Origin of the sequence: Peribacillus sp. FSL E2-0159 (assembly GCF_038643155.1) — a bacterium.
GTDB lineage: Bacteria > Bacillota > Bacilli > Bacillales > DSM-1321 > Peribacillus > Peribacillus simplex.
The window spans coordinates 3,550,459-3,608,129 of sequence record NZ_CP152053.1; the positions used below are offsets into that span (position 1 = coordinate 3,550,459).

General features: G+C 38.4%; 56 protein-coding genes and 1 pseudogene (2 of these 57 only partly in view). 16 read left to right on the top strand and 41 right to left on the bottom strand.

The genetic code is table 11. The features are described 5' to 3' along the window. The 6 genes and pseudogenes from NYE63_RS17275 to NYE63_RS17300 form a co-directional block, all read right to left on the bottom strand. Positions 1-511, bottom strand: partial view of a class I SAM-dependent methyltransferase gene (locus NYE63_RS17275; protein ID WP_342602045.1) — the 5' portion only. 185 nt of this gene lie to the left of the window's left edge; only the first 511 of its 696 coding nucleotides appear in the window; it begins with the start codon at positions 509-511; its stop codon lies off the left edge, out of view. A 221-nt stretch (positions 512-732) separates the two neighbouring features. Continuing rightward, positions 733-1,161, bottom strand: a complete 429-nt coding sequence (gene mntR, locus NYE63_RS17280; RefSeq protein ID WP_342602046.1) for a transcriptional regulator MntR — start codon at positions 1,159-1,161, stop codon at positions 733-735. A 102-nt stretch (positions 1,162-1,263) separates the two neighbouring features. Continuing rightward, positions 1,264-3,438 (bottom strand): DNA topoisomerase III, encoded by a 2,175-nt coding sequence (locus tag NYE63_RS17285; RefSeq protein WP_342602047.1) that lies wholly within the window; start codon positions 3,436-3,438, stop codon positions 1,264-1,266. 306 nt (positions 3,439-3,744) lie between these two features. Then, positions 3,745-4,689 (bottom strand): sporulation protein, encoded by a 945-nt coding sequence (locus NYE63_RS17290; protein WP_342602048.1) that lies wholly within the window; start codon positions 4,687-4,689, stop codon positions 3,745-3,747. A gap of 265 nt (positions 4,690-4,954) precedes the next feature. Next, positions 4,955-5,089, bottom strand: coding sequence for a DUF3737 family protein (locus tag NYE63_RS17295; RefSeq protein ID WP_342605805.1), 135 nt, complete (start codon positions 5,087-5,089; stop codon positions 4,955-4,957). After that, positions 5,056-5,142, bottom strand: a pseudogene (locus NYE63_RS17300) (MerR family DNA-binding transcriptional regulator); the annotation flags it as partial. The pseudogene NYE63_RS17300 and the gene NYE63_RS17295, both read right to left, overlap by 34 nt. Positions 5,143-5,322: 180 nt before the next feature. On the opposite strand from NYE63_RS17300, the gene NYE63_RS17305 reads away from it, so the two are divergent. Then, positions 5,323-5,643 (top strand): carboxymuconolactone decarboxylase family protein, encoded by a 321-nt coding sequence (locus NYE63_RS17305; RefSeq protein WP_342602049.1) that lies wholly within the window; start codon positions 5,323-5,325, stop codon positions 5,641-5,643. Between the two features lie 19 nt (positions 5,644-5,662). Continuing rightward, on the top strand, positions 5,663-6,064 hold the full coding sequence (locus NYE63_RS17310; RefSeq protein WP_342602050.1) for a cupin domain-containing protein: 402 nt from the start codon (positions 5,663-5,665) through the stop codon (positions 6,062-6,064). 148 nt (positions 6,065-6,212) lie between these two features. Here the strand turns inward: NYE63_RS17310 and NYE63_RS17315 are convergent, their stop codons facing one another. Next, positions 6,213-6,497 (bottom strand): hypothetical protein, encoded by a 285-nt coding sequence (locus NYE63_RS17315; RefSeq protein ID WP_342602051.1) that lies wholly within the window; start codon positions 6,495-6,497, stop codon positions 6,213-6,215. Positions 6,498-6,874: 377 nt separating this feature from the next. Between NYE63_RS17315 and NYE63_RS17320 the strand changes: the two genes are divergently transcribed. After that, complete coding sequence (locus tag NYE63_RS17320) at positions 6,875-7,936, top strand: NAD(P)-dependent alcohol dehydrogenase (RefSeq protein ID WP_342605806.1); 1,062 nt, start codon at positions 6,875-6,877, stop codon at positions 7,934-7,936. A gap of 658 nt (positions 7,937-8,594) precedes the next feature. On the opposite strand, the gene NYE63_RS17325 is transcribed toward NYE63_RS17320, so the two are convergent. The 4 genes from NYE63_RS17325 to NYE63_RS17340 all read right to left on the bottom strand — a co-directional run bounded on the left by NYE63_RS17325 (position 8,595) and on the right by NYE63_RS17340 (position 12,219). After that, positions 8,595-8,993, bottom strand: a complete 399-nt coding sequence (locus NYE63_RS17325; RefSeq protein WP_342602052.1) for a MerR family transcriptional regulator — start codon at positions 8,991-8,993, stop codon at positions 8,595-8,597. A 946-nt stretch (positions 8,994-9,939) separates the two neighbouring features. Continuing rightward, positions 9,940-10,368, bottom strand: coding sequence for a MarR family transcriptional regulator (locus NYE63_RS17330; RefSeq protein ID WP_342602053.1), 429 nt, complete (start codon positions 10,366-10,368; stop codon positions 9,940-9,942). Between the two features lie 258 nt (positions 10,369-10,626). Continuing rightward, complete coding sequence (locus tag NYE63_RS17335; protein WP_342605807.1) at positions 10,627-11,265, bottom strand: fumarylacetoacetate hydrolase family protein; 639 nt, start codon at positions 11,263-11,265, stop codon at positions 10,627-10,629. Positions 11,266-11,583: 318 nt separating this feature from the next. Beyond that, positions 11,584-12,219 (bottom strand): FMN-dependent NADH-azoreductase, encoded by a 636-nt coding sequence (locus NYE63_RS17340; protein WP_342602054.1) that lies wholly within the window; start codon positions 12,217-12,219, stop codon positions 11,584-11,586. Between the two features lie 268 nt (positions 12,220-12,487). Between NYE63_RS17340 and NYE63_RS17345 the strand changes: the two genes are divergently transcribed. The 4 genes from NYE63_RS17345 to NYE63_RS17360 all read left to right on the top strand — a co-directional run bounded on the left by NYE63_RS17345 (position 12,488) and on the right by NYE63_RS17360 (position 15,650). Further along, on the top strand, positions 12,488-13,306 hold the full coding sequence (locus tag NYE63_RS17345; RefSeq protein ID WP_342602055.1) for a histidinol-phosphatase: 819 nt from the start codon (positions 12,488-12,490) through the stop codon (positions 13,304-13,306). A 390-nt stretch (positions 13,307-13,696) separates the two neighbouring features. Further along, positions 13,697-13,867: a hypothetical protein gene (locus NYE63_RS17350; RefSeq protein ID WP_342602056.1), complete on the top strand. Its 171-nt coding sequence runs from the start codon at positions 13,697-13,699 to the stop codon at positions 13,865-13,867. Between the two features lie 551 nt (positions 13,868-14,418). Next, positions 14,419-15,366 (top strand): IS110 family transposase, encoded by a 948-nt coding sequence (locus tag NYE63_RS17355; RefSeq protein WP_342602057.1) that lies wholly within the window; start codon positions 14,419-14,421, stop codon positions 15,364-15,366. A 5-nt stretch (positions 15,367-15,371) separates the two neighbouring features. After that, positions 15,372-15,650, top strand: a complete 279-nt coding sequence (locus NYE63_RS17360) for a hypothetical protein (protein ID WP_255264142.1) — start codon at positions 15,372-15,374, stop codon at positions 15,648-15,650. A gap of 168 nt (positions 15,651-15,818) precedes the next feature. Here the strand turns inward: NYE63_RS17360 and NYE63_RS17365 are convergent, their stop codons facing one another. Beyond that, entirely contained in the window at positions 15,819-16,811 is a 993-nt protein-coding gene (locus tag NYE63_RS17365; RefSeq protein WP_342602058.1) for an MBL fold metallo-hydrolase, read from the bottom strand. Positions 16,812-17,090: 279 nt separating this feature from the next. Here NYE63_RS17365 and NYE63_RS17370 point away from each other — a divergent pair, with 279 nt between their 5' ends. Continuing rightward, positions 17,091-17,267 (top strand): hypothetical protein, encoded by a 177-nt coding sequence (locus NYE63_RS17370; RefSeq protein ID WP_342602059.1) that lies wholly within the window; start codon positions 17,091-17,093, stop codon positions 17,265-17,267. 241 nt (positions 17,268-17,508) lie between these two features. Then, positions 17,509-18,129: an SDR family oxidoreductase gene (locus tag NYE63_RS17375; RefSeq protein ID WP_342602060.1), complete on the top strand. Its 621-nt coding sequence runs from the start codon at positions 17,509-17,511 to the stop codon at positions 18,127-18,129. Between the two features lie 207 nt (positions 18,130-18,336). On the opposite strand, the gene NYE63_RS17380 is transcribed toward NYE63_RS17375, so the two are convergent. Continuing rightward, a complete protein-coding gene (locus NYE63_RS17380; protein WP_342605808.1) occupies positions 18,337-19,077 on the bottom strand; it encodes a VCBS repeat-containing protein in 741 nt (246 codons plus the stop codon). Between the two features lie 377 nt (positions 19,078-19,454). On the opposite strand from NYE63_RS17380, the gene NYE63_RS17385 reads away from it, so the two are divergent. Both NYE63_RS17385 and NYE63_RS17390 read left to right on the top strand, forming a co-directional pair. Further along, on the top strand, positions 19,455-20,036 hold the full coding sequence (locus NYE63_RS17385; RefSeq protein ID WP_063233337.1) for a TetR/AcrR family transcriptional regulator: 582 nt from the start codon (positions 19,455-19,457) through the stop codon (positions 20,034-20,036). A 25-nt stretch (positions 20,037-20,061) separates the two neighbouring features. Beyond that, positions 20,062-21,264, top strand: a complete 1,203-nt coding sequence (locus NYE63_RS17390) for an MFS transporter (RefSeq protein ID WP_342602061.1) — start codon at positions 20,062-20,064, stop codon at positions 21,262-21,264. Positions 21,265-21,426: 162 nt separating this feature from the next. On the opposite strand, the gene NYE63_RS17395 is transcribed toward NYE63_RS17390, so the two are convergent. The 10 genes from NYE63_RS17395 to murQ all read right to left on the bottom strand — a co-directional run bounded on the left by NYE63_RS17395 (position 21,427) and on the right by murQ (position 29,918). Continuing rightward, entirely contained in the window at positions 21,427-22,149 is a 723-nt protein-coding gene (locus tag NYE63_RS17395; protein ID WP_342602062.1) for a GntR family transcriptional regulator, read from the bottom strand. A 129-nt stretch (positions 22,150-22,278) separates the two neighbouring features. Next, positions 22,279-23,145, bottom strand: coding sequence for a MurR/RpiR family transcriptional regulator (locus tag NYE63_RS17400; protein ID WP_342602063.1), 867 nt, complete (start codon positions 23,143-23,145; stop codon positions 22,279-22,281). Between the two features lie 25 nt (positions 23,146-23,170). Beyond that, positions 23,171-24,067 carry a BadF/BadG/BcrA/BcrD ATPase family protein gene (locus NYE63_RS17405; protein WP_342602064.1) on the bottom strand — a complete coding sequence of 299 codons (897 nt, stop codon included), beginning with the start codon at positions 24,065-24,067 and terminating at the stop codon, positions 23,171-23,173. 51 nt (positions 24,068-24,118) lie between these two features. Further along, entirely contained in the window at positions 24,119-25,204 is a 1,086-nt protein-coding gene (locus NYE63_RS17410; RefSeq protein WP_342602065.1) for a DUF871 domain-containing protein, read from the bottom strand. Positions 25,205-25,219: 15 nt separating this feature from the next. Continuing rightward, positions 25,220-25,549 carry a PTS lactose/cellobiose transporter subunit IIA gene (locus NYE63_RS17415; protein WP_063233331.1) on the bottom strand — a complete coding sequence of 110 codons (330 nt, stop codon included), beginning with the start codon at positions 25,547-25,549 and terminating at the stop codon, positions 25,220-25,222. Positions 25,550-25,605: 56 nt separating this feature from the next. Then, positions 25,606-26,949, bottom strand: a complete 1,344-nt coding sequence (locus NYE63_RS17420; protein WP_342602066.1) for a 6-phospho-beta-glucosidase — start codon at positions 26,947-26,949, stop codon at positions 25,606-25,608. A 40-nt stretch (positions 26,950-26,989) separates the two neighbouring features. Next, the gene (locus tag NYE63_RS17425; protein ID WP_342602067.1) at positions 26,990-27,274 is read right to left on the bottom strand and encodes a hypothetical protein; all 285 of its coding nucleotides are present in this window, start codon (positions 27,272-27,274) and stop codon (positions 26,990-26,992) included. 71 nt (positions 27,275-27,345) lie between these two features. Beyond that, a complete protein-coding gene (locus tag NYE63_RS17430) occupies positions 27,346-28,638 on the bottom strand; it encodes a PTS sugar transporter subunit IIC (protein ID WP_342602068.1) in 1,293 nt (430 codons plus the stop codon). 49 nt (positions 28,639-28,687) lie between these two features. Next, entirely contained in the window at positions 28,688-28,993 is a 306-nt protein-coding gene (locus tag NYE63_RS17435) for a PTS sugar transporter subunit IIB (RefSeq protein WP_063233328.1), read from the bottom strand. A gap of 40 nt (positions 28,994-29,033) precedes the next feature. Further along, on the bottom strand, positions 29,034-29,918 hold the full coding sequence (gene murQ / locus NYE63_RS17440) for an N-acetylmuramic acid 6-phosphate etherase (protein WP_342602069.1): 885 nt from the start codon (positions 29,916-29,918) through the stop codon (positions 29,034-29,036). A 332-nt stretch (positions 29,919-30,250) separates the two neighbouring features. Between murQ and NYE63_RS17445 the strand changes: the two genes are divergently transcribed. After that, positions 30,251-31,861: a family 10 glycosylhydrolase gene (locus tag NYE63_RS17445; protein ID WP_342605809.1), complete on the top strand. Its 1,611-nt coding sequence runs from the start codon at positions 30,251-30,253 to the stop codon at positions 31,859-31,861. A gap of 164 nt (positions 31,862-32,025) precedes the next feature. After that, positions 32,026-33,198, top strand: coding sequence for an anhydro-N-acetylmuramic acid kinase AnmK (anmK, locus tag NYE63_RS17450; RefSeq protein WP_342602070.1), 1,173 nt, complete (start codon positions 32,026-32,028; stop codon positions 33,196-33,198). 91 nt (positions 33,199-33,289) lie between these two features. On the opposite strand, the gene NYE63_RS17455 is transcribed toward anmK, so the two are convergent. From NYE63_RS17455 to NYE63_RS17470, 4 genes are all read right to left on the bottom strand, one after another. Further along, positions 33,290-34,729, bottom strand: a complete 1,440-nt coding sequence (locus tag NYE63_RS17455; protein WP_342602071.1) for an NAD-dependent succinate-semialdehyde dehydrogenase — start codon at positions 34,727-34,729, stop codon at positions 33,290-33,292. Further along, positions 34,726-36,117, bottom strand: coding sequence for a hypothetical protein (locus tag NYE63_RS17460; RefSeq protein WP_342602072.1), 1,392 nt, complete (start codon positions 36,115-36,117; stop codon positions 34,726-34,728). Before NYE63_RS17460 ends, NYE63_RS17455 begins: the two co-directional genes overlap by 4 nt. Before the next feature lie 14 nt (positions 36,118-36,131). Next, positions 36,132-37,283, bottom strand: a complete 1,152-nt coding sequence (locus NYE63_RS17465; protein WP_342602073.1) for an iron-containing alcohol dehydrogenase — start codon at positions 37,281-37,283, stop codon at positions 36,132-36,134. A gap of 131 nt (positions 37,284-37,414) precedes the next feature. After that, on the bottom strand, positions 37,415-39,019 hold the full coding sequence (locus tag NYE63_RS17470) for a sigma 54-interacting transcriptional regulator (RefSeq protein ID WP_342602074.1): 1,605 nt from the start codon (positions 39,017-39,019) through the stop codon (positions 37,415-37,417). Positions 39,020-39,723: 704 nt separating this feature from the next. Here NYE63_RS17470 and NYE63_RS17475 point away from each other — a divergent pair. After that, a complete protein-coding gene (locus NYE63_RS17475; RefSeq protein ID WP_342602075.1) occupies positions 39,724-40,224 on the top strand; it encodes a hypothetical protein in 501 nt (166 codons plus the stop codon). Positions 40,225-40,554: 330 nt separating this feature from the next. On the opposite strand, the gene NYE63_RS17480 is transcribed toward NYE63_RS17475, so the two are convergent. The 10 genes from NYE63_RS17480 to NYE63_RS17525 all read right to left on the bottom strand — a co-directional run bounded on the left by NYE63_RS17480 (position 40,555) and on the right by NYE63_RS17525 (position 51,397). After that, positions 40,555-41,331 (bottom strand): YibE/F family protein, encoded by a 777-nt coding sequence (locus NYE63_RS17480; protein ID WP_342602076.1) that lies wholly within the window; start codon positions 41,329-41,331, stop codon positions 40,555-40,557. Continuing rightward, a complete protein-coding gene (locus tag NYE63_RS17485; protein ID WP_342605810.1) occupies positions 41,331-42,437 on the bottom strand; it encodes a YibE/F family protein in 1,107 nt (368 codons plus the stop codon). The genes NYE63_RS17480 and NYE63_RS17485 overlap by 1 nt, the downstream gene beginning before the upstream one ends. A gap of 345 nt (positions 42,438-42,782) precedes the next feature. Next, positions 42,783-42,971, bottom strand: a complete 189-nt coding sequence (locus NYE63_RS17490) for a hypothetical protein (protein ID WP_342605811.1) — start codon at positions 42,969-42,971, stop codon at positions 42,783-42,785. Between the two features lie 122 nt (positions 42,972-43,093). Next, positions 43,094-43,432 carry a VOC family protein gene (locus tag NYE63_RS17495; RefSeq protein ID WP_063233316.1) on the bottom strand — a complete coding sequence of 113 codons (339 nt, stop codon included), beginning with the start codon at positions 43,430-43,432 and terminating at the stop codon, positions 43,094-43,096. 266 nt (positions 43,433-43,698) lie between these two features. Continuing rightward, a complete protein-coding gene (locus tag NYE63_RS17500) occupies positions 43,699-45,114 on the bottom strand; it encodes an amino acid permease (protein ID WP_342602077.1) in 1,416 nt (471 codons plus the stop codon). Positions 45,115-45,170: 56 nt separating this feature from the next. Then, positions 45,171-45,932, bottom strand: a complete 762-nt coding sequence (locus NYE63_RS17505; protein WP_342602078.1) for an arginine deiminase-related protein — start codon at positions 45,930-45,932, stop codon at positions 45,171-45,173. A 209-nt stretch (positions 45,933-46,141) separates the two neighbouring features. Further along, positions 46,142-47,332, bottom strand: coding sequence for an amidohydrolase (locus NYE63_RS17510; protein ID WP_342602079.1), 1,191 nt, complete (start codon positions 47,330-47,332; stop codon positions 46,142-46,144). A gap of 48 nt (positions 47,333-47,380) precedes the next feature. Further along, positions 47,381-48,724 (bottom strand): C4-dicarboxylate ABC transporter permease, encoded by a 1,344-nt coding sequence (locus NYE63_RS17515; RefSeq protein ID WP_342605812.1) that lies wholly within the window; start codon positions 48,722-48,724, stop codon positions 47,381-47,383. Positions 48,725-48,905: 181 nt separating this feature from the next. After that, entirely contained in the window at positions 48,906-50,522 is a 1,617-nt protein-coding gene (locus NYE63_RS17520) for a M20/M25/M40 family metallo-hydrolase (protein ID WP_342602080.1), read from the bottom strand. Next, entirely contained in the window at positions 50,519-51,397 is an 879-nt protein-coding gene (locus tag NYE63_RS17525) for an arginine deiminase family protein (protein ID WP_342605813.1), read from the bottom strand. Before NYE63_RS17525 ends, NYE63_RS17520 begins: the two co-directional genes overlap by 4 nt. A gap of 175 nt (positions 51,398-51,572) precedes the next feature. Here NYE63_RS17525 and NYE63_RS17530 point away from each other — a divergent pair, with 175 nt between their 5' ends. After that, the gene (locus tag NYE63_RS17530; RefSeq protein ID WP_342602081.1) at positions 51,573-52,313 is read left to right on the top strand and encodes an IclR family transcriptional regulator; all 741 of its coding nucleotides are present in this window, start codon (positions 51,573-51,575) and stop codon (positions 52,311-52,313) included. 76 nt (positions 52,314-52,389) lie between these two features. On the opposite strand, the gene NYE63_RS17535 is transcribed toward NYE63_RS17530, so the two are convergent. The 4 genes from NYE63_RS17535 to NYE63_RS17550 all read right to left on the bottom strand — a co-directional run bounded on the left by NYE63_RS17535 (position 52,390) and on the right by NYE63_RS17550 (position 56,508). Further along, positions 52,390-52,638, bottom strand: a complete 249-nt coding sequence (locus NYE63_RS17535) for a hypothetical protein (protein ID WP_283896957.1) — start codon at positions 52,636-52,638, stop codon at positions 52,390-52,392. A 17-nt stretch (positions 52,639-52,655) separates the two neighbouring features. Beyond that, the gene (locus tag NYE63_RS17540) at positions 52,656-52,946 is read right to left on the bottom strand and encodes an SAV0927 family protein (protein ID WP_076365856.1); all 291 of its coding nucleotides are present in this window, start codon (positions 52,944-52,946) and stop codon (positions 52,656-52,658) included. A gap of 34 nt (positions 52,947-52,980) precedes the next feature. Next, entirely contained in the window at positions 52,981-54,258 is a 1,278-nt protein-coding gene (locus NYE63_RS17545; protein WP_342602082.1) for a Glu/Leu/Phe/Val dehydrogenase, read from the bottom strand. Positions 54,259-55,161: 903 nt separating this feature from the next. Beyond that, positions 55,162-56,508, bottom strand: a complete 1,347-nt coding sequence (locus NYE63_RS17550; RefSeq protein WP_342602083.1) for an APC family permease — start codon at positions 56,506-56,508, stop codon at positions 55,162-55,164. A 419-nt stretch (positions 56,509-56,927) separates the two neighbouring features. Between NYE63_RS17550 and speB the strand changes: the two genes are divergently transcribed. Next, on the top strand, positions 56,928-57,671 hold the 5' portion of the coding sequence (speB, locus tag NYE63_RS17555; protein WP_342602084.1) for an agmatinase. Its footprint extends 234 nt past the window's final position; 744 of the gene's 978 nt are visible here — the first part of the coding sequence; the start codon lies at positions 56,928-56,930; the stop codon falls past the right edge of the window.

Below are 57,671 nucleotides of genomic sequence, written 5' to 3' on the forward strand. Positions count from 1 at the left end.
TGATGACTTTATCTCCTAATAACCGTTGAAAACTGAATTTTTTTCGTGGTTCAGCTGTTGGACCAAGTATTCCAAAACAGACATAACCGCCAGGCTTTATTACCCGTTGAATTTCCTTCATCACCGTTAATGGTTCACCCGTATATTCCAAAGAATTAATGACCATTGCCGCATCCATTTCTTCATCTTTGAATGGAAGATTATAAAAATCCCCTTGCAGGAAAGAAAGTTCTGGTAGTTGAGCGGTTTTTCCCTTTGCAAATTCGATCATCACATTGGATAAATCAACTCCGGTCACTTCAAATCCCGCTTCGGCCAATTTCAAGGAACCAACTCCATCTCCACAGCCAATGTCAGCCACCTTCACTCCCGAAGGTACATATTCAGAAAAGAAAGGAATAATGTTTTTCCGGCTCCCCGTTTCCCACATTTCTTGCGAATTCTTCACCCACATAGGTGCAAAAACATCCCATTCCTTCTCCGACTCTTTATGCCATGTATGTAAATTCATCAGAAATTCACCCTCCCATTTAACCCCTAATTAAATAAGTTCCTGAAAAATATCTTCCCGAATCAAAATACCGGGGCTTCTTTATAGCTATTCTGCTCATAATTAAAAAATCCTCTTTTAATAAGTCGCTGCCTTGTACACCTTATTCGTAAAATGAACAATGCCCGGTTCAAGAAAACAGATGATTTTCAAATACATAAAAAAAAACTGCCAGCGGCAGCTTATTTTGAATTTTCTTCGTTTCTTTTTTGTATCTTTCTTAAATCCTCGACACGGTCAGAAGATTCTTCAAAGAATTCAACCAGGTCTCCAATCCTATCGATGGCATTCCAACTAAGGTGGTGTTCAATACCTTCTACATCATGATAAATATTTTCTTCCTTGACCCCAATCAACCTTAGCATCTGTTCTAAAAGTTCATGACGGTATACGAGCCTTTTACCAACTTTTTTCCCATTTGCAGTTAAAACGAGGCCCCGGTACTTTTCATATATCAAATATTTTTCCTGATCAAGTTTTTGAACCATTTTAGTAACAGAAGATGGGTGGACGGAAAGATTTTCGGCAATATCGGAAACTCTTGCATATCCTTTTTCTTCAATAAGTAAATAAATTTGTTCTATGTAATCCTCCATGCTCGGTGTAGGCATTCGGAATCCTCCCATTCAAACGCATATCTAAAAATTTTACTATATAAACGACCCCGAAACAAGAAGATATAAGTCTCAGGGCGCCTTTAATGAAGTTTCTTCTCAAGTTTGCTTGACGTTTTGTTCTGTTGGGAATGTAAAACTGATCTTCTTTTCAGAATCGGACCATGATAAAATGGCATCGAAGGTCTTTTCCCCTTTTGTAAAACCGCTTATCAAATCCGTTTCACCGCTCGCCAACAGCTTTTTTATATTTGCTTGACTGATTTTCTTATTGAGGATTTTTTTGGAGATAGTGAAGTTACACTTTGTTTTTTGATAACTTACACATCCATAGAATTCCCCTTTATCGACAATCTTAGAACCGCATAGTTTACAGCTGCCCATAGATGCCGAGCTTCTCTTTTTAGGTCCGCTCCGTTGAATCGACTCGGTGTCCAGACCCTGAAAATCCCAGCTTTCCGATGACTCCACGGCATCACTGATAATTTTTGCCGACATCTTTTTAACAGCTTCCATAAAGCCGCCTGCTGAAGCCTTTCCTTCACCAATTTCCCTTAAACGCTGTTCCCATTTGGCTGTCATCTCGGGTGAAGCCAGGATTTTCTCCCCGATGGCAGTAATCAGCACTTTCCCTTTATCTGTCGCAAACACCTGGTTTTTTTTGACATTGATATATTTACGGTCTTTGAGCATGGTAATGATGCCAGCCCGAGTTGCTTCGGTTCCAAGACCCTCGGTTTTCATCAAAACCTTTTCTAACTCTTCATTATCCAGATGCTTTCCGGCAGTTTTCATCAAAGTGATCAGCTGACCTTCTGTATAGCGCTTAGGAGGCTGGGTTTTTCCTTCTTTCACTTTTATATTGGCGACCTTTCCGGAATCCCCTTTTGAAACGGACGGCAAAATGATATCATCATCATCCTTGTCATTTTGGAAAATCACTTTGCGCCAACCCTCTTGGATCTGCTGCTTGCCTTTAGAAATGAATTCGGCACGCTCATCGACTAGCGTTTTAATGGTAGTGTAATCGAAAATGGCTTTCTCATAATGGGCCGCAATCAACCGGCGTACCACCAAGTCATATATATTCCGTTCTTCAGCGGAAAGCCGCTTAGGGTCGGTTACTTGCTCCGTCGGGATAATTGCATAGTGATCAGTCACTTTCTTTTCGTTTACAAACCGTTTATTATTCATGATGTTCGGTTGTGGCAAAGGAAACAAGGATTCATATTCTGAAAATCCACTTAGTTTTTGCAAAATATCGGGAAATGTTTCGGCTTCCCCCTCCGTCACATAATTGGAATCTGAACGTGGATAAGAAACAATCCCTTTTTGATATAAACTTTGTACAATATCAAGCGTCTGTTTTGGTGAATATTTATAAATCTTGTTTACTGTCGCCTGCAATGACGAAAGATTAAATAACAAAGGCGGCTGAAATTCTTTCCTTTCTGTATCCATTTCAGCAATTTCAGCTTCCTTACCCTTGCAAAAGGCGGCAATTTTTTCAGCCATTTCTTTTGTCTTGATTCTCGGATCATTGTTCTGCTGCCATTTTCCCTGATACTTCTTTCCATCCATCTTGAAGTCAGCGAACACTTCCCAGAACGGCTCGGACTTGAATTGCTCAATTTCCAATTCCCGCTTCACAATCAAAGCAAGAGTCGGTGTCTGGACCCTTCCAGCTGAAAACACATCCGAAACGCCCCTTTGTTGCAATAAAATACTATACGCTCTCGACGCATTCATTCCCACAACCCAATCCGCACAAGCTCTCGTATACGCTTCATAATAGAGCGGCCTGGTTTTTTCTTCGTTCTTCAGATTTTGGAATCCCTCATAAATCGCTTTTGGGGTCAAAGAGGAAATCCATAACCGTTTCATCGGTTTATTGGCATTGCATAAATTAACGATATTGCGTACAATCAATTCTCCTTCACGCCCGGCATCACCTGCATGAATGATTTCATCGACTTCCGGTTTCCTAAGCAACGTCTTTACGACATTGAATTGCTTTGCCTTCTGTCGGGTCACTTCATATTGAAATTTCTCAGGAATCATCGGCAACGTTTCCATCGACCATTTTTTCCATTTTGAATGATAGGTTTCCGGCGAAACGAGTTGACATAAATGCCCGACGGCCCAAGTTACATAAGCTCCATCGGGAAAAAGTTCATTCGGCATGATTTCTATATAGCCTTGCTGTTTCTTCGTTTTAAATTGAGCCGCTAGCGTTGAACCTTGATCTGGTTTCTCCGCAATGATTAGCTTCATGATCATCTTCACCTAATCCGTTACAAAATATCTTTCCCCTATCATTATACCTTAAATATCACAATCGGCTAGAGATGACTTCGTTTTTACTGAACTGTTCTATAGTAAACATTTAATGATTGCTTAACTTCGGTGAATAGTTTGCGCCAATGTCCAGTTACTTGAATAAAAAAAAAGCTCTGTAAAGTTTCCTCTTAACAGAGCTTACAAACATATTAAAGTATTTACATCAAGTCTTTTCTAGCACTCAAGCAAATACTCTCACTAACTATATTGGGTTAACACCAGGACTATCTAATGGCTTACTTAGGATTCCCCATCCCCACTATCAAAAAACGAATCAAATCCTCCATCAAGATCTTCTGTTGCTTCTTCAAACATTTCCTCAACATCAAAACCATCCATCATCTCAGTAATTAACATCGACCCTAAAACACCCACTGCTAATCCACCAACCATTCCAGGTATAGCGTTTCCTAATTGGGAAGCGAGACCATGATGATGGTTTGTAGAATAAGAGAACGGCTGTGTAAAAGCATAAGGCTGATCAATAGCTTCCGATATATATTTTCCAAGTAGTTTTTCAAGTTCGGCTTCCTGCTCGAGAACATTTTGATCTAAATGAAACTCACGTTTTGCTTCAATTTCCTTATAGCCGCTTTTACAATCAACTTCCATCCAGACCCGGATACCTGTTTCTTCATTGGCAAACCGCATTTCAACTTCATTTACCTGTCCCATGAATTGTTGAGTGGGAAAAAAAGCAAATTCCTGTCCATATTGGTCGAGTTTACCCGAGTTGGCAGTCTCGCGAAAACCTAATTGATTCATTGCATTAAAAATGGATTGGATAGATTTCTGGGATTGGATGACTAGCCGGTCTACATCTTTGCGGTCAACCCCACCCTCAATATCAAGATGTGTATCTAGATAGTATGAGACAGTTCCCCTTGAAATAGGTATATTAGTAGGTAGGACGTAATGAAAAGGAATGACCTTACGTTCTTTGGGCTGAATACAATCTCGATTAACTAATGGTATATTGGCAACTTCCTTAGAAACGCTTCCTTGTTTTAATACCACATTCATCATAAACCGGACAGTCAATTGATTAATTTTCTGTTCCACCTCACCGCCTTGAATGACAACCTCCCCTTCAATGCTTTCTCCCGCTTGATAGTTACGATTACTACATTGTAAATCTACAGTTGCGGCTCCTTTTCCTAAACTTGCTAAAATTTTTTTGAACATGCTTCCTCTTCCTTTCGAAATTTTCTCAAACCGTCTTAAGAATATAAGTAATATGGCCCTAAGTAAGAAATGACAAGAAATCTATTCGTATTTCATGAGATTTCAAAAATGATCCCTGATAGTAATACGTCGTAAAATGAAAATAGTTTCAAATGATTTTACCGCAGTAGGTGATCTTCATATGATAATGGAGTACGTCATCTTTTTTCTGATGCTAGGTTCACCTTCTCTAAACGCCGAGATAGCTGCTTCAATTGCATAACGATTAACGTACTTTTTTTACACTGAGGTTTTCGCAATACCATAAAAGATACTTCCACTTGAAAATACTATCACTGAAAGAAATATCGCAACTTTCCTTCAGTGGATCGGTGAAATCAAACCTACGCGTTCGTAATATCTGAGTGTTGCTTGTGTTAGGTTAAATTGCCTTGCTTCTGATGCAATATTCATTTTCTTCACCTCACTCTCCTATAAGTATCGAACTTATCATTTAAAGCTAACATTACGTCAAGGAGCAATTTCTTAGGCTGTAGAAAAAAACTTTTATTATTTTTGTTGACTTAAAGTTTACTTTAAGCCCTATACTACACCGTGTAACGAATAGAAAATGAATAAATGGAGTGATTAAACATGGCAGAAAAACAAACAGCTGGACGAGACTTGTTGGGAGAGTTCGCTCCCAAATTTGCTGAACTTAACGATGACGTTTTATTCGGTGAAGTTTGGTCACGAGAAAAAGAACTAGCTCCACGTGACCGCAGTCTGATTACGGTTTCTGCATTAATTGCTGGAGGAAACTTTGAACAATTGACGCCACACCTTCAAAAAGCGAAAGCAAACGGAGTGAAGAAAGAGGAAATTGCGGAAGTCATCACTCATCTTTCGTTCTATGCAGGATGGCCTAAAGCTTGGTCAGCATTTAACATAGCAAAAGAAATTTATAACGATTAAAAGAAAGTAGGGATTAAATATGGCACACGAAGAATTAAGCAAGAGCACAATCTTTCCATTGGGAGAAAAAGTTGAAGCGAACTTTATAGGAGATGCGTACTTACAAATGGTATTCACCGATGAGAAGCCACTCAATGCATCAATCGGGAATGTAACCTTTTCTCCAGGAGCTCGCAATAACTGGCACTCTCATAAAGTTGGACAAGTTTTGTTAGTGACAGGTGGTGAGGGTTGGTTTCAAGAAGTAGACAAACCAGCTCAATTACTCAAAAAAGGCGATGTAGTAAACATTCCGCCGCATGTAAAACACTGGCACGGTGCGACAAAAGACAGCTGGTTTGTACACTTAGCAATGACGCCGGGAGAAACAGAATGGTTAGAACCTGTCGATGATGAATGGTTTAATAAATTATTAAAATAAAGCATCGAATCTATAGAATCGATGCTTTATTCAATTTATGTGGCAGTGGGAGAATACAGAAACTACATACTTCACCGTACGATCATTCTCCAGTGCATAAATAATAGCTGTTGCAACATCTTCACGAAAAATTTGCCCATATGCAAAGTCAACTGCCACTTTTACCTTCCCAGTTCCAGGATCGTTCATCCGCGTAATACTTGGCCGCGCTATGGGTATGCGGTTCACTATAATCGACCAATTCCAATTGAGGAGGCTTTTCTCTCGCAATATCTCCAAACCTCGGTGGAACATAACATTCTCTCTCTGCACTCATGGAGTTCTTTACGGCACCATAACCTAGAACTGCTGCATTGGGCTTAATATCTTCAGGTGAAACACCTAATTTTTCAGTTTTCTCTTGATTGTTCCATTGTTGAATAATTGTATTCATAATTAATTCATCACATCTTTTGAAATACCCTTTCAATTTAAAGTCGACTTTAAGTCAACTTAAAAGAGGCTGGAAAAAACCAAATAGAATTCTACATCATGATTATAGGCTTTAGAGTTTGCATAAAAGCTGCTGGTAAAATTAAGTGAATTTTTCATCTTCACTAGATCAATTAGTTGATAATTTGGCTTTGTATCATTCAGTAAAAATATGTTAAGAAAAAAGACAAAAGAATTTAAGGAAAATTCCTTGCTTTAAAGTCCACTTTAAGGATTAAGATAGTTTTGTCACTGCTTAAATACATTATGAATAATGAGTTGATGTGATTTCTTCAGTGAACTTAATATTTTTATTAGGAAAGGATTGTGTTTTATTTTATGTGTAATAATCATAACAACGTAAATTCGACACGTGTTCTAAGTGCTCCACGTGCAAAGGCGAAATTTGAACATACTACTATTGAGCGTAGAGAATTACGACCAGATGACGTCTTAATCGATATTAAATTTAGTGGTATCTGCCACTCTGACATTCACAGTGCATTTGATGAATGGGGCGGTGGGATTTTCCCAATGGTTCCTGGTCACGAAATTGCGGGGGTCGTAGCAGCAGTAGGTTCAGCCGTTACAAAATTCGCGGTTGGTGAACGCGTTGGCGTTGGTTGCTTTGTTAACTCCTGTGGAGAGTGCGAATACTGCCTAAGTGGTGAGGAGCAATTTTGTACAAAAGGCGTTATCAACACATATAACTCATTAGACTATGATGGAAATCCAACATACGGTGGATATAGCCAAAAAATCGTCGTAAAGGAAGGATTCGTTGTTCGTATCCCGGACGGTTTGGAAATGGATGTGGCAAGCCCACTCTTATGTGCAGGTATCACCACATTCTCTCCTTTGAAACACTGGAACGCTGGTCCAGGTAAGAAGGTAGCCATTGTGGGAATGGGAGGTCTCGGACACGTGGCTATCCAATTTGCACATGCTATGGGTGCTGAGGTAACGGTCTTGAGTCGTTCTATAAATAAAAAAGAGGAAGCTCTAGGTTTTGGCGCAGACCATTACTTTGCAACCAATGAGCCTACTACATTTACTGAATTAGCTGGTCGTTTTGACCTCATCTTAAATACTGTGTCGGCAAATCTGAATGTTGATCAATATTTATCCTTGCTTCGTGTAGATGGAACACTTGTCAATGTCGGTGCACCAGCCGATCCAGATCAATACAGTGTGTTTTCTCTAATCATGGGTCGTCGTAGTATTGCTGGTTCACTTGTTGGTGGAATTCGCGAAACACAAGAAATGCTTGATTTTGCTGCTCAACATGGCATTGCTCCTATGATTGAAGTAATCCGTGCTGATCAAGTAGATGAAGCGTATGAGCGCATTCTCCGTAGTGATGTGCGTTATCGATTCGTTATTGACATTTCTACCTTGTAATTCGGAAAGATGTCTTCTGGCATCTTGTACAGTGCCTGATGAAAGTTGGGGTAGCCAATTGAATGGGCTACCCCAACTTTATTTCCTGAAATCGCGTTCTGAAGGTTTTCTTAATTATATAAATAAAAATCTGGACATACTTACCATGATATATATAGGGGTTAATACAGCTAAAAATACTGCACAAGTGCTTTTGAAATAGAACTTGCTGAGGACGTTACTATTAATGAGTTGATCATTCGTCCTAAAAATCAATTAGCTTAATATTTTTATTTTATGTTATCTCAGTATACATCTCGGGTTTGAATCAATCACTCTCTGCTCTTACAAGAATATGAAGATTATTTAAGAAAATTGATATATTAAGCAAAGTTTTATAATTTATCATGAAAATGGGAGAGGAAAATGATAGCTAAACGAAATAATTTACTTCATGAAGTTAATAAAGGTGAGATAGATTCTGAGGGGGGTCTCCGTACCATTCATTAGCATTTAAACAACCATACTATAGCAATAAATGAAATGATCTTACAAATTTCCCCAAAAATCATTTTTACTGTTTTATACATATATTTATTCCCATTACACTCTAAAGTACGCCATAAAATTTAGTGCACTTTGTCCAATGGCTAAGAGAAACGATCTGTTAATTTCTTAATTAAGCTTTAGGCGACACACTTTCTTTTTCTTCTTGATACATCTTTTCTAATTTATCGTAGTACTCTATTTTCGTTTCAATTTTTTTAAAAGCTGTATCCAATTCTCTTTGTTTTTCCATCATTTTCTCTTTATGTTTTTCAAATATCTGTTTGCGTAGGGAGAATGTACAATCACCTTCTTGTGTTAACTCAACAATCTTACGTAATTCCGAAAGAGCGATATCAGTTTTCCGTAAACATACAATAAACTCTAACCACGTTAAATCTGCCTCCTCAAAAATACGATTTCCATTGACATCTCTTTTTACATAGGGTAGAAGACCCTCTTGTTCATAATATCGAAGTGTATGTGTAGGTAAACCTACCCTTGCAGCAGCCTCTTTTATATGAAATTCCATTCCATTAACCTCCATCGTTATTATTAGTACATTTCAATCTCAAAAGCATCATTTTTATGATGAGAATTAAAGTTGATTATCTCCTCTTCTATATCCCTTCCTTTCCTCACTTTGATCAGATAGATATTGTTCCCTTCAACATTAATATAAGCGTTAAAGTAAACTTTAACACAACTCATAATATTAAAATAAAAATTAAAAAAACGCCTTGCCTTAAAGATGACTTTAACGATTAACCAGGAATGGAGGAGAATCTTTATGTATTACATAATCCGTAAATTGGAGAGTGACTGCTAGAGAACTTGCAAATAAAGGCGCAAAACTTGTTTTAGCAGTCTTAATCAATTAAAGGCGAAAAGGGAGTGTTTGCGATGAAAGTAAAATAGGCATGATAAGTTGTTTCGATTATGAAAAGGGCGCCTTTGAAACTTTAAGGAGCTTTATGCATTCTGATAAAGTAAATAATTTTCTCATTTAGTGACTATTGGCCCTCTTTGGTCCATTTCATCAAGAGTTTTTATAATCCAAATTCAACATATTTGTATAAAAATTGCCCTTATACTCTCACGGAAAAGGAGTGAACGAAAAAGGCATAGTATCCATTCTTAATCGTATCCAAATTCACGACAATGTTTTTTTATCACTTTTGAAAGTTATCACGATTTTCTTTAATTCTTCTTTAAGATTTACTTATGCTAAGCAGAATCACCCCCAATCTAAGTAAACATTCACCTTACTTAGGGGGAGACAACCGACTAAGCATATTTTCGCTTTGAATATTCTTTTTTCTTTAAATGCATGCGCTTACATTCAAATCCGGATTAGCACTTCTCTTTTTGTCAACAAATCAGTTCATTTATACCTTACTGGGCTAAAGGTATATTCCTATCTAATATATATAGAAATAACCGACTTCACTTATTACATAAAAAATGTAAGAACCATATTATAATTTCTTGATTAAAGAATGTAATTCATCTTGAAGGTTTCCTTTTGAAAAAGCAGAGTGCAGAATTTCATGAAAAGTATTTAAGGAAATTTGTAGTTTTTCTTCACCTAATGTGGTTAAACGTGTGTAGATGCCTCTTCGATCATCTTCACATATATGCCTTTGTAATGCTCCGCAGCTTTTTGCTTCTAACCTGCCTACTAGCCTAGATATAGCACTTTGGCTTAATCCTACCATCTCTTGTAATTGTTGTAGCCTCAATTGTTTATCACTTGTTTTGGATAAAAAATAAAGAACATAAAACTCTTTTAACGAAAGGTTATGATTTTTTTGCAAAGCACTTTCTAGCTCATTCGTAATGCTCATTTGAATATTAGTAAGAGATAGCCAATTATCTAAATACTTCTTTTCTTGGTTGTTTTTCATGCACATTCCACCCTGTTCTATCCTTTATAATTATAATATGGTACTTTAATCGATTATCATTATGCATTTAAATGGTTCTAAAATATTCCATAAAAAATAATTTTACCAAAGCCAGAATTTAATGGTCAAACTTTTTTAAAAAGTGCGTGCCATATTGGCAGTTTCCATGTATGCAATATTGTTCTTTTCATTTTAGACGAGTTTCTTCTTTTTGTCTAAAATTGAGTTATTCCATAAAAAAAACAGTCAAAATGACTGCTATTTTTTTATGGAATGCAATGTGATTGAACATGATCCTATTTCATTTCCACCCCAGTTTAATGAAAGCTTGTCTTGATCTGAAAGAGGACCGACGCCACTTGGAGTACCGGTAAAAATAATATCTCCTTTCCCAAGCCCAAAATGCTCTGCTGTAAATTCTATAATGGTTTGCAAATCAAATAGTAAGTCTTTAATATTTCCTACTTGTACACGCTCTCCATTTTTTAAAAGTGAAAAATCTAATTGTTCACATGCTTCGACACCTGGAAACGGAATAAATTCACTAAGAACAGCTGAATTTTTGAATCCTTTAGCCAAAAGCCAAGGATGCTGTTTTTGTTTTAACTGTGATTGAACATCTCTAAGTGTTAAATCCAACCCAATTGCCATGGCATCTACTATTTCATCTACTTTCATTCCTGATTCGTACTGATTTGCGATATGTATGACAAGTTCAGTTTCAAAGTGAACGGAACCCTTATTACTCGGCAACATAATGGACTTACCATTTGCTTCCACAAGCGAATGAGTTGGTTTTGAAAACAAAAAAGGGGAAGTTGGTATTTCATTATTCAACTCTTTTGCATGCAAAGCATAATTTCGACCTACACAATAGATATTTTTAATGTCTTTCATCATAAAACTCACTCTTTTCTTTTAAGAAATGTAATTTCAAAATAAAAATTTTAATGATTAGTAAAGCTTGTTCTTACAATCGTAAGCTAAATTTGTTCCCATAAAATAATCACAGAAAAAACCGATTTGAATATATTTTATATTTTTCTGACTTTTTATACAATGATTAATATAATTCCATGTTCGTTTTAGCGGACTAAATAAAAAAGCACACCCCTTTATTAGAGAAATGCGCCTAATTGGTGAAGTAAAAATAAATCCACATATCAACAGTTCATTATGACAAAAAAAGAGCCAACAAGTTGTTGACTCTTTGATTTAAAAAGTAGAGGCTAAATCTTTTGATCGTGCTATAGCATTTTCTTTTATTTCTTGTGCTTTATCAGGCATTGCTGCATGTCCTTCAACGAATACACCTTCAAAGGAAGGCACTCCGAAGAATTGCATAATGATATTTAGATATCGGTGACCCATTTCCATTTCAGCCGCAGGCCCTTCTGAATAAATACCTCCACGAGCTTGAATATGCAAGGCTTTCTTATCAGTCAAAAGACCAACTGGGCCTTGTTCGGTGTATTTAAAGGTTTTACCTGCAACTGCAACGGAATCAATATATGCCTTCATTACTGGTGGGAATGAGAAATTCCATAATGGTGTTACAAATATATATTTATCGGCAGCTATAAATTGCTCACATAACTCTGAGAGTCGACTAACTTTCGCTTTCTCTTCAGACGAAAGTTCTTCAAAACCCTTTCCAGATTGAAGTTTCCCCCAACCACTGAAAACATCTACATCAATTGCAGGAATATTTTCTTTATAAAGGTCAATATTCACGATTTCATGGCTAGGATTTACTTCTTTATAAGTGTCAATAAATGCTTTTCCGACGGCCATACTGTAAGATTGTTTGTCATCATGAGGATGAGCAGTGATGTACAATACCTTTGTCATTCTGTATCTTTCCTTTCCTTTTACATATTTGAACATTCTAGTTTGTCTAGGAAATTCAACATTTATACGTTTACTCGAACTAAAATATCTTTAATTGATATGCATTAAATTAAATGAAATTGTTTTCGAGGGGCAGCACCAAGCTTTTTTTATATATCCTAGGCAGATTTAAGGAAGGTATAAATCTTCTTTCAATTTGTGAGGAAGAATGTGAATTTTGGATATGATAAAATAAGACAATCTGGTTCATTTTAGGAGGCCTAAAGAAATGACGAATTCAATTAAATTTGATCTGCACACTCACCATGATCGCTGTGGACATGCTATCGGCACAATTGAGGATTATGTAAAGCAAGCCATTGAATACGGCTTGCAATATATTGGGATTTCTGATCATTCTCCATATTTTTATAGTGAGGAAGACCATCTCTACCCAACTATTGCAATGGCTAAAAGTGAACTTGTCCCTTATATAGATGAAGTACTTCGCTTAAAAGAGAAATATGAAGGTAAAATTCACGTGTTATTAGGAATGGAAAGTGATTTCTTCCCTGATCACATTGAGGTCTACCGTGATCAATATCTTTTACACCCTTTTGACTACATAATTGGATCTGTTCATTATGTTAAAGAAATTAGCATTTTTAAAAAAGGGCGTTGGAATGGTTTAACGTCTAAAGAACAGTCAAGACTAAAAAATGAATACTATGAATTAATACAGAAATCTGCAAAAAGCGGAATGTTTCAAATCTTAGGCCATATTGATGCAATGAAAGGGTTTTATCCAGCCTTTTCATCCATTGAAACAGACAGTATTGAAAAAACGTTAAAAATCATTAGTCAGGAAGATATCGCCATTGAAATCAATACCTCTGGTAAAACAAAAGATTGCGGCGGGTGGTATCCGGCAGATGACATTTTAGAACGAGCTCATTTCTATAATGTGAAGGTAACATTTGGATCAGATTCACATACACCTGAACGTATTGGAGATGAATTTGAACAAGTTCAAAAAAGACTAAAGGAAATCGGCTTTTCTGAGTGGGCTTACTTTATTAACAAGCAAAGGATTCTAACTTCACTTTGATCTTCTTTAATAGAATAGAACTTGTCCAACCGCTTGAGCTTCCTGTAACAATGTGTATCGGAGGGATGGAATGATGTTTTTCAATCCTTTTGCTACTAATAAGGGCGATGCACAAAAAATAATTCGTGGACAGGTATCGATAATGATCCTGCATGGAATTTCACCCCCCCCTCATCTCATCAATCAAAAAATCGGTACCAATCTTTTTTATGAACATAAAATAATCATTAAGCATTCTGTAATAAAAATTTTAGCACGATTGCTTACAAGTTCTTACCCGTTCATTTCAACGAACCCCAGTCATCATCATATTTTTTGCATAAAATCAAAATATTTAGGGAATTAATAACTTACCATTCGTAAATCTTATAAAAAGGAGTTGATTTGGGTATGATTGATAACCCATTGCATAAAGAGAATGACGAAAACTCTGTAGAGTCAGTTGAAGGTAAGGCTGTTTTCAACTCTTCAATAGGGCGATCCGAAGCCCCTCCAATAACCCAGTCAAAAGATCCTGAATTCGATCTTTTTGGCACAGTATTAAATGGGTATCCGTTTTAATTAATACTTCCTTATTCAATTGTGAATGGTATTAGAGCATTAGATTTTAAGACCTACAACATTAAAAATTCCTATAAAGGAGAGCGCATATTAGTCACGTATAATATGTGCTCTCCTTTTATTAAATTCAAGCGCCCTTTTAATGATAATTCCTTTGCTCTTCTGGTTAGTCTATCTCACCTGGTACTTCACCTGGAATTAACACTTCTCCAATTTTATCAATTGAGTCAACTATCGGCACTTTTTTTAACTGCCTACACCTTTAGTTGCATAAGAAACTTCTATGGCGGCGATTCTCGCCGCCACCATCTACTACGAAAATCTAAACTCAAAATAGAGTCTAACCCTTTAACTCCTTGACGATAATGGATGATAACAATACAACCAGGCTGAACCTTTTTTGGTGGATCTTAAGGAAGATACCCTGTATAAGAAACTGGTTGTGACAGTATTGAAGAACCATTTAGTGTACTACAAGTACGTATACAAAAATTTTTGTAACAAATCTCCTGTCATATGTATTGTTAATCTTTTATTGAGGTGATTCTCCTATGGAAGCAATGATTGAACGGTGTGCTGGCCTAGATGTACACCAAGAAACAGTAGTAGCCTGTGTATTATTTGGTCCATTAGATAAAAAGCCAAATACCTCTATTGAAACTTTTTCAACTACAACAACAGGACTCTTGGCTTTAAGTGATTGGTTAACTACCCTTCGGGTATCCGATGTTGTGATGGAAAGTACTGGAGTCTACTGGAAACCAATATGGAATATACTCGAAGATTCTTTTCACCTTGTTCTTGCCAATGCCAGACATGTCAAAAATGTTCCAGGGCGTAAAACTGATGTGAAAGATGCCGAATGGCTTGCCAAGCTTCTAAGATGCGGACTTATTGAAAGCAATTTTGTTCCACCGGAGGATATTCGTGATTTACGAGATCTTACTCGTTATCGAAAAAAATTGATTCATCATCGCACCTCAGAGCAGAATCGCATTCACAAAATTCTTCAAGATGCTAATATCAAGCTAACATCCGTACTATCAGACATTTTTGGTGTATCGGGACGCCGTATCCTTGAAGCGATTCTAAACGGTGAAAAAATAGAGACCGATGGTCTTCGAAAAATGGTGGATTGGCGAACAAAAGCAAGTATTACTGACATTGCCAGTGCAATTAATGGTCGTATTCGCCGTCATCATCGTGATATGTTGCGTTACCATTGGGAGCATATGAGTTATTTAGAAAAAGCCATAGAAGAATTGGAAAAACAAATCGATCAACTCCTGTCCCCCTATCGTAAAGAAGTAGAATTATTGGATGGAATACCTGGTGTGAACAAAGCTGCCGCAGCTACTTTTATTGCAGAGATGGGCGTTGATATGTCCGTATTTAAGTCAGCTAAACACCTTGCCTCTTGGGCTGGTGTGAGTCCCGGAAATTACGAAAGTGCTGGTAAAAAAAAACGAGTAAAACCACACAAGGTAACAAAGCTTTAAAAACGATGGCTGTAGAGTGTGTACTAGCGACATCAAGGCAAAATAATCGAATTGCTTCACATCGAAAAAGGATTACCAAACGGCAGGGAAAAATGAAGGGACGAATCGCTTCTGCTCATTTACTATTAACGATTGCTTACAACATCTTAAAAACAGGGGAACCCTATCAAGAACTAGGCTCAAATTACCTTGAAGAAAAACAAATGAACAAAGAATTAAAAATGATCGAATACCTAAAAAAGAAAGGCTATACAATCGCTCCATCTGAACAACAAACTGCATAACCAGTTAAACTAACGACATAGTACATTTACGTCCTTCAAAAAAATTAGAATATGGTGGGCTTATTTTAGTATGGCCTTTCACGAATATGTTTTCATACAAAAAGGTTGCATCAGCAACCTACCTTTGAAGTAAGCCCTCTCTTTCATTAAAAAGCTGAAGCTAGTCGTTTATTTTTCCCCATAGTTCGCCTCGTTTCCCGGCTGTTGCACTTGTACCTTGTCCCCTATTTCAATGGACAACAAATCCTCACCTACTATAATTGTTCCTTCATATGTTTTTTTTGTTCTTTCGAGCAAATTAGCTTTTTCTTCTGTTAATCCACCCAATAATACAATATGTGAGTACACAGCAAGTTTTGGTTGTATTTGGCTAAAGACTTTACCTGCTTCCTCGGGTGTTGTGTGAAGATCAAGTATATTTGCTATTGATTCTGATTCATTATCTGGTCTTGCAGCTGCAACCTCATGAATAACTACGTCAGCACCTTTAGCAAATTTAATTAGATTTTCATTATAGCGGGTGTCACCTGAGATAACTACTGAATGTCCTTTGTAATTAACCCGATATCCGAAAGCAGGCTCAATTGATTTATGGTCAACCTTGAATGCTATCACTTCAATTCCCTTTTTGTTATAGACAATACCCTCCTTGATATCATTTGCGGCAATACTTGCTCCTTCAACGTTTCCATTTCCAGAATCATCTCTTGCATCCAAATCGGCTTTAAATGCTTTATTCATATGTAACATCATTTTCTCGGTTCCCATAGGTCCCCAAATCTTAAATGCTTGCTCTCTTTTCCCTCCTGTTGGTAAAGAACCTGTAAGCCATATGTCTGGTATGCCGATTGTATGATCCGAATGCAAATGAGTAAGAAATAACTTGTCAACACTGCCTGGTAGCATATTCGCTTTATATAATTGTAAAGCAGTTCCACGTCCAGCATCAAAGAGGAGTTTTTCATCACCAACTTCTACAAGTGTGGCTGGACCAGATCGAGATGTACTTAAAAGTGGAGAACCTGTTCCTAATAGAGTTACTTTAAAATCCGTTTGCTGTACAGCTGTTTGGCCAAAAGAAGGCAGAAATAATGATAATGATAGAATTCTTGAAACTACCAACAAAGAGCAAATAGAAGTATTCCTTATTCTTTTCTTCATAACAAAAACCTCCTGTAAGATTATTCAAGGAAAATCGAACTGATTGTTTTGAATATAAAACTCTGTTTCGTAACTGCATTCACAAATTAAATATCACAATATTTATAATATTCAGTCAATAATACCCAAAATAAAATCATTTATACTTTTTCAACCTTCCATCAAGACAACAGAGCTCAATTCTGGAAAAAAGCTGAAATAATCTTACAGTATATTGGATTTCATTTTGGACCAATTGTTCATACTAAATTAAAAATATCTTTTAAAGAAGGAGTTTATATGCAAAACAAAAAAAATAACATCCATAATCCAGCTCAACATAAAAGTCAGGTTAGTAAATTAAATAACGACGTAATGGAAGTGGATACAGATGTCAATGAAGATCCTAATCGGGAGAAATTATTAGATGACTCAGTTGATTCTTTTCTAAAATCGAAAGAAGGACAGGAATATTAGGGGAGGTATTGTAGTCGCTATTGACTCGTTTTAAATCGTTTTTATATTTTTTCTTCAAATGGGCCACTCATGAAGCTTTTGAGCGGCCCATTTTGTTTCTTTATCAACGAATGTTTTTCTTCTTGGGGTACCGCCAGCAAACGCTGAATTATGATGCGAATTGCACTAAAGCTCCCATTAGTTGAAAATGACGATATAATGTTAGTGGAATGATTGTATTCGCAAAAGGAGGTTCGTTTCTATGAATATTTTAATTTTGGGTGCAACTGGACGAGTTGGGGGTCAATTAGTTACTTATGGTCTGGAAGACAGACATCATGTTACAGTTTTAGTTCGCACTCCAGAGAAGATTCAAATAAACAATGCCAATTTAACCATCATTCAAGGTAATGTTTTAAATAAAGATGATATCGTACGTGCCATGCATGGAATTGATGTAGTTATTAGTGCACTGAATACTGATGGGACAACCACTTTATCAGCAAGTATGCCACTAATTATCGAAGCAATGGAATACGAAGGAATACAACGAATTATAACCATTGGAACAGCAGGTATCCTGCAAAGTAGAACAACCCCAAATTCTCTGCGTTATCAATCAAGTGAATCAAAGCAGAAGTCTACACGTGCAGCGAAAGAACATCATAAAGTTTACGAGATGCTTAAACAATCAACACTTCACTGGACTATTGTCTGTCCTACGTATTTGCCGGATGGAGAAAGTGTTGGTACATATCGTGTAGAAGGTGAATTTTTGCCGGAGGATGGAGTTGAAATATCCGTGCCGGATACAGCAGAATTTGCATTTAGCCAAATAAATAGTAGCGATTATTTAAAATCCCGTGTAGGCATTGCCTACTAAAAAATAATTAGCATTACTCCCCTTCGAAAAAGTTTGTTGAATCAAATAGAAGGCAAAAAACCGCCACACTGATAGAAAGCGGTTCAATTATCTTCGTATGCATTGGAATTTTCGTTCTGCACAGTCATCTGAACCAGTACCAAGAATAATTTCAGCCATCTTTTGGGCGAAGATTCGCCCGTACCTTGTTCATGAACCTCCAATGTGCTATACTTCTCCACCAAAAATAGCCACATTCTGCCGGTCAGGAACAAACGCTTGCCCGTTCCATTTCAATACGGTCTGTACAAATCCTAGAGAGTCGGCATTATACCTCCCTGCGATTCTCTGATACGCTTCGAGTTCATATATGCCATCCCTATTGTAATCAACCGGATATAAACCTGATAAAGGATTGACCCATCCTTCTATCGGCGCCTTCAATACACCATCCTCGTTATAAATTTCAGATAGATATTCCTTATCCTTATATGTAAGGTCAAGAATGTACATTTCTTTTAGGTAATAACTGTTCAGCTTTACTTTGTATTGGTTTTCATATTTAACATCGTATTTAAAGGTTTCATTGAATGTATCTGAATTAAAAATGGTCATGAGTCGACCGTTAAGATATGAAAAAACATACGCATAAATGGAACCACCGCTCCCTCCTGTATCAATGACCACTAAAATGTCCTCCCCCTTATTACCTGTAAAATCACCAAGAAAAAGGGTCGGATTATATCCTGCGTTATTTTTCATGGGAACTTGTTCATATTGATTAGTCCTCCCATTTTGGATAACCAAAGTTATATTCCTCCAAAAAGGGCTATCAGGGGTTTTGTTTGCGGTAAGAAAAACATTGTCCTTTATCCCGTCCCCATCAATATCGCCTTGCTTTGAGGTCACTATGACTGTTCTGCTCAAGTTCATTTCTCTTGAAAGAACAGTTTGGAGGTTCAATTGCATGTCTAGCAGTTCCTGCCTTGAAGGAAAAGGATTTGGAAACGACAAGGCGTTATCAATCGTTTGCAGTGCTTCATTCGTTAATCCGGCCCTACTTTGAGTCTCAGCCAAACAGTACCAATAATAAGGATGATTCGTTTCTTGTATTTTTGCGCAATAGTAATGAATCACTTTTCTGATGTCATATGTATCCAACTTCATCCCACCTGTCTCATTATTATCCATATAGAAATATATGCGGGAATTTAGTGAATAGCCTTGATTGCATATCTAATGATTTCTGTTGCAAAATACCATTGTATAAACTTATTCGCTTGCATATATTTATTTAATTTGCTATTATAACTGACGAACGTTCGTTAAATTATGAGGTGATATTATTGAAAAGTAACGAAATTAAAGAAGCCGCTCTTAAATATTTCACGATTCATGGTTATGAAGGAGCCTCGCTTTCTCAAATAGCTGAAGAAGTCGGCATGAAAAAGCAATCCATTTACGCCCATTTTAAAGGCAAGGATGATCTATTTCTTCAAGTTTTACGTGATGCGAAAGAGACTGAGCTATCTTCGAAACTCCAATATTTCAGTAAAGTTGATTCAAAAAATCCTGAAAAAGATTTATACGGATTCTTACAATTGGTCATCGATCTTTTCCAAAAAAATGAGCATATAAAGTTTTGGCTGCGTATGTCCTTTTTTCCGCCAGCGCATCTTGAAAAAGAAATCGGGCAGGAAGTCATAGATATCGAGGAAAAGGTGCAAGCGATCCTGGAATGTAAGTTCCAGGATTGGATCAATGCCAAATTAATCGTCGAAGATGCAGCCATAACGCCGACCTATGCTTTCTTGGGAGTAGTGGATTCCATTTTGCTTGAACTTGTATACGGCAATGATGAGAAACGGCTGAAGGATAAATTAGCTGCCTCTTGGAAAGTGTTTTGGAGAGGGATTTCACAAAAATGATTCACATTGAAAGAGGTGTTACTACATGATTAAACCAATTAAAGAACAAAAGGCGGTATTGATTATTCTACTAAGCAATATATTCATTGCTTTTCTGGGAATTGGACTCATCATCCCCGTTATGCCGTCATTTATGAATATCATGCATTTATCAGGAAGTACGATGGGCTATCTGGTTGCCGTATTTGCGGTATCACAGCTCGTTATGTCGCCATTCGCAGGTCGTTGGGTTGACCGTTACGGCAGAAAGAAAATCATCATCATCGGTTTATTCCTTTTTGGTGTTTCAGAACTTATCTTCGGTGTAGGGACAAACGTATCGGTGTTTTATTTATCAAGGATCCTAGGGGGGATCAGTGCCGCCTTTATTATGCCAGGTGTTACTGCATATGTTGCGGATATTACATCCGTTAAGGAAAGGCCAAAAGCAATGGGCTATATTTCAGCCGCCATTAGCTTGGGCTTTATAATAGGACCCGGGATCGGTGGCTTTATTGCAGAATATGGTATACGCTTGCCCTTCTTCCTTGCAGCAGCCATTGCTTTTTTAGCATGCCTTTCATCAATATTCATTTTAAAAGAGCCGCTGACAAAGGAACAGCTTGCAAAAGTTTCTGCTAATACAAAGCAAACAAACTTTATAGGCGATTTAAAAAGATCACTTAATCCGCTTTACTTTATTGCGTTCATCATTGTATTTGTACTCGCTTTTGGTTTATCAGCCTATGAAACTGTTTTTAGTCTATTTTCTGATCATAAATTCGGCTTCACGCCGAAGGATATTGCAATTATCATTACAATAAGCTCTATTTTCGGAGTTGTTGTGCAAGTATTTATGTTTGGTAAACTGGTAGATGTTCTCGGCGAAAAGAAGCTTATCCAACTATGTTTAATCGTCGGTGCAATTTTTGCGGTAGCGTCCACTATGATCTCTAGCTTTTTGGCAGTTCTTGTGGTAACCTGCTTCATCTTCCTTGCATTTGACTTGCTTCGTCCGGCATTGACGACATTTTTATCAAAAGCTGCCGGGAAAGAACAAGGATTCGTTGCTGGAATGAACTCCACCTATACGAGCTTAGGGAATATCGCCGGGCCATCTATGGGAGGATTACTATTTGACGTAAACATCAACTATCCTTATCTTTTCGCTGCTGTGATTATCGTCATTGGCCTGGGCATTACAGTCATTTGGAAAGAAAACCGATTGGTAGAAAGCTTAGCGAAATAATTAAAATCCCGGATTGTTATTCCATAATTTTCAACGTTTTCGATTTGGAAAACTCACAAACTCGAAAAATGATATTCTACTAAAAAACCCCTTGTCCATATTGGGCAAGGGGTTTAACTTATCCAGATAAGCTATTTTTGCTTAAGAGTGGGATTTGTTTTTTTAACGCTCCAAATTAATTCTGAATTTATATCGATCTGCACGGTAGACAGATTTGACAACCCCAAGTGGTCGATTGGTATCCAGGGTAATTCTTCGTTCTATCAGCAATATAGGGGAACCTTCGATTACCTCGAGCATTTCCGCCTCTTTTTTTTGAGCAATGGAGGCTTCAATAACCTGGATGCCATGCTGGATTTTTAAGCCAAATGTTTTTTCTATATAGTCATGAATGGAAGTTACGGCTATTTCTTCCGATAGATCCAGGGCAAGATCTTTAGAGATGTATAGCCTTTCATAAGCCATCGGCAACTGATCAGCAAGCCTTACACGTTCCAGTTCGAAAATAGAAGTTCTTTCTTCAACCTCAAGCTTTGCAGCAAGTTCATGATCAGCATTGCCCTCCGTAAAACTGATAACTCGTGTACTTGGTTTAAGTCCTCTTGAAATCATATCCTCTGAAAAGCTTGTTAATCCTTGCAAGGGCGGCTCCAATTTTTGTTGGGCAACGAATGTTCCTTTTCCGCGCTGCCTGTATAAATAACCTCCATTCACAAGGTTTGATATTGCCTGTCTCACCGTCATCCTGCTTATTCCATATTTTTCAGTGTATTCTTTTTCTGAAGGAATCATCTCTCCTGGCACCAATTCAAGACTTTGAATCGCTCCTTTAATCTCCTCCTCTAGTTGATGATAAATGGGTCTCGGAGAATTCTTTTGGATCATTCAGCATACATCTTCCTTTCATCGTGATGTAAATTTTACAAGGCATCCTGATCGGAAACATCTCAAGCTAAAATACCGTCCATTGATCTTATCAATGCTTATAAACACGATAAGATAAGACTCACCTTTCTAAGTATCCAAATTCCTTTTTGTGAATTTCAATACCGATTCCCTTGAACGTTCGATTTCATTTTTATTTTCATTATAGAATTTTGAAACATACGCATAAAAAATAATGCTGACCGTTAGAAATTGTGCAAAAAGCGAACTTGTTGCAGCACTTCGGAATTTAGCCTCCGGTGCACGTACATGATTTAAGGACATATCAACTTTTTTAGTTAATCCATTGTTCCCCAACCGCGATAAACCAATTGTTTTAATTCCATATGCTTTAGCAATATCAACGAGTTCCAGAACTTCTTCAGTTTCACCACTATTGGAAATACAGAAAAAAACGGTATTCTTTGATGATGCAGCAAGTGCAGTGGCTGTAATATGCGGGTCTTGATTGGCACTTACAATCTTTCCTAACCTTAACCATTTCTGTGTAATATCTTCGGCAACGAGCCATGATGCCCCTAAACCATAAACATAAATTACATCTGCACTCCTCATAGTTTCAATGATATTGTCAAGAACAGCCTCATCCAGATAATGTGCAGTTTCTTGTATAGCTTGGACAGAGTTGGACACTATTTTATTTTTAATGGATGCTATTGTTTCATTAGGCTCAATGTCATGGAAACCTTTTTTCTCCGGTTGGGAAACCAGAGATGATAGAGATACCTTCAGTTCTGAAAAACTGTTCACTTTTATAGAATGACAGAATCTCGTCACTGCTGAACTGCTGGCATTGGCATGGTCAGCTAATTCATGTATCGTCATTCTTATAATATCGTTTGGATTTTCTAAAATATATTGTGCAATTTTCCGTTCTGATTTAGGCAACTGGTTCAATAAACTTTCAATTCTCAATATAATATTTTCGACGTGCATATGATTTACTCTCCTTGATCTTTACTTACTTTAAATGCTTCATTGCTATGTAGTAACAACCCAAGGTAGCTGATACGTCTTCTAAAACAAATTTCACATATGGGTTTTCAAGTTTAATATGATTGATGAAAGAGCTTTGCACCCATGGTATATTTGTCAATATGCTACCTTTTATTGCAATTGTAACATTCTCACTTAACTTTAACTTCTTGATAACCTCAAGCGTTTGTTTTGAAAGGTGGTACCCGGCCTGATTCAGAATATTTTGCGAGAAACCATCGCCCTTCTCCGCAAGTTGGACAATAAGGGGAACAAACGCGGCAATCTCCGATTTCGTGGCTGAATAAATGAATTTCTTCAGTTCCATAACACTATGATACCCAAGTTTTTTAAGTATTGTCTCGGTTAACTGGCTATAGACATATTCCTCATCCTCTTCTTTCGTCATTTTTATAAAAGCCTGCATGGCGATCCAATAGCCACTTCCTTCATCCCCAAGAATGTGTCCCCAGCCACCAGCCGATTTCTCGATACCATTATGGATACCGATACTTACAGATCCAGTTCCGGATATGGTTAAAATGCCATCATTTCCTTTTAGTAAAGCAGCATGAGCGATAATTCCATCATTTACAATCGTGAACGGGGCATTAAATGCCCTGCTTAATGCACTTTTTATGCCCTGAGGATTTTCAACACCTCCATACCCGGCTAATCCTAAGCAAATGTAATGGCAGCTACCATTATCAATAGGAGTCATGCTTTGTTCAATTGCCTGTATAATGTTAGCGATGGCTTGTTTTTCATTAATAAGGAGGTTTCCAAACCCCGCTTTGCCTTCACTTATTTTATTACCATCTAAATCATATGCCACTGCTTCAGTTTTAGTGCCTCCGCCGTCAACACCGATAATATAATTCATATCATTCTCCTATCAGTAAAAAAGGAAGGAATATCAACGTTCCTTCCCTGATCAATTAACATTGAATTGGAATTTCCCCCATGGATCCAAATAATCGAGGAGAAAAATTTCCTCTTCTGCTATTCGGCCAATTACATTTGTTTTTCCCGAATTCTTCATTTCCTTCAATGCAATCTGCAATTCCCCTTTATATTGTCCATAGAGCTCATTTTCAATTAATATATCACCGCGTCTAATATCAGGCGTATATGTTGGTTTAAATTCTTCGCTCTTATATTTCACGCGTGATTGAGTCGAGCGAATAAGATAATCGGAAACATCTCCACGGTAAAAATGGAATTCTTCCAATACTATTTTTTTCTCTAAAGCTGTTATGGTTTCGTGAAGCTTAACATTAAATGTTAATAGACCGCTGTTTAACAGGCTAAGCTGTTTCAATTCTTCTTCAGATGCGTAGGCATTTGCAATAATTACATCATCAATCAACCCTGTCGCATACAAGTGTTTCGCTTGTGTTGTAATGGGTAATTCCCGGTGCATTTCTAATGTACATAATCCTTCCATTATAGGCCAAGGTCCGTACGTTGCTGCATGTGAGCTTACGAAAGCTGCCGTACGGATATTATGTTTTTTGAATGACTCACAGCATTTTATAAAATGTGGATAGCTCAATCCTGCATAGCGATGAGGATAGAAGTTATGCGATCCAACTAAATTCTCTTTATTTGGTTTGTAATCCATAATATTTTCTAAATATTTTGTTGCATTGCTCATGTTTATTTCAATTTTTAGATCATTTGGATTATGTGTCATAATCGACTCTTCGTTACCTGTAAAACCCATGTCTAACCTGATTCCATACGCACCTAATTCTGCAAAAAACGATAAGTCATTATAAGAAATGCCTAGTGAACCGAATACTCGGGGAGCAATATCGACCATTACTTCCATATTCAATTGATTGGCATAACGAATCGTTTCTTTAAATTCTTTTAAAATCTTCTCTTTGTCACCTTCGACAGAAAGCAGGCAAGTAAAGATCTTTTTGAATCCATATTTGTGTGCAAGTGCAATGTATTCCATGTCTTTTTCAACGGTTGAATGCTCTGGATAGATAGATATGCCGAGTTTACCCATTATTTAATCACCTCTTTACTGTTGTGGGGCTAGCTTTTTTACAATGCGAATCATATGTTCAATTAGTTTTTGTTCACTCATTGCCGTCATCAAGTGATCCTGGGCATGAATCATTAATAAAGTTTTCTCACTTGGAACTCCATTCAATTCTGCTTGAATTAGCTTGGTTTGTGTCTTATGGGCCAAGTTCAATTCTTCCTGACCCTGTTTAATTAGTTCCTCAGCCTTTTCAAAATTAAATTCTTCCGCTTCTTTCAGTGCTTCGAACGCTAATCCTCTTGCATTTCCACTATGTGATATTATTTCAAAAATTTCCATTTCATTATTGTTCAATTCAGTTGACATATTACTACACTCCCATTTTATGTTAGATTATGATGTTTCATTTGCTTACTGTCCATTCACTTGATGTTCGGTACAGCACTTTCACTGAATTGCGGTAAGTATTCTTCATGCGCCTTTAACAGTTTTTGTAAAACCATTTCCGCCAGGTCATCACTTGGAATAAGCGGGTTAATCGTTAAAGCTAATAACGCTTTATCATAAGAACCTGTAACGGCTGCCTCTGCACCAATTCTTTCAAATGATTTGATTTGTTGAATTAAGCCATGCACTTGTACGGGTAATTTACCCATAGCCAAAGGAATTGGTCCATTTTTGGTGACAATACAGCTTACTTCGACTGCTGAATCATAATCAATATCAGTAAGCGATCCTTTGTTTTGTACATTTAGCACTTGAATGTCTTTTTTATCATTATAAATAGAAGAAATGACGTTACACGCTGCATCGCTATAGTAAGCTCCACCGCGTTGCTCTAATTGTGGAGGTTTGATGTCAAGGGTTTCATCCTTGTAAAGGTCAAACAAACCTTCTTCTAATTTTTTCACAATTTCAGCTCGAGTTTCCCCTGATTTGAATGCTTTCAACTCTTCTTCTAAAATCGTTTTTGTTTTGTAATAATAACGATGGTACGGGCAAGGTACCACTCCTAAAGATTTCAAAAATCTTCTGTTCCAAGCCAATGGGGCAATATTCTTCATCGTCAGTTGAATTTCAGGATTGCCAAGCATTTCAAGCACTTTATCTGTTACTTCTTGATCATCAACGAACACATGCATCCCGAATACCATATGGTTTAACCCGGCGAAATCTATGTGCACTCTCTTCATATCAACACCAAGCATGTTAGAAATAGAGATATGCATATTAAAAGGAACATTGCATACACCAATGACTTTTTTATGTTTGCTGTAGCGGAGAAGGGCTTCCGTTACCATCCCCGCTGGGTTTGTGAAATTAATTAACCATGCATCAGGGCAGAGCTCTTGCATTTCTTCTGTAATTTCCAGAAGAACGGGTATAGTTCGTAATGCTTTGGATAATCCTCCTGCACCATTTGTTTCTTGACCAATTAATCCTAATTCCAACGGGATCCGCTCGTCCTTGATTCTTGCATCAAGTAACCCCACCCTCATTTGCGTTGTGACAAAGTCAGCATTTTGCAAGGCTTGACGGCGGTCTAGCGTTAGATGTATTTCCATTGGAAGTCCTGCTTTTTCAACCATACGTTTTGCTAAGCTTCCTACAATCTCAAGTTTTTCTTTTCCTGCCTCAATATCCACTAACCACAGTTCCCTAATAGGCAACTCATCATATCGTTTGATAAAACCTTCTATTAGTTCTGGTGTATAACTAGAGCCCCCACCTATTGTGGCAATCTTCAACCCTTTTTTCATTTCCATTCCCCTAACACCTCATAGTAAGCTAATCTGAATTTTTTATTTAATTATAGATTATTGCATAACAAACCAGTGCGCTTACCGCTAATATAGACAAGAATAATAGTGATGCTTGTTTCTTGTTTTTAAACTTACCTTCAACAAAACAAACAACCATCGTCAACCCTGCGCTTATGGCAAAGGTATTTCCTAAGTACAGTGATAATTGTTTATTTATCTCAAAGGCATCCGTTAATGTGTTAAAGATAAAATTAAAAACAAGAATGAAGCTAAAAAATAGAAAGGCACTTTTGTAACTAAAAAAGTGAATTCTGGATGTTGAATTCATGTCCTTTCACCCCTCTCAATTTATTAAAGGAGTTTGGAGCATTTAGTCCCAAACTCCCTTTTAGGTATTCCTTATAATGCGATATTTTTATTATCCGTTGTTGTTTCTACCATGTTTTCCTGCGCCAATAGCTTTTTATCGTACATTTTAAAGAATGGCAGATAAATAATAACGGAAATTGCTAAATTCACCATCACGAGAACAATGGCTCTCCAATCGCCGCCTGTTGAAAGGTAGGCACCTATTGGAGCGGGCAATGTCCAGGGAACCATTACATATGTCGGGTTCACCAGACCGATGGACGTTGCTATATATGCAAGTGTCGCACCAATTAGCGGTGTAATGATAAATGGAATAATCAGTACCGGGTTTAGGACAATTGGCATCCCAAAGATAACAGGTTCATTGATGTTAAAAATGCTTGGCACAATTGTTGCTTTCCCCATTGCTTTACTATAGGTGGACTTTGCCGTTAAGAGCATAGCTATTACTAAACCCAATGTTGCACCAGACCCACCAATCCAAATAAACCATTGGAAGAATGTTTCAGGAGCTATGTGGGGAATTGCCTTCCCAGCTGCAACTGCTGCCGAGTTATTCCCCAGGTATACTTCCCATACCGGACGAGCAACGGCACCTACTACTGATACGCCATGAATACCAAATGACCAGAAGAATGTAATCAAAAATACTGGAATTAATACACCTGGCAATGTATCGCCTGCACTGATGAGTGGTGCAACCGCTTTATCAACAAGTGAATGTAAATCAACAGCAAAAACGACTGTAATTAAAGTCATTACAAGCAGTACAATTGTAACTGGTATTAATGCTTCAAATGAACGGGCTACTGAAGTTGGAACGGAATCCGGCATTTTAATTGTGATATTTTTTGTCTTACAAAGACGTAAAATTTCGACAGCAAAAATGGATACAAGCATTCCTACAAAAAGGCCATGCCCTCCGAGATTTGTCATTGGCAAAACAAAACCCACATCATCCATCATCTTTACGCCTATTGTGAACAAGAAGGCTGCTAATGATAGTAAACCTCCAGATAGCGGATCAAGTTTATAGCTTTGAGATAAACTGTAGCCTATACCAAAAGTAATATATAGCGTCATGATAAACATCGTTAATCGATAGGGTATTAAAATTTCAGCTATATGTTTTGCAGACCATTCACCTAACGCAGTATCTGCTGCAACGGGCGGAAATGCAATGATCAAGAATAAACTGCCAAAGATGATGAATGGTAACGCAGAAACCACACCATCCCGAATTGCGCGTAAATGTTTTTGCTCAGACAATTTAGCCATAGGTGTTGAAAGATTATTTTCTAAAAAAGCTACAAACTTGTCCATTCGTGTTTTCCCCTTTTACGTTTAGTGAAAAGAAATAGTAGTTAGTTTATTATTTTGCTAGTTCGGTTACAAGTTTTAATAGTTTAGGTCCGCCAAGAGGGCTGTAAGCTTGAGCTGGAATGGCTTCACATGGGACGCCCGCTTCGTCTGCAGATGCCTTAAAGCCATCGAAACGATGTTTGACTTGCGGAGCTACCATTGCAACATCCCAGCCATTTCGTACTTCTGCATCAAATTCTTGGGTACCGACTGCCAATACCTCTAAGGTTACACCCTGTTTTTCCCCTTCCTTTTTTAAAGCGCTTACAACGATTGCACTAGACATTCCACCTGAACATACGAATAATACCTTCATTATTTGTTCCTCCAATTTTTTATTTTTTTTATAAAAAGCGTTAAATCGTTTTTCTTATGAATCCTTGTGCCTTCACTAAACGATTTGAAGCTTCTTCATATGATACATTCGTTAAAATCATGACAATTGCAATTTTAGGCTGGGCATGCGCCTTTTCTAAAAATTCATCTGCAATTTCATAGCTACAGTCAGTAGCGTCCATGATAATACGTTTTGCACGTTCAACTAGCTTTTCATTAGTCAACTGTAAATCTACCATTAAATTACCATAAACTTTTCCAACTCCAACCATTGAGGCGGTGGAAAGCATGTTGCATACTAACTTTTGCGATGTTCCAGCTTTTAAACGTGTAGAACCCGTCAGGACTTCAGGTCCGTTTACAACTTCAATCGCAACTTTTGCAATCTTACCTATCTCAGAACCTTTGTTACAGCTTATAGAAACAGTTCCTGCACCAACTTGATTGGCATATTCCAATCCAGCAATAACATATGGAGTGCGTCCACTAGCCGCAATGCCCACTACAACATCCCTGTTTGTTAATTCGATTTTCTTTAAATCTTCAGGACCTAATTCAAAACTGTCTTCAGCACCTTCAACCGCCTTAATGAAAGCCTTTTCCCCACCAGCTATAAGACCCACTACTTCACTCGGATCGGTATTGAATGTTGGGGGACATTCTACTGCATCCAATAAACCGATGCGCCCGCTTGTTCCTGCACCCATGTAAATTAATCTGCCGTTTTTATTCATAGCTTCAACGATCATCTCCACCGCTTTAGAAATTTGCGGTAATTCTTTTTTTACACAATGGGCAACTTTAATGTCTTCTTCGTTCATTACCTCTAAAAATTCAAGTATTCCCATCTCATCTAAACTCATGGTCTTTTCATTACGACGCTCTGTCGTTAAATGCTCTAGCATACATATCATCCTTTTTTATTTCAGTGGTGAAAGTTGTGAAACTTTTTTAGCTATACAGAATATATCACTATTAAAAATTAATTTCAATAATGTGTATACATTTTTAAAAATTAATTTTAAAATAAACGTAAGGCATCTAAATGATTGTTTTCTGTCTATTAAAATTTAAAAATGTAAACTGACTAACCATTTTATGAACCAAACCTACGATTCTTTTTATTGTTAGATCTTATCTCACTATTCATAGATGACAAATTCATATATTCATTATTTGTTAACGCTTACAAATAATTAAATATAAATATTAGTAATGAAATGAGGTTCTACTATTGATGAATGAAAGAATTACAAAGAAAAAATTTGGTTCATTGGCGCTAGCCGCTTTGGTGGGAGGATCACTTCTCTTTCCAGCTGATTTAATTGCAAATGCTGAATCCGGGACTATCCCTCAGCAAACGACTTATGTAAAACAGGAACTGCGCGCAACTTGGATTGCAAGTGTGTTAAATATTGACTGGCCGTCCAAACCTGGTTTGTCCATATCAGCACAGAAGGAAGAATTCATAAAATATTTGGATGAACAAAAAGCAATGGGGATGAATGCTGTCGTTATGCAAATTAAACCCACTGCTGATGCTTTTTATCCTTCTGAATACGGTCTCTGGTCAAAATATTTAACAGGAGTCCAAGGAAAGGATCCTGGGTATGACCCTCTTGCATTCATGGTAGAAGCAGCACATGAGCGTAATATGGAATTTCATGCGTGGTTTAATCCATACCGCATTACTATGCCTTTAGGTAAAACAGCTGAATTATCGGATATTGATAATCTTCCAGAATCTCATCCTGCTAGAAAGCACCCGGATTGGGTCATACCATATGGACAACAATTGTACTTTGACCCAGGCATTCCTGGCGTACAACGGTTTGTGATCGATGGAATAATGGAAGTTGTTAAGAATTATGACATCGATGCAGTCCATATGGACGATTATTTCTATCCTTACAAGATTGCAGGAGTTCCTTTCCCTGATGAACATTCCTATCAAAAATATGGAGCAGATAGATTTACAAATGTAGAAGATTGGCGCAGGGATAATGTAAATAACCTTGTTAAGCATATAAATGAACAAATCAAGGCAGAAAAATCATATGTGAAGTTTGGTATAAGTCCATTTGGAGTTTGGCGCAACAAAGCAGTTGATCCCACAGGATCTGACACTGCCGCTGGACAAACGAATTATGATGATTTATATGCGGATACCAGAACGTGGATCAATAATGGATACATTGATTATATTGCCCCTCAATTATATTGGAATATAGGACTGCCGGTAGCTGACTATGCCAAACTTCTTGATTGGTGGACAAAAGAAGTCGAAGGTAAAAATGTTCAACTCTATATTGGCCAAGGAGACTATAAAATTAATACAGAGTCCAATGGTGTACAAAACTGGTTTAATCCTGAAGAAATGCCAAACCAGTTAAAACTGAACCGAACATATAAAGAATTTGATGGAAGCATGCATTTCAGTGCCAAAGATTTACGGAAAAACCCCCTTGGGATAGCAGATCGCTTAAGGGAGGATATTTATAAGCACCCCGCATTGGTTCCAGCCATGCCTTGGATTGATGATCATGCCCCAAAGGCTCCAAAGGTCAGCAAGGCAACACAAGCAGGAGATGGAATACAATTTGAAATTCACGATCACAAGCAATCAGATGCATCCTATTATGCCATTTATCGTTTTGATGGGAAGAAAAAAGGAAACATAGAAGACTCAACCAACTTACTTGCCACAGTGCATAAAGAAAATAAACGTCAATTGTTTAATGACGGCAGTATAGAAAAAGGAAAGACTTACACATATGTTGTGACTGCCTTAGACCGCACCCACAATGAAAGCAAACAAACTAAACAGATTAATATTAAAGTAAAATAATCTTCAAGAAATTGCTTTACAGTTCAAGAGACGCATGTCAGTGAACAATGAACGTAAGGTTTTCATTAAACAATATGTTAGAAATGGTTTTATCTTAGTATCATACACTGTTGCATATGATGCTAAATCAGGATTATAAAAGAATTGAAGTAGGTGGAATGACGATGTACATAGTTGGATTAATGTCCGGAACATCTCTGGATGGAATTGATGCGGCACTTGTTCGGGTGAATAATAGTGGACTCGAGACTGAAATGGAAATGATTGAGTTCATGACATGCCCTTTTCCAAAAGATATTGAAAAAGAAATTATGCAGTCTTTATCTGCAGACACATCCAATGTGCAGTTAATATGCAGTTTGAATTTTAAATTAGGAAAATTATTTGCCAATGCGGTAAAGGAAGTTTGTCATAAAGCAAGATTTCCCATTAATAAACTGGATCTAATAGGATCCCATGGACAAACCATTTACCACCAGCCTTTAAAGGAACAGAATTATATACCCTCCACTTTGCAAATTGGGGAAGCTGCAGTAATAGCTCACGATACAAACACACTTGTAATCTCTAATTTTCGTACGATGGACATGGCTGCTGGTGGGCAAGGGGCTCCTCTTGTTCCCTTTACCGAATACATTCTTTATAGAAGTGAAACGAAGGGAAGATTACTTCAAAACATAGGTGGCATTGGAAATGTAACCGTCTTACCTAAGCAAGCATCTCTGAATGACATGTATGCTTTTGATACAGGACCTGGGAATATGATCATTGATGAGGTATGCCGCCAATTGTTCAATTTAAGCTATGATGCAGGTGGTAACATAGCTAAACAAGGACAAATTAATGACGAGCTTCTATCTTATTGTATTAGTCATCCTTATATTATGAGCCCTCCACCAAAATCGACTGGTAGAGAATTGTTTGGCAAGCAATATGTAGTAAAACTATTAAAGATGTTTGAATCACTTCCAAATCAAGATATTTTAGCAACAGTAACGATGTTTACAGCAAAGTCCATTGTGGAGAACTATCGAAATTTCATCTTTCCAAAAACCATTATTGAAGAAGTGATTATTGGCGGCGGTGGCAGCTACAACAAAACGTTATTAAATATGATTCAATCACTGCTGGGAAATTCTATTAAAGTCTTGACTCAAGAAGAGTTGGGATACTCTTCTGAAGCGAAAGAAGCGGTGGCCTTTGCATTACTTGCAAATGAGACTTTCCATGGTAATGCAAGTAACGTTCCCAAGGCTACCGGTGCTGACTCCAATGTCATCCTTGGAAGCATGACCTTCCCTCCTTCAACTCTGAAGGAACGTAAAAATGCTTATTAACCATTGTAAAAGAGTAGAAGGCACATCGATAGTTGATGTGCCTTCTACTCTTTTTTTTGCCTGAAGAATCATGGCGGACTCTTCTATTTATTTACTGGCCTATCAGCATGGATACATACTTCACTTCTAAATATTCATCCATGCCGTAGTGTCCACCTTCTCTGCCTAAACCACTTTCCTTCATGCCTCCAAATGGTGCTTGGGCAGTGGATGGGGCACTGTCATTAATACCGACAATCCCATATTCTAGACCATCCGAATAGGCAACTGCCTTATTTAGTGACTCGGTATACACATATGCTGCCAAGCCAAAATTCGTGTTATTGGCTCGATCTATCGCTTCTTTATCGGTTTTGAATGTACTGACTGGCGCAATTGGACCAAACGTTTCTTCCTGCATGCACAGCATATCATCCGTTACATTGGAAAGTATGGCTGGTGCGATAAAATAACCGTGTTTTTCATCGACTTTTGAGGTTTTATGGATGAAAGCCCCTTTACTTGCAGCATCCTCTAATTGAAGCTGAACTTTTTTTACTGCGTCTCCATCTATCAATGGACCAAGATCATTTCCGTCCATTCCATTTCCAACCTTCAAAGTTAAAACGGCTTCTTCAAAAGCTTGTAAAAATGGCTGTTCAATTGTCTCGTGGACGAATATTCTGTTCGCGCAAATACATGTTTGTCCCGCATTCCTGAATTTCGATTGAATCAAACCTTTTACTGCTTCTTCGATATTCGCATCCTCAGCAATGATGAACGGTGCCAGTCCACCGAGTTCAAGCGAGACTTTTTTTACTGTTTCTGCCGCCTTTTTCATTAGATGTTTCCCTACAGGAGTGGAGCCAGTAAATGTGATCTTTTTAACACGTGAATCATTCATCCACACGTCTGACACATCTCCCGGTTTTTGTGTGGTTACAATATTTATCACACCGGCCGGAATGCCTGCTTCCTGGGCACTTTCAACTAATAGCAAAGCGGTCAAAGGCGTTTGTTCCGCGGGTTTGATGACCACGGTACATCCTGCAGCAAGGGCTGGCGCCACTTTCCTCGTGATCATGGCAGCAGGAAAGTTCCATGGGGTAATGGCAGCAACGACACCGACTGCCTGCTTTTGCACTAAAATACGCTTTGAAGCAACGGAGGCTGGTATGATTTCCCCATAATTACGCTTTGCTTCTTCAGCATACCATTTCACGAAACTTGAAGCATATTTCATTTCACCTTTCGCCTCGGCCAATGGCTTACCTTGTTCCAATGTCATGATCGTTGCTATTTCATCCAGCCTGTTCTCAATGATCGTGTACCACTTCTCAAGTAATTCCGCCCTATGATATGCGCTAGTTTTCGACCAAGTCAGAAAGGCAGCTTGAGCTGCATCCACAGCAGCCTTTGCCTCTTTTTCGTTAGCGTCCGGAACATAGCCCACAGGCTCCAATGTTGCTGGATCTTCAACTACAAAATGATGCTCTGTATGAATGGGTTCGCCGTTTATATAAATTGGCCATTTCTCCACTACTTTTTTCATCCTGCTTTAATCTCCTCTTCTTCTTCTTCATGATCTGTAAAAGTATTATCTTTTTCACCTTTGAAAAAGTCCTTTCCATATATTAGGACACATAATAGGATTCCTGCTGCAAATGCCATTCCAGCACCTTTTATAACAAGGATGGCAGCAACGACCCCTGCAATTCCCAAGTCGCGTTGGCTCTTCGCCTGCATAACACCGACGCGCACGCTAACATATCCTTGAACCAAAAGCGTCAAGGCCAAGGCCACACCGAGAATTGGTTCAACCAAGCTGACGACCGGCAATAAGAATAACCCTGTATTCGTACCCCAACGGAATGAGCCAGCACCGCCGAAGAAAGAGTTCATAGCTTTCTTGCCATTCTTAAACCGTTCCACTACCACGACCTGCATGGCCGCCCACAACGGACCGCACATTGTAATATCAGGTCCGATAAAACTCATGATCACATTTCGACCACCAAAAATTAAATGAGCTCTGTTTGGATTATAATCAACTTTTTCATCCTCCCGAACCTCATCGGATTCAGAAAGCAACGCTTTTGTTTTCAACACATCCCCGAATACGACTAAATAGGTAGCAAAAACAGCTGGAATCGCACTTAAAAAGAAGGTCAAGGCAGGAAAACCTAAACCAAACACAGTATAGTCCGACCAAAGGGTAGCAAAATCCGGACTGCTGAATCCCCATTGAATATCAGGCCATTTTGCTTCTCCAAAAATTGGGGCTACAAAGACCGCAAGCAAGATAGCTGGCAATATCCCTAAATTGCCTATGAATACCCAAACTTTATTTCGTATTTTTAATTTCCCAAAACTTTTCGAGAAAAGTAGATAAAAGGCAAAGCCGATACAAATGCTTATTGTATAAGGAAATAAATCAAACTTTCCACCCACTTCAAAAATGGAAACGACAGCACCAATTCCCGCTCCTAAAATAATGCCTGATTTAATTGCATTCGGCACTAATCTAACGACCTTACTGGCAAGTCCAGTCATTCCAAGCAAAATCGATAAAATACCTAAAGTTAATTGAAACGCAACGAGTGCATAGACCCGGTCAGGCCCTTCCGGAAATTGACCGACGAACAATACAAGCAATGGAACCGCAGGTGTAATCCAACCTGGTATAACTGGGTCCCCGAGTAAATGATGTGCTAAGTATAATAATCCATTCAAGACAACGACTGCTAGTGCCACATCAAAAGGCATTCCCAGATGGTCTGCAAGCAGTGTAATCGCTCCAAGGTCAACTGCACACATCAATAGGCCTTGAACATAGTCAGGCCACTCAAAACGATAATGGACAAATGGCAGTCTAATTTTAAAAGGTCCCGCAGGTATATACGATGTCTCTTCTCCGTAGCGACGGTTTTTCCATTTCATATTGTTTCCTCCACTTAAAAGCCATAGGCTGAACGGTATATTTTTTCGATATCCCGAACGTTTAATGCACGGGGATTATTGCGAAGTAAACGAACTTGTTTGATGGCTTCGGCAGCCATTTCACTTAAAGCAGATTCAGGAATGTCAAATTCACTTAGTGACTCAGGTATATCCACGTAACGACATATTCTGGTCATCGCTTCTATAGCTTTATCAGCTGCCTCATCATCATTTAAATGATTGACTTTCTCTCCAAGTGCTTCAGCAATGTCACGGAATCTTTCTAAACATGCAATTTTATTCCACTTCATCACAAATGGCAGTAATAATGAATTGCTGACTCCATGTGATAAATGGAAGCGGCCTCCAAGCGGATAAGCTAAGGCATGGACAGCTCCAACACCGGCATTTCCAAAAGCTAACCCTGCCATTAAGCTTCCAGTGATCATGGCTTCCCGCGCTTCCAAATTAGCTGGCGCAGCATAAGCCTTTGGTAAATTTACAGCGATTAATTTCATGGCCCCAATTGCCAAGGCATCCGTGACGGGCGAAGCAAATTTGGAAATATAAGCCTCGACCGCATGAACAAGTGCATCCACTCCACTCGCAGCAGTCACACTTGGCGGGCAAGTCAGCGTCATGACGGGCGATACGATCGCTACATCCGGTAATAGATATGAACTTACAATTCCCTTCTTAACCTGTTCTTTCTTGTCCGATAAAATTGAAATATTCGTCACTTCAGAGCCGGTTCCGGCTGTTGTCGGTATGGCAATTAAAGGTAGTCCTGCAACTTCAATCAAGTTCGTACCGAAATATGTTTCGATGCTACCCGAATTCGTAGCCATGACGGAAGAGGCTTTCGCAATATCCATCGCACTACCACCGCCTACCGCAATCAGTCCATCATGTTTTCCATCCCTGATTGACCGAACACATTGCTCAACGATTTCAATTTCCGGTTCAGGATTCACATCCGAAAAAATACCGTATGCTGAAGAAAGTAAATCCTCAACCTTTTGCACAACCCCAGCACCCACTAAAATTTTATCTGTAACTATCAACGGATTCTTCATCCCTAATCGCGTAACCTCATCAGTCAGCTGTTGTAAAGAATCTGATCCTGTCACCAATTTGTTAGCCATTGAAAAAATAGAAATATTCATGGTTATCTCCCCTTTCATGTTTTTACTAATGCAGGAATCATGCCAAAGTGAAAACGCTTAATTTATAAGGGGGACAACCTTTTTTTCATGGGTAACAGCAGAAATAACGAGTAGAAAACAAATCAAAAAAACTAATTCGATTCGTTTTCTAATCGAATGTGAAATTTTTTCATTTTTTGCACCAAAGCGCTTTGACTTATATCCAAAGAGATGGCAGCCGCCCTTGTAGTCCCATATTTTTTCATCGCATTCAGGATCAGGGAACGCTCCAGCTCGGAAACGGCCTCCTTCAAAGAATGTGTTGTAGTTTTTTTTGATAAGACCGGCTGGATGAACGATGGTAAATTAGGCAAATCAATCGTATCATCATAAGTCGTGACGACCAGTCGCTCTGCAAGACTCGCAAGCTCACGTATATTACCAGGCCAGGAATAGTTCGTCAGCCATTCATAGCATTCCGGTGTCATCTTTTTCTTTTCATTATATTTTTCATTGAATTTTTTCAAATACATTTCTAAAAGTGGGATCGTTTCTTCCTTTCGCTGGCGTAAGGGCGGAACTTCAAAGGATACGATATTAAGCCGGTAATATAGATCTTCGCGGAAAGACCCCTCTTGAACAAGGGAGGCCAAATCACGATGAGTGGCTGTAATTAATCTGACATCCACTTCTTTCATTTCGGTAGAACCCACTCTCATAAACTTGTTTTCTTCTACCACTTTCAAAAGTTTCACTTGTAACTCTAAAGGTAAATCCCCAATTTCGTCCAAAAATAACGTGCCACCATTCACTTTCTCGAAAATCCCCATTTTCCCATTCTTAAGGGATCCGGTAAATGCCCCGGGCTCATATCCAAAAAGTTCAGATTCCACCAAGTTTGCCGGGATGGCCCCGCAATTTAATTCAAGGAAAATCTTTTCCTTCCGGGAGCTTTTGGCATGTATGTACTTGGCGATCAAACTCTTACCTACTCCCGTTTCTCCCTGTAACAAGATCTTCGCATCCGTTTTAGCTACCTTATCAGCCAGCTTGAATAAAGGAGTTGTAGAAGGCCCAATGATTATTTCCTGCAAATTCACCTGTTCCGAGCCTGGCAATAATTGAGAAATAGGTTGGAAAGATAACTTTTGGCTGTCGATCGTGTATTTCATCCGGATTAATTCAGTAATATCCCTAACACTATTTATTACAAATATGACTTCATTCTGTGGCGATAGAATTGGTGTAGCCGAAACGATAATCTTTCTTCCATTTCTAATTCTTTGTGTCAAAGTAACTTGATTCTTCGTTCGAATAGAGTCCAATGAAGCAGAAACGGATATCATACCTTGCTCAATTAAATAACTCATCGGTTTTCCGATGATTTCCTCTTCTCTTATTCCGGTAATACGCTGATAAGCTTGATTGATATATAATGTCGTTCCTTCCCCATCCGTGATATACACGCCATCATACAGGGCATTAAATACAACCCTGCATAAATCACTCTCGAAGAATGCTTGAAATTGTTCATATGGTATTGAGTAATTTCGTAAATTTTGTAGCGGTGCATTCACAGTAATGAAATGGGAAATAGGCTTCGTCAAATCACTCTGCTGCACTGCCGCAGATAACGCTTCTATCGTCAGAAAGCCGATGAAATCTTCCGAATCGTCCAACACTTCCACTTCATTACTTCCGATGGGAAAACTTGAAATCGCTTCCTCCACTGTCATATCCGAATAAAACTTTTTCATCAATATCCACTCCTACCGTGATCCCTGACTGGTCTTTTACATTTGATAGAACGCTTCCTCCTTGATTGGAGTACTCTTTGATAGTCTAGTCTACTACCTCTCCTTTTCATATTAAAGAAAGGCAATGAACATCATTCTTATTAACTTATTTTGTGAGCAATATGTTATGTCATATCCTGTTTAATGATACTATGGACGACAATCAACGACACCAAGAATAAATACTACACTGGTAAAGACGATTCAATCTCCATATGCTATTTCTGATTAAAAGCGATAAATAGCATTGGTATGTTACTTTTATCATATCAATGGTGTTTTTTATGCTCAAATCCATTTTCACTCATCACAGGAAAACTTGTCCTTTTGTTGTATAAGAAAAATGCCTTTGATATAGCTAATTCCTTGAGAGTGGTCAACTCACAGTTATTTTAAGCTTAAGAACAATTTGTTAAGTGCTTTAAAAATTTTCTCGGCAGTTTGAAAAAACCTAATCCGTATTTGGATTAGGTTTCAAACTATGGTCAAACTCGATGAAAATCGAGTTTGACCATAGTTTTTTTATGACTTGTAAAATCTGATCGTTGATTTCCACTACTACAGTCTTTTTTTTAAAAAATAGAAGGATTAAAACTTGAGGTGATGAGGATACTTTTTAACCATGATTCTACTCAGCAAGATCAACTAGAAATGACTTTTCACCAGTGGATAAACGGGCCATTTTAGAAGAGCAAATAAATCAACGGCTTCGTTCCATTGCCGTTGTAACCGCAGCTATCATTCCAGCTGAAGAGATTATCAGTCTGCAAAAAAATATGAACCGGCAAACTTCCTATTCCCAGAAATCAAAACAAAAACTTACCATGATTCAAGAAAAAGAAGGCGTAATTGAATGGGTCTTTATATTTATCATGACGGAGGATGGACGTCTGATTCACCTCGTTGCAGACAAAGGCTTTGTAATTGAACCGGGGGAAGAATATATTGGTCCCCCTGAAATGGTTAATGTCGCTAATCAGGCGTTTAATGGTAAAGCTGGTGTGACTCCCATATACGAAGACAGGTACGGTGAGTGGAAAACAAGCTTTGCGCCAATTATTGATGATGAAGGCAATATCGTCGCTATTGTAGGATGTGATTACAGCAAATCCTATTTCAATTCGGAAATGCAGCGACTCCGGAAGCAGCTCAATATACATGTTTGATTTCAGGATGCAGTCATATTATCAAATTGAAGATTAGGGTAAAAAAAAGAAAAGCTGATTACAGGAGCCGTTTTGAACGGGCTTCTGCAGTCAGCTTCTTCGTTGTTATCAAACCATAAATACATCATGAACGTTATGAAGGAATTAAAATGACAGTAAGCTTATATAGGCAATATTGTACCTTGTACTCCACCATCCTCCCTCAAAAATGAAACGGTTAAGAGGATTTGGCAGAGCATATGGATACTCATTGCAAAGCTATTAGGGAACGACCCAAAGACTTATTCCTATTATACAAGTGAGTGCTCATAAGCCTTATTGCCATGAAACCTATATAACTTTCTCTTTATTTTCTCTTTTTTTCACCAAAAAATAAGCAGTAATCAAGGCTGTAATAGGAATTATCAGGGCTACTCCTGTTCCAGCACAAAATATAGTGATCATTTCAGCACTGAATATTTTTGAGTTTACGATTTCTCCAACAGAATAGGATAAATCTTTAAACCATATAAGCAATGCCAAATAGCCTCCAAAGAAAGCAAAAAATAGTGTATTCGTAGATGTTCCTAAGATATCCCTCCCAATACTTAATCCAAATGTGAATAATTCTTTCTTGCTAATGGATGGATGGTGATGATACATTTCTCGCATGGGAGATGCAATGGCCATGGCTGTATCGATAATCGCGCCAATAGTACTCATAATAATTACTGAAGCTCCAATTTTAACAAAATCTACTCCAATATAAAGGGAAAAGATACTAAGCTCTTCTATTTCTTCTTCACCGAAACCTTGTATCATCGCATTTTCCGTCACAATGACAATAAAAAAGAGTACAATAACAATCGTGATAATAGTAGAAATGAATGCTGTTTTTGTTGTACTGTTCACTTCGTTAATAAAAAATAAATTAATATAACTAATCACCGTACATGCAATCAATGTTACGATATACGGATCATTATTTGGATTTGTCATAAAAATGATGGTAAAAAGTAACACACCAAAGTTTAGGAACAAAGCAAAAAATGAACGTGCCCCTTTTTTTCCGCCAATCAAGATCATCAATATTAATAGTATAAACGCAAGCAACACTAATACATTCATTATCTTTCCCTCTTTCGATTAATGAAAAAAATAGAGACATATAGACCAATCGGAATAGTTAACACGATTCCTATACCACCAGCTAGGGCACGGGCCAATTCCAATGTAAGGTTCATGGAAAGGGTAAATCCCAATGCAGAAGCATTTTTCAAATATAAAATAATCATAGGAATGGAGCCACTTATATAGGCAAAGAACAAAATATTTGTCATGGTTCCCATTATGTCTTTTCCAATCTCTAATCCTGAAGTTTTAAGTGCTTTTACTGTTATGTTGTTATTCTTTTCATACAAACCAAAAATTGAAGAAGACATGGTAATGGCTATATCCATTACGGCTCCTAAAGAACCGATAAATAACCCTGCCATAAACACCATTTTATAAGGCCGAGTGATAAATTGCATCTCTTCATATCGAAGTCCATTTTCGGAAGTTAACCACATAACAAGATAAGTGATGAACAGTGATAAAAAAGTCCCTAACAGTGTCGCAATAACCGCTGCATATGTTTTTTCATTAAAACCGTTAACGAGTAAAAGGGAAAGAACCGTAAATAGAATGATACTTATACTGCATATCAATACCAAACCAATGTCTGATGTATTCAAATAAAAATCTAATGCATATGACAACAATATGGCATTGACTGCCAAACTTATAATTGAAAACAGGCCTTGCTTTTTTCCAACGATAAGTAATGTAAAGATAAAAACCCATGCTACAATCAACACAAATTTATCACGCTTTACATCTTTTATGGTTCCAGTCAACTCTGAATTTCCTTCTGTTTTCGTATCAATCGAAACAAATAAATCATTTCCAATTCGATATTCTTGATCAAAAGCTCCGGATGAGGAATATTCATTCTTTAAATGAATAAGTTTTCCTTTTTCTTCTCCATTTTGTAATTCGGCTATTATACTCTGAGTAAATAGTCGATCTTCATTTTGATACATATCATTCAATTCAGTTGTATTTTCCAGATTTGTTTTGATGACTTTGGCTATTGGAAGTTCATAGAATGAATAATTGTGATGAACAAAGAAAACAGAAGCGACAAAGCAAAGTGCTATGACGGCGTACAAAGAAACATGCTTGTAACCCATTTTTTTAAATTTTTTTACTATAACATTCAAAATAAAACCTCCAAATATCGGGTGGGCAAAAAAGGCAGGGAGGAGCCAGAATTGACTGACTCCCCCCCTTACTAGTATTTGATTTATTTATCTTATCATGAGTAGATTTAGTTTGCGAACATCGTCCGATTTACCTCCTTTACGTCTCCCCTGGTAAAGTGGGAAGAAGCAAATTTCACAAAATACTTGTCAAGCCCCTTCATTCCTGATTTTCTCACTTTATCATCAGTTGAAAAACTAAGGGCAATACTACAATTCGTAAGTAGTATTGCCCTTATATTCGTATAATTATCGTTTAATAAAATCGTGAATGTTTCAAGAATACAAAGAAGATCCTCTTAAAATGTAATATCTCCTTTTTTCAGGTAGAGATGCATGGTTGATTTTTAGAGCATGACTACTTCCATCGCTCCAACTTTGTAAAAAAATTGCAATTAATTTAGGTATTTTCATTTTTTCCATCAAATGTTTTTGAACAAATTCTTGCATTTCAATTGCAGTAATATTTTGTGTAAATTCACCATTTAATTGACAATGACTACAATTTCAGCACTTTTACTACCATCTTTTTCAGTTCCTCCACCTAATTCATCTTTAGAAAACGGCATTTCATCTCCATTTACTTTTTAACACAGTACTTCAACGTTAAATCCTCCAGGCGCTTCTACATAGAACGTATATCTGTGTAAGTGTTTTGGAGGCTTTACCATGAATCCATCATCCTTCAACCGCTGATTGATCCTGTTAACTTGTTCTTCATTTTCTTGTATGAAACCAACATGAAATGTCTTGGGGTATTGTACATCGCTTCCCTTCATTAGTGTCAATATGGATCCATCATCATCTTTCATTGCAGCAAACCCATCTCCTCGGCTCCCTGCACATGACAATCCAAAGTATCTTTCTAAAAACTCCCTTGATGCTGTAACATCATTAACTGTTAAATTTATATGATTGATCTTCATTACTTCCCCCAATTTTAATATTATTGTTTTCTTTCCGTCTCTCGGTAAAAAAGTTAATTCTCCACAGGCTCGTTGTGATGTTGTTTTTAGTCACTTTGTAATCAAGCTTGTTAATTCCCCCTTCCTATTTTCTAAGATATTCCTTCCATTTCGTTAAAATGTAAGTTTTCCCGTTCCGATTCAGTAAATAATCATCCAAGTGACTGCAATTTCAAGATTTAAAAAGGCCAACCAGTAAAAACTGGCTAGCCTTTGGTGTAACTCAATTACAATATTTTTTCATTTTCAAAGTTAGTGTTTGACTCTACTTTCTTAGCCAATTTAAATTTATAGAATAATATACAGGCTACCAAAAATCCTATCCCATAAAACAGTCCGACTCGTTGAGTAGGGTCAAAGGCAAGGAATACTAGAATCAGCAAACAAAAGCCTAAACAAAACAACGGGACAAATGGGTAAAATGGTACTATGTATTGTAAATCTTCCGTTTTACCACCCGCTTTTATAAATTTCCTTCTAAACATATATTGCGATAAAGCAATTCCCATCCATGAGATCGTGACGGAAATACCCGCTATGGACATAAGTATCACGAACACTGTATCCGCCGCAATGAAGCTAGTCAATAACGATAGGAGCGAAAAACAGATCGTAAAAAGAAGGGCATTCAATGGCACTTTCCTCTTGGATAATAGACCAAACACCTTGGGTGCCATTCCGTCATGAGCCATCGACCAAAGTAACCTTGTGGATGCATAAAGACATGAATTCCCCACAGAAAGAATGGCTGTCAAAATAATGAAATTCATGATACCTGCTGCATAAGGAATCCCGGCTATCTTCATCAAAGTTACAAAAGGACTTTCCAATAAGCCTAATTCCGAAGAAGGGAATATGGCAGAAAGGATGATAATGGACGAAATGTAGAAAATAATGATTCTAAATAGTACGTTTCGAATGGCTTTAGGGATATTCTCTTCAGGTTTTTCACTTTCCCCTGCCGCTATTCCTATTAGTTCTGAGCCTTGATAAGAAAATATTACATTCATCATTGTCACAAAGATGATTGTAATCCCCCCTGCTGGAAATAGACCAGAAGGAGCCAAATTCTCAAAGAATGGGGTTGGACGATCAGATAAAGAGACAAAACCAAAGATGCCCGCGATTCCAATCAAGATAAACAAAATCACTGCAACGATTTTTATTCCAGCGAACCAATATTCCGCCTCTGCAAAACCTCTTGTCGTTAATGCATTCAAAGTAAATAAAAGCACTATGAATACAGCACACCAAATCCAGGTAGGACTATTGGGGAACCATTGTTTCATCAAAATTCCTGCAGCCGTGAACTCTACTCCTGCTGTTGCGGCTGAACCTACGAAATACATCCATCCTAGAGAGAAACCAGCGGAAGGCCCTATATATTCGGCAGCATATTTCTGGAAAGAACCTGTAACCGGCATATGAACGGCTAGCTCGCCAAGGCAGACCATTACCATATACAAAATAAGACCGCCGGCTAGATAACCGAGCAGGGCCCCTCCTGCCCCCGCTTGGTTAATTGTATAGCCTGCATTTAAAAAAAGGCCTGTACCAATTACGCCGCCGAGTGACAGCATAAATAAATGGCGTCTTTTCATTGAGCGTTGCAGCTGATCATTATTCTCCAGTCCATACCCCATGTAATCACTTCCTTATCTTATCTATTATCCTATGCATTGCCTTCTCCTAAACTATCTTAGAACCTCAAAGAGAGACAACTAAGTCCGCCATCTTGTTTTTGAAATTCAGTCATCTCCACTTCAATCACTGTGTATCCCAAATCTTCAATTTTTTTCTTTGTACCATCAAATCCTTTCGGGACAATAACGCAGTCGTTCATTCTGACGCAGTTACCCGAATATTCTTCTTCCTGTTTTACGATTATTTGATTGAAGCCAGAAAAAGCCTCGTGATTAATGAATTCTCCGGCCACTAATAAATTATTGTCTCCCAGATAATTGACACCCGTTTTTAAATGAAAGAACTTCTTAAGAGGAATGATGGTCGTATCATAACCATATTTAGCCATAATATCTTTGAACTGAAGAGCACCTGCTTCATTTGTTCTTGTTGAAAGGCCAACATAGAAGTGATCCTCAACTTGCATTACATCTCCCCCATCTAACATACCTGGAGATTGAATATATTCGATTGTGTCATAAAAGTCCTTTAAAACTTCTTTCATTTCATTAATCTCACCATTCCGGCTTTCTGCACCAGGATTGGTTACTAGGGCACATTTTGTCGTTAACACGGCTGTATCTTCCACAAACGTAGAATCAGGGTACCTTTCATCCGATTCGAGAACGGTCACTTTCACACCGCAGCGTTTTAATGCTTCTACATAAGCCTCGTGTTGTACAAGTGCTTTTTCATAATCCGGGTTTCCTAAATCCGATGTTGTTAAGCCATTTACAAAACTTTTTCCAATCTTTCTTACAATCGCGTGTTTAAACATATATATTCCTCCTAAATAGGTAGCTTATTTTTTAAAATGTAGGATATTAACCTTTTTGAACCAGCCGTTCTTTAAATTTCTTTTGATCACTTTGCTGAACTTAACCATTCCAGTAGCATAAACCATGGAAAAACAGTCATGATAGGAAGAAGAGACAACCGAAGGTTCTCTTAATCTATAACGGGTGTCTCTTCCAGCCCAATGTTTTCTCAATTATTTTGATGACCGCATAATTTATCCGCTATACCTACAAAATATCTTACTCCATACCCTAAAGCCTTCTCATCGATTTTAAATTTAGGATGGTGTAAGGGGTAAGCTTTTCCAAATTCATCATTATGAACGCCTAGAAATTGCATGGAAGAGGGTACGATTTCGGAAAAAGCCGAAAAATCTTCTGTTCCAAACATGGGATCATCAACCTGGATGATATTATTTTCTTCAAATATCCCTTCCATGACCGTTCTTGAAATATCGACAGCTGCTTTATCATTTACCACGGCTGGATACCCTAAATACCAAGTAATTTCACATTTTGCCCCATGCGTTTCTGAAATCCCCTTAACGATTTGCTCTAGATACTCCCTTGCTTTCACTCGGCTATCAGCGTCTAAGGAACGAATGGTACCACCGATTTCTGCATATTCAGGTATGACATTGAGTGCACTTCCGGAATGGAACTGAGTGACTGAAATGACGGGTGTCCTAAGAGCTGAAATTTTTCTAGAAACGATATGTTGAATATTCGTCGTAATTTCTGCACCAATGATAAGCGGATCTACCGTTAATTCCGGAGTCGACGCATGACCGCCCTGACCAATAATTTTTATTTCAAAATCATCGGCTGCTGCACAGAATACCCCTTCCCTTAAACAGATTGTTCCTGTTCGTTCATAAGGAGTAACATGCAGTGCAAATGCATAATCCACTCCTTCCATGACCCCTTTTCTCACCAATTCCTGAGCGCCCCCTGGCAGAACCTCTTCGGCGTGTTGGAAAATAAACCTGATTTCTCCATTAATCGCATCTTTTTTCCCAGAGAGTACTTTAGCAGCACCTAATAACATCGCAGCATGTGCATCATGTCCGCAGGCATGCATAACCCCGGGATTTTTTGATTTATAATCAATTTCTGCTTCTTCTTCAATCGGGAGTGCATCAATATCTGCACGAAAGGTGATGGTATTCGATTTTCGGGCAGATTTTTTAGTTCCTTTGAGAACCGCTAAAACGCTCGTCTCGGTAGGTCTCGTCACTTCTAATCCTGTAAAGGTCTTTAATTTCCTGTAGATGAATTCAGAAGTCTGGTGCTCTTGATATGAGAGCTCCGGATTTTCGTGAAAATGACGTCTCCATGATATCACTTCATCCACAACTGTCTCCTGTATTGTCTTCATCATAAATGCCTCCTCGTACACTTAGTGCCAATATTCAGACTTTTTAAATCTTTAAAAAGGGCCATACTGTATGCTTTGAGCAATGATCAAAAAGATAATCGCTACCGCAACCTGAATCAAAAGAAATGGAAACACCCATTTTACCCATTTCGTAAAGGATATGCCTGCCACTGCCAGTCCAGCCAATAGCACTCCAGAAGTCGGAAATATCATATTCGAAATCCCATCCCCTAATTGGAAAGCTAACACTGCCGTTTGTCTTGTCACACCCATTAAATCCGCTAATGGAGCCATAATCGGCATCGTCAATGCTGCTTGTCCACTTCCGGATGGAACAATGAAGTTAAGAAATAATTGGACAATGAACATTCCGATTGCATTTATGGCGGGAGGAAGCTGCTCAACCAATCCTGCAGCATAATATAAGATGGTATCCAGCAATCCGCCACTTGTTATGATGACTAAGATTGTCTGCGCAATTCCTATTATCAATGCCCCAGAAACCATATCGCTTGCTCCTGAAATAAAACCATTAGCCATTTTGGATGGAGTTAAGCCGCCAATTATGCCCATTATGATCCCGCTTAATAAAAACAAGCCGCCAATTTCACTTATATACCATCCTAATTTAATAACTCCATATACTAATAGGATGAAATTCACCAATAAAATAATTAAAGCAGCGCTATGTCTTTTACTCATCTTAAAGTTTTTATCAAGATGTGCATGTTCTTCACGCCTGAATTTCCCATACTCCCCCAGTTCAGGGTTTCTTTTAACCTTCATTGCATGAAAATAGATATACAATACTGTAACGACATAAAACACTGCAAGAAGAGCGATTCGCAATCCCATTCCCGAATACATGGGCAGTTCTGCAATGCTTTGGGCAACTCCTACATTAAAAGGGTTCGTAATGCCCGAAATGAATCCAGTCGCCAGTGTTCCAAGGATGACGATCGCAAAACCTGTAAGTGCATCAAAGCCTAATGCAATCGTCATCGGAACAATGATTGCAATATAAACCAATGCATCTTCAGCAGAGCCGATCAGTGTCCCTAATGATGCGAAGATCAATACCATCAACGGAATAAGCAATTTCTCTTTTGTTCCGAATCGGACAGCCACAAATTTAATGAAAGAATCCAGTGCACCTGTTGCCTGCATGATTCCCAGTGCTCCGCCAAACAAAAAGACGAACAAGATAATTGACGCTCCTTCAATCATCCCTGCGTGAATGCTGCTGAACATTTCCAATAATCCCACTGGTGTTGATTCAACGAATTCAAAAGAAGTAGGATCGACTACACTTCGGCCATCCTTTTCAATTCTTTCATATTGACCTGCGGGTAAGATATAGGTTAAAACCGTCACTATTACAATTACGATAAACATTAATACGAAAGGATTAATCCCTTTTTCCGGTAACTCCGTTAGTTGGTTAAGTGGCTTATTATTCTGATTAAGCGGCTCGGAAGTGATTTGACCATTAGGCAGGTCATTCATATTAATACCCCCAGTTAAAGTTTAATACTTTTAATCCAGTTTTCCTGTCGGAAGGGATAAATCCCCTCCATCACTTCTCAACCAAACACTTAAACATACTCTTTATTAACTTCTCCAGCATAACGGGCGTATGGACGAAGGCACTATCGATGTGAAGGCGCTCAGTACGCTGATGGGCGTCCTTGCCGAACGGACCCACATTAAGTACGGGTGCCTGAAGTTTTTTCATATCAGCAAAAGGAATGCTGTAAGTATCGCCCCAGACTGGTGTATTTTTTTCAAAAGCTGTCCAGCCATCAGACTCATCACTATATTGAACATAGCTTAAATCGCAAAGGCCATTAAAATAATGAATTTGGCTGACTTCTTCACCAAGCATACTGGCAGTTTCCTTCATTAATTTCACAGATTCCATGATAAGCGGATCATCGGACGTATTGACGGCTGGATAATATGGGGGTGCGAACAGCAATACAATGGCGGGTGAAAGCTCCTGACATTGTATCATCAATTTTTCAGCGATCCGCACTGATTTTTCCCGCTCATCCAAATCCATGTTCCCATTTACTTCACTCTTTATTTGCTCAATAATACTCCCTCCAAATTTGCCCTCGGCATATGAAAGTAACTTTTCGTAGCGCAATACTTGTACTTCACCTACACCTTCAATTTGTTCACGCAGACAAAGCTCTTTATAAGATTCATTGCATTTCATCGCTGCTTCGTTTGCAACCTGTTCGAATAGGTCCATTATTTCTGCAGCTGTCCTTTTCATAATGAACACATTATAAAGCGCGGCTGCCCGATAAGGTGTCTGTGTTGAATATTGTAGTTTTAGATCTTTTTGCTGAAGCGATACCGGTAAAGGTGTTTCCTCACCAAGATCACTTTCCAGAAAAAGAGTGTTCCACTCCATGAGCTGCGTGAGGAACGAGGCTATATAGTTAGCCGTCATGCCCTTTAATGGCTCACCTACATGAGTTTCTTTCCCATAAAAAAGGGCAGCTGGCATGATTTTCCCCAAAGTTCCTGAATAAATATAATGTCTATTATCGCCCGGTTTCTGTGAAAAGGACGGTTCACTATTAAAAAACATTTTATAGGAAAGGCCATATTTATCACGTAAAGTCACAAGTTCTTTAACTGCAGCCCTCATTCCCGCAGAATTCACTTCCTCATCAGGAACCGTTAACAGCAGGAGATTAATCGGCCATTGTTCGATGCTTGCCTTTTCGATGATAGCCATATGAAGGGCAAGCCCCATTTTCATATCCATCGTTCCTCTGCCAAACAAGTACTTTCCTGATTCAAGATCAATGCGCGCTTCTTCCGGTAGTTCAACTTTCCTGTCATGAAGTTTTTTCGTGAGCTCCTCTGGTTGAAATGCAAGAGTCTCGAGATCACCGTATTCTTCAGTATGAACCGTATCAAAATGGCTAATTAATACAACGGTCTCCTTTGCATCAGGATGTTTATAAAAGGCATTGACAAAGTTCCTCCCTAAATCAGCCTCGTGAAGCGATAAGTGCGCCGGATTCCTTTTAAAATATTCAAGCTCCCTCAATTTCTCTTGCACCTTATACGGAAACATCCGTTCCCCTTGTGTAAGAGTACGGCTATCCCAGCTAACAAGTTCACATAACAAAGCACGGAGAGTTTCTGGAGTACCCCATAGTAATTGACTCATCCCAATCCCCCTTCATTAATATTTGTACGCACCACAGGGCAGGTTAAACAAGTTGGACCGCCAGTGCCTTTGAAACTGATCTCAGTTCCTTTGTATTCATAAACCGTTGCTCCTGCATCAATAAGCTTTTGCTTCGTGTAAGCGTTCCCAGAAGATATCACGCAAACCCGCGGAGCAATGGCAAGAACATTACATCCCAAGGTCAAGTACTCATCAACCGGCACTTCGATAAGTTGTATGCCTCGTTCAATCAGCAGTTTTCGAAAAAAGACAGGCATAAGTCGGGAGTGAACAACTGCTAAATCCTGGTCGACCATGCTGATGAAAGACATAAGATGGAGACACTCTCCCTCTCCTTGATCATGCGGAAGCTGAACTACGATGAATTCATCCACAAGATGAGCGGTCATTTCTTTTAATTGCCGAATGGCTTCAGCGTTTGTACGATAACCATGTCCTACAACTAGGGTCTTATCATCAAGCCAAACGATATCACCGCCATCCGCGACCGCATCACCCGTTAAATACCCAATGATTGGGATGTTCTTTTCCTTGCAAAATTCTTTGTATACATTAGCTTCAGTCTGTCTCAATTCTTTCCCGGACTTTAAAATAATGGCTCCTTGGCTAGTGAATTTGACCGGGTCATGAGCATATAAGGAGTCAATGCCGACTACCGAAGATGCTGGCAAATAATCGATGTTTGGAACATATTTCTCCAAAATGGAAATAAAGTCACCATACTCTTTTTGTGCTTCGTTGAAATCCGGCTCTTCCGCAAAGTTGAATTTCCGCCATGCTTGACTTAAATGCTCTTGACTAATAAAAGCTTCTTTCGGATGTTTTACAATGACACGTTCCAATGGTTTGTACATGGACGAACAATATGTCACTGCCTCCCCCTCCTTTTCCGCATAGTGGAAAACGTTTCCGCTAATAGGAATTTTTCTTTTATTATAAAATTAACTTTGGTATAATGTCAATATGTTTTAAATATTCAAATAAATCAAAGTTCTATTCAACTTGTAATGAAAGATAGGTGGTTTGTTTATGCAATCGATCGACCGTGCCATGAACGTTATAAAGGTGCTGGTTTCCAATTCATCGGAAAACTGGCTGTCAATTACGGAACTTTCCCAAGAATGTGATCTTCCTGTCAGCTCCATGCATCGTTTGTTAAAAGCGATGTCCTTGCATGGACTAATCCAACAGGACGGTCAATCCAAACAATATGGTTTGGGGAATATTTGGCTCGAATATGGATTACGTATGTATGACAAAATGGATTACATCAGCCAAATAAGACCTGAACTGGAAAGGCTGATGAACAAAGTGGAAGAAAGCGTATATCTTAGCCAGCCAATAGAAATGGAATCACTCGTTATCGAAAGAATCGACAGTGAAAAAAGCCAAATTCGGGTTTATGACCAGCTTGGCTCACGAGTACCTATGCATATTGGGGCTGCCAATAAAGCGATGCTCGCCTATATGCCATATAATCAAGCGAAAAAAATCGTTGATGCTCTTCTGCCGATTCAAGAAAGAGCAGCATTTTGGGATATATTACAAGAGACTAAAACGAAGGGACATGGAATCAGCCATAGTGAAAGAACAGAAGGAACATGTTCTGTTGCAGCGCCGATACTGAACCATTTTGGGGAAGTTCACGGGGCCGTGAGCATTGGTTTTGTCAGCTTTAACCTGACAGATGAAAGACTTGATTTCCTCATTAAGAATGTTATGGAAACTGGCAATCGGGTTTCTGCAAAATTGGGGTATAGGGGAACATGAATAAGAGAGCAGTGGAGGATTATCGGATAAGCCGAAAAAGAAGATGAATCATTTCATCTTCTTTTTCGTTTTTATATTAATCGCTGCCGGTCACAAATAAATCTTCTTTAAAATAGGCGAGTACCTCGCCGGCCACCACTGGTTCACCCTCCAATACCTCCAATGATTCTATTTTCCCGCTGAGACCAATATCAATGATTTCCACACGTCCATCTGCCTTCCTAATCTGAAATAATTGTTCCCATTCGTAAAATCTGGAATTTTTAGATATTGAAATTTTTTCAATCCTGCCTTCACATGGGCTAAGAATCACATCAACGTACATTTATATCATTCCTTCCTTCAGTATTCTTCTAAATGAAATGGGGTTTGTAAGACCAGCTTGAGAAAGTTTTGAAACTCATGTATATCTTCTTGTTCAATCCCAAGCGTCGGAGCCCAGTACTGATCTAAATTAATATCATTGGCACAAAGCAGGATCATTCTTCCGCTTTGCATGGAAGTCACCATTGCTTTACCGAAAAACTGGGCCGAATATACAATGGTCACATCATATCTATAATCTTGTGACAATAAGCAATAATGATGAATTGCCTGGTTTTCTTTATTTTCGGAAAGAATATCAAAATTCAACGGATTGCCTCCTTTCTTGTAAGCCCTAATTCGCTCAGAACCTGACCCAACCTCGAAGCTGGGATGCTTCTGCTATTTTGCGAATCCCTTCAATATAAGCAGCCACTTTCATATTCACGGAATATTTTTGTGAAGTATGGTAGACATTTAAAAAGCTGGCCGTTATCTTTTCCTTCAATCGTTCATCCACAAGCTCTTCCGTCCAGTAATAACCTTGGTTGTTCTGGCACCATTCAAAATACGAGACTATCACCCCTCCTGAATTTGCCAAAATATCCGGGACTAGCACTATACCTTTATCATCGAGAATCTTGATCGCTTCCTTTGTTGTCGGCCCATTTGCTGCTTCGATCAGGATTTCACATTTTATTCGTTTTGCATTATCTTTATTCACCACTCCGCTAATAGCTGCAGGAATCAGCACATCACACTCTTTTTCCAGTAATTCTTGATTGGATAATGAATCTTTGTATAAGTTCGAAACGACCCCAAAAGAGTCCCTATTATCCAAAAGGTAAGGAATATCCAAACCATCCGGATCATATAAGCCTCCAAGCTCATCCGCTATTCCGACAACCTTAGCCCCCATTTCATGTAAATACAATGCTAAATGACTGCCAACATTCCCGAATCCCTGGATGATGACCCGCATGCCTTCAATAGGAATCCCCTTTAAATCACATATCATTTGAAGTGTATATAATACTCCCTTGGAAGTGGCCTTTTCCCTTCCCTTCGATCCTCCTAATCTCAGAGGCTTTCCTGTAATGAAGCCGGGTGAATCGAATTCCCTGATGTGATCGTATTCATCCAGCATCCAGGCCATGATTTGTGAATTCGTATACATATCAGGTGCCGGAATATCTTTTGTAGGGCCCACTATTTGACTTACTGCCCTGACATACCCTCTGCTTAATCGTTCTAGCTCAGATGAACTCATCTGTCTGGGATCACACACAATTCCACCTTTTGCCCCTCCATATGGAAGATCGGTTATTCCGCATTTCAAGCTCATCCATCCGGCCAATGCCTTAACTTCTTCAGGAGTGACATCCGGATGAAACCGAATTCCCCCTTTCGTTGGACCGGCTGCATCATTATGTTGAGCCCGATACCCTTGAAACATCCTTGTCTCCCCATTATCCATTTGAATAGGAATACAGACTTCCAGAAAACGCATTGGCGCTTTTAGAAAATCAAAAACCTGATCTGGATAGTCCAAAACATGAATCGCTTCTTTTAATATATCCTGGAATTCTTGCAGTGGATTATCCAATTGACTTTTTTCAATTACCTTTATTTTCCCTGTCATTTTAGCACCTCACTTTTATTCTTATAACTTACTTAAGCAACTTTCATGCCAGCTTTGAAGATATCGTGTGGATAGCCATATACCGCCATTTGCAATCATCAATATCACCATACAATCATCAGGATATATGTATTAATTCATAAGCAATTCAGGTTTGCATATGTAAACAGTGATGATTAAATACATAAAAAAAACATCCTTATTCGGATGTGTCAGTCGGTGACAAACTAGATGAAAATCGAGTTTGTCTACAGTCATTTAAGGGGTTGTACAATTTGAACGTTGATTTCCTTTTCAGGCAAGCGCTTTGCGCCTGCGGGGTCTCCCCTGGATGCGCTTTTCTAAGCAGGAGTTTCGTACCCCCGCTCCAATCAACTTTGTTTTAAAATTCAGTTAGAACTCCTTTTGTCTACAAACTAGATTGAGAGGGGATTTTTAACACAAAACCCTTGGTTATCCTTTTTGTATTTTTACTGTTTTATATGATGAAAACTCGCTGGATTGAAGAAATTTGCGACACCCTGCCGAATTACTGGCTAGCCGAGACCCCGGTGACGCTTGCTTTGATGAGGCTTGGCAGACAGTAGGCGGAAAGGGATCGGATTTCTGGAATCAACTGCAACTTGAAATAAAAAAACTGAGTCGACAAAGAGGTTCGAAATGCTCTCACCCCGGACAACGAGGGGACTTAAAATATTGTTGATTGCTGCGACGCCTGCTTTCGCTGCGATGAATTTAAAGAAGAAGGCCAACTGGACTTGGCAAGGGGGCCGAGGTCAACTATTCTCCATACTTGCTTCATTCAAATAAAAAACCAAAAAGGTTTTGGAATGAAACTATTCCAAAACCTTTTTGGCTACAAACTGACTCATCCTTATCGGATGAGTTTTTACTTACAAAGTCTCATAGCTGAATTTCTTCAACTTGGTATTGGGGCGGAGCCTTCCGGAATGCCTTTGTGATATATAATAGATAACAAAAACCAATAATGAACCAACTTATCCCCATTATTAGGGAACTTGTCTCAAGGTTGATCCAAAGAATGCCAATTGCTATAGCTCCAATTAAAGGCATTATTAAGTATTGAATACACCCCTTTATCGTTCGATGTTTCTTTTCCCGAATGATAAAATGGCTGATCACTGACAGATTTACAAAGGTAAATGCCATTAATGCTCCAAAGTTGATCAGTGACGTTGCTGTCACTAAATCAAAGAATAAAGCCGACAATGAAATGACACCAACTATGAGTACATTAATGGCTGGCGTCTTCCACTTAGGATGAATAAACCCAATCCATTTTTCAGGAAACACTTTATCTCGTCCCATAACATACAAAAGACGGGAAACACTGGCATGCGATGCTAGTCCCGAGGCTAGTGTATTGACGAAAGTCGTACAAAGAAAAATGGATTGAAATAGCTTCCCACCTACATAAAGGGCGATTTCCGGTAATGCTGCATCTGGTTCCTTAAAACGGGATATATCCGGAAAAAAGAGCTGAATAAAGAAAGATGCGGTAATGAAGATGATTCCACCCCAAAGTGCAGTTAAAAATATCGCTTTTGGAATTGTTTTTTTCGGATCAGGCGTTTCCTCAGATAGTGTCGTTACCGCATCGAATCCCAAAAAGGAAAAACAAAGGATCGTGGCCCCGGTTATTATTGCCGAAAAGTCCATTCCTTCAATTACGAAAGGCTTTATCGTAAACACTTCTCCTGTACCTTCTCCATCATTTAAACCTTTGACGACAAGAATAATGAACACTGCCATGATGGCAATCTGAATTAAAACAAAGAGCGCATTAAAGTTTGCAAGTACATTGACGCTCCGGAGATTGAGAATGGTGACGATTGCTACGAACAACACTACCCAAATCCATGTAGGAACTCCTGGAAATAATGCTGTGAGATAAATTTTGGTCAACAATGCATTTACCATAGGTAAAAACAAATAGTCTAACAGCGAAGACCATCCTACCAGGAATCCTAAATGCGGGTTTATGGCCTTTTGCGTATAAGTGTAGGCAGAACCTGCAGCAGGAAAAACCTTTACAAGTTTTCCATAGCTTGCAGCTGTAAAAAGCATCCCCACCAATGCAACGATATAGGCAGTCGGCACATGCCCGCCCGTAATCCCAGATACAATGCCAAATGTATCAAATACGACCATGGGGGTCATATAAGCTAACCCCATCATAACGATTTGCCATAATTTCAGTGATCTTTTCAATGTAACCTCATTTTCCACCTATCATTCCTCCTTGAAACCGCTTTCAAATCAGTGAGTTCAATTTCTTAACTAGATAAATCTCCATGCCTCCCTCTTTTTTAAAAGTTTTCCTGTATACCTTAATGCAATTTCTGTGCCATATGATTTCGGTTTACTTCGAAAAACGAACTAAGCCAAAAGTGCTTTTAATTCCTGTATTCTTAACGGCAAATGATTGATTCATAGAAATGAAGTCTTTCAGCATCTCTTCTTCGGCGATTCAATTTCCCATAAATTATTCACCTTTGCATACCCCAAGCCAATGTTATCTGGTAAAAAACCCTCATTAAATCACTACTGTGACTTGGCATGATATTTGCATAATTAACCATCTATAGGAATTCATCTATATGAGTTTCAAGACTATAAAAGTTATAAGAAAATGGAGGAATAGAAAAATGAAATATCCTTTATCCCCTGATGTTAAACCAGAATTTTGTACCACCGGATCATTTATGCGCTTACCTTCTTCAAGGGAAAATGCCAAACTGGCAGTGGTAGGTATGCCTTTTGATACAGCTGCTTCATTCAGGGTAGGAGCCCGTTTTGCTCCACAGGCAGTCCGTCAAGCATCCATGACCTTGTTTCCTTACCATCCCATTCAAAAGGTATTTCCGTTTGACGAATGTAATGCAATCGATATTGGGGACGTTTCGGTGATTCCCCATAATATACATCGAAGCTATGAGTTAATTGAAAAGGCCATGGCAGACTTGATGAAAAACGGTATCATTCCAATAGGCATCGGAGGAGATCATTCCGTAACATTGGCTAATCTAAGAGCTGCCGCAAAAATACACGGTCCTGTTGCACTTCTCCATTTTGATTCACATACAGATACCTGGGATACTTATTATGATGAAAAATATTGGCATGGTTCCCCGTTTATCCGTGCTTATGAGGAAGGTTTGCTCCAAACAGATAAAGTTTTCCAGATTGGCATCAGAGGTACGCTCAATCATCCAGGAGATATAGATTCCAGTACGGATCTAGGCTACAATGTGATAACTACGCCCGAGCTAAAGAAAAGGGGAATCGAGGATGTCGTGAAGGAAGTCAAGAAAACCATTGGGGATACACCATGTTTCTTGAGCTTTGATATTGATTTTGTTGATCCATCCTGTGCTCCTGGGACTGGCACC

Bases quoted from the DNA above. Each gene is read 5' to 3' on its own strand.
- NYE63_RS17525 (WP_342605813.1), bottom strand. From the start codon at position 51,397: ATGTACAAACCATTGGAACGTGTCATTGTAAAACATCCGAAAGAAGCT.
- NYE63_RS17480 (WP_342602076.1), bottom strand. From the start codon at position 41,331: ATGAATGTATTAGTGTTGCTTGCGTTTATACTATTAATATTGATGATC.
- NYE63_RS17435 (WP_063233328.1), bottom strand. From the start codon at position 28,993: ATGAAGGTATTATTCGTATGTTCAGGTGGAATGTCTAGTGCAATCGTT.
- NYE63_RS17545 (WP_342602082.1), bottom strand. From the start codon at position 54,258: ATGACAGGGAAAATAAAGGTAATTGAAAAAAGTCAATTGGATAATCCA.
- mntR (WP_342602046.1), bottom strand. From the start codon at position 1,161: ATGCCTACACCGAGCATGGAGGATTACATAGAACAAATTTATTTACTT.
- NYE63_RS17305 (WP_342602049.1), top strand. From the start codon at position 5,323: ATGGCAGAAAAACAAACAGCTGGACGAGACTTGTTGGGAGAGTTCGCT.
- NYE63_RS17310 (WP_342602050.1), top strand. From the start codon at position 5,663: ATGGCACACGAAGAATTAAGCAAGAGCACAATCTTTCCATTGGGAGAA.
- NYE63_RS17505 (WP_342602078.1), bottom strand. From the start codon at position 45,932: ATGTTTAAACACGCGATTGTAAGAAAGATTGGAAAAAGTTTTGTAAAT.
- murQ (WP_342602069.1), bottom strand. From the start codon at position 29,918: ATGCTAGAGCATTTAACGACAGAGCGTCGTAATGAAAAGACCATGAGT.
- NYE63_RS17485 (WP_342605810.1), bottom strand. From the start codon at position 42,437: ATGGGTTACAAGCATGTTTCTTTGTACGCCGTCATAGCACTTTGCTTT.
- NYE63_RS17285 (WP_342602047.1), bottom strand. From the start codon at position 3,438: ATGAAGCTAATCATTGCGGAGAAACCAGATCAAGGTTCAACGCTAGCG.
- NYE63_RS17405 (WP_342602064.1), bottom strand. From the start codon at position 24,067: ATGAATTATATTATCGGTGTTGACGGCGGAGGCACTAAAACTGAAGCA.
- anmK (WP_342602070.1), top strand. From the start codon at position 32,026: ATGTACATAGTTGGATTAATGTCCGGAACATCTCTGGATGGAATTGAT.
- NYE63_RS17320 (WP_342605806.1), top strand. From the start codon at position 6,875: ATGTGTAATAATCATAACAACGTAAATTCGACACGTGTTCTAAGTGCT.
- NYE63_RS17445 (WP_342605809.1), top strand. From the start codon at position 30,251: ATGAATGAAAGAATTACAAAGAAAAAATTTGGTTCATTGGCGCTAGCC.
- NYE63_RS17375 (WP_342602060.1), top strand. From the start codon at position 17,509: ATGAATATTTTAATTTTGGGTGCAACTGGACGAGTTGGGGGTCAATTA.
- NYE63_RS17395 (WP_342602062.1), bottom strand. From the start codon at position 22,149: ATGATCCAAAAGAATTCTCCGAGACCCATTTATCATCAACTAGAGGAG.
- NYE63_RS17290 (WP_342602048.1), bottom strand. From the start codon at position 4,689: ATGTTCAAAAAAATTTTAGCAAGTTTAGGAAAAGGAGCCGCAACTGTA.
- NYE63_RS17315 (WP_342602051.1), bottom strand. From the start codon at position 6,497: ATGAATACAATTATTCAACAATGGAACAATCAAGAGAAAACTGAAAAA.
- NYE63_RS17495 (WP_063233316.1), bottom strand. From the start codon at position 43,432: ATGAAGATCAATCATATAAATTTAACAGTTAATGATGTTACAGCATCA.
- NYE63_RS17400 (WP_342602063.1), bottom strand. From the start codon at position 23,145: ATGCACGTCGAAAATATTATATTGAGAATTGAAAGTTTATTGAACCAG.
- NYE63_RS17415 (WP_063233331.1), bottom strand. From the start codon at position 25,549: ATGTCAACTGAATTGAACAATAATGAAATGGAAATTTTTGAAATAATA.
- NYE63_RS17370 (WP_342602059.1), top strand. From the start codon at position 17,091: ATGCAAAACAAAAAAAATAACATCCATAATCCAGCTCAACATAAAAGT.
- NYE63_RS17535 (WP_283896957.1), bottom strand. From the start codon at position 52,638: ATGTACGTTGATGTGATTCTTAGCCCATGTGAAGGCAGGATTGAAAAA.
- NYE63_RS17420 (WP_342602066.1), bottom strand. From the start codon at position 26,949: ATGGAAATGAAAAAAGGGTTGAAGATTGCCACAATAGGTGGGGGCTCT.
- NYE63_RS17390 (WP_342602061.1), top strand. From the start codon at position 20,062: ATGATTAAACCAATTAAAGAACAAAAGGCGGTATTGATTATTCTACTA.
- NYE63_RS17430 (WP_342602068.1), bottom strand. From the start codon at position 28,638: ATGGACAAGTTTGTAGCTTTTTTAGAAAATAATCTTTCAACACCTATG.
- NYE63_RS17360 (WP_255264142.1), top strand. From the start codon at position 15,372: ATGGCTGTAGAGTGTGTACTAGCGACATCAAGGCAAAATAATCGAATT.
- NYE63_RS17425 (WP_342602067.1), bottom strand. From the start codon at position 27,274: ATGAATTCAACATCCAGAATTCACTTTTTTAGTTACAAAAGTGCCTTT.
- NYE63_RS17410 (WP_342602065.1), bottom strand. From the start codon at position 25,204: ATGGGTAAACTCGGCATATCTATCTATCCAGAGCATTCAACCGTTGAA.
- NYE63_RS17465 (WP_342602073.1), bottom strand. From the start codon at position 37,283: ATGAATATTTCTATTTTTTCAATGGCTAACAAATTGGTGACAGGATCA.
- NYE63_RS17460 (WP_342602072.1), bottom strand. From the start codon at position 36,117: ATGAAATGGAAAAACCGTCGCTACGGAGAAGAGACATCGTATATACCT.
- NYE63_RS17530 (WP_342602081.1), top strand. From the start codon at position 51,573: ATGCAATCGATCGACCGTGCCATGAACGTTATAAAGGTGCTGGTTTCC.
- NYE63_RS17500 (WP_342602077.1), bottom strand. From the start codon at position 45,114: ATGGGGTATGGACTGGAGAATAATGATCAGCTGCAACGCTCAATGAAA.
- NYE63_RS17325 (WP_342602052.1), bottom strand. From the start codon at position 8,993: ATGGAATTTCATATAAAAGAGGCTGCTGCAAGGGTAGGTTTACCTACA.
- NYE63_RS17340 (WP_342602054.1), bottom strand. From the start codon at position 12,219: ATGACAAAGGTATTGTACATCACTGCTCATCCTCATGATGACAAACAA.
- NYE63_RS17380 (WP_342605808.1), bottom strand. From the start codon at position 19,077: ATGCAATTGAACCTCCAAACTGTTCTTTCAAGAGAAATGAACTTGAGC.
- NYE63_RS17330 (WP_342602053.1), bottom strand. From the start codon at position 10,368: ATGAAAAACAACCAAGAAAAGAAGTATTTAGATAATTGGCTATCTCTT.
- NYE63_RS17345 (WP_342602055.1), top strand. From the start codon at position 12,488: ATGACGAATTCAATTAAATTTGATCTGCACACTCACCATGATCGCTGT.
- NYE63_RS17455 (WP_342602071.1), bottom strand. From the start codon at position 34,729: ATGAAAAAAGTAGTGGAGAAATGGCCAATTTATATAAACGGCGAACCC.
- NYE63_RS17365 (WP_342602058.1), bottom strand. From the start codon at position 16,811: ATGAAGAAAAGAATAAGGAATACTTCTATTTGCTCTTTGTTGGTAGTT.
- NYE63_RS17515 (WP_342605812.1), bottom strand. From the start codon at position 48,724: ATGTTTATCGTAATTGTAATAGTGACGGTTTTAACCTATATCTTACCC.
- NYE63_RS17335 (WP_342605807.1), bottom strand. From the start codon at position 11,265: ATGAAAGACATTAAAAATATCTATTGTGTAGGTCGAAATTATGCTTTG.
- NYE63_RS17470 (WP_342602074.1), bottom strand. From the start codon at position 39,019: ATGAAAAAGTTTTATTCGGATATGACAGTGGAGGAAGCGATTTCAAGT.
- NYE63_RS17510 (WP_342602079.1), bottom strand. From the start codon at position 47,332: ATGATGAAGACAATACAGGAGACAGTTGTGGATGAAGTGATATCATGG.
- NYE63_RS17355 (WP_342602057.1), top strand. From the start codon at position 14,419: ATGGAAGCAATGATTGAACGGTGTGCTGGCCTAGATGTACACCAAGAA.
- NYE63_RS17520 (WP_342602080.1), bottom strand. From the start codon at position 50,522: ATGAGTCAATTACTATGGGGTACTCCAGAAACTCTCCGTGCTTTGTTA.
- NYE63_RS17350 (WP_342602056.1), top strand. From the start codon at position 13,697: ATGATTGATAACCCATTGCATAAAGAGAATGACGAAAACTCTGTAGAG.